Raw genomic sequence first — 57,671 nt, forward strand, 5'->3', positions numbered from 1 at the left:
CCTCATAATCTGTAAGCTGGTAGCGCTTGAAAAAAGCAATGTATTTGCTAATGGTGTTGCGTGATAGGCCTAACCTTGAACTTATCTGCCGCTTGCTTACGCCCTCGCTGTAGAGCTTGAATATCTGTTTTACTTTTCGCATATCTATTTGTTTATTGGCCATCGTCTTTTTAGCAAAAAAAGACATTTGACTTTTTACAAATAGAATCGACTTTCTAGTGGTTCACTTTGGCCCGGCGAAGACGGCTCACATTGACCCGATTTAGGTGGTTCACTTTAGCCCGGCGAAGGTGGTATACTATGCCCGATTTTTGCAACATAGAAGATAACATCTACAATAAGTTTTGCCTGGACGAGCTTTCAAAAATGGCAAATATCAACAAATATGGATTCGTCAAAAAATTCAAGACTTCAACGGGAATGACACCGATGAACTATATTTTGATGAAGAAAATTTTTTCCTGTAAAACGTTTATCGAGCCCAATTCAGAACTCACCGAATTAGCTTATCTATATAATTTTTCAGATTTAGCCCATTTCTCCAAAACCTTTAAACGCTATATCGGTATTTCACCAAAAAAATTTCAAGCTAATCTTATCGAAATTTTGTAATTGCCAATATTATACAAGTGCCTCTTTTCGTATAAACCTACATTTGGAAAAATTTTAAATCCGAATGAAAAAAACAGCTTATTTCTCGCTTCTTTTTGTTGCGATATCCAATATTATATTTGCCCAATCTATAGACGATACTTTTTCACAAAAGAAAATGCGGAAAGATTTGGAAGTATTCAAAAACATACGCCTTAAAGCCAATTCCGGGCTTTATAAATACCGAAGTGAAGCGCAAATAGACAGTATTTATCTTTGGGCTGAAAAAGAAATCGACAAATCGTCAACTTATCTTGATTTTTACAACATCATTTGTCAATTAACCGATTTTGAGGGGAGTTTGCACAATGATACGGGCTTGCCCGAGAGGTATGTGAAAAACCTAAAAAGAGAGAGCTATGGCTATTTTCCATATCCCATCAAGTGGATTGACGGCAAATGGATTATCAATTATGAAAACAATGAAATTCCGCTTGGTTCTGAAATTATCGAAATAAATGGAGTTCCTATTTCAGAAGTTGTTTTAAACCTTTACAAATACTACACCACTGACGGACAAAATATAACGGGGAAAAGAATAGGTATTAGAACCCATTTTTCAAGATATTATAGATTCAATTATGGGCAAGAGGAGAAATTTCAGGTAAGTTTCAAAAAGCATACTTCTAATCTAGAAGAAAAAAAGACCATCAAAAGTGTTGGTTATTCGGAATATTACAAACGTTTTAACAACAGGTACTCTAAAGCCTTTGACCAAATATACTATGTCGACTTAAAGGCTGACGAAAAATACAAATACGAAAAAATAGATTCATTAACAGGTGTTTTAACGGTTTATACTTTTAGTATGGGAAATGAAACTACCGAAGAACACCAAACCTATCTTGCTTTTCTCGATAGTATTTTTTCTAAAATTAAAACTGAAAATATTAAACACTTGATTGTGGATATCCGTCAAAATGGTGGCGGAACAGATCCAAATGATTTGGTTACTTATTCGTACTTGACGCAAAGAAATTTCCAAGAAAACAAACAGGCTTGGATTAGTTTTAAAAAAGTCCCTTACCTTAAATACACCTATACGAAAATCCCAAGATTTTTAAGACCGTTGGGTGTCGGAAAATACAATAAAATGTTTCAGGAAGACTTTTATTTAGCAAAAGGTAATCGTTTTTACCAAGGACCGTTGAGCGATGACCATAAAATAAGAGAACCCAACAAAAATGCTTTTACGGGAAACAGCTATCTTTTGATAAGTCCGGCAGTTGCCTCGGCAGGAAGTTTGTTTGCTGCAATGGTATCAGGAAATGAAAACACAAGAGTGATCGGAGAAGAGACAATGGGCGGCTACTACGGACATAACGGACATACGCCATTGGGCTATATCTTACCTAAATCTAAAATCGAGACATTCTTTTCAGTAGTCAATCTGGAGCAAGATGTTCCTAAAAAAGGGAATCAAATTTATAATAGGGGAATTATTCCAGATTATGAAGTTTCACAGAATTATGAAGATTATATAAACCAAAAAGACACTCAAATGGACTTTGTACTTGACTTGATAAAAAGCAAGGCTACGGAATAAAAAACGTTGCTTAAATAATTAAGCGTCTTTCTGTACGCGGCTTTTTACTCATCGGTTGTTCTCGAAGTTTTTTTTCTATATTCAGGTATGGATTACTTTAAATCAAACAATGCGTAATTATGATCAAACATTCAATCCTGTTTTTATTATTATTCGCGTGGATGACACCAGCCACATACGCTCAAGAAACAGTCCTCTTGAAAGGAAAGGTTGTACGTAGTGAAACCTTGAAACCCTTGGGTTTAGCAACACTTGTATATCCCAATAAATCTCTTGGTTTTGAGGCGGATGATACGGGTGAATTTAGTTTTTATCTAACCGCTTCCCCAAGTGATAGTTTGGAAATAAGACATTTGGGCTATGAAGTATTAAAAATCTCAATAGCAGATTTTTTGACAGGTGACAGGGTTATTAAACTGAAAGATGATGAAGTTGCCCTCGCTGAAGTCGTTATTGTTAGTCGTAAAGATCAAATAGATGCAACTAAGCTTATGAAAAGGGTATACAAGCTGTATGCGCAAAATAAACCAAAAGAGCCACATATCGCAAAGTCTTATTTTAGAGAAACTGGAATTCTTGAAGGGGAATATGTTTTTTTTAATGAAAGCAGAGGCTATTCTATTTTTATGGGTCAACGTAAAGACGCAGCTCTATTTTCAAATTATAAGTTTTTTCCTGAACAATCACGTATTTCTAATGTTGCTTCAGGGTTTAAGGTACTGCTTGAAAATGCTATTCAGGAAAGGAATGGCTTAGATTTGAGTTATGTTGGGTTTTCAAATAATGAAAACAATTATCGAAGATTTCAGGAATATGGGCCATTATCTAAGAGGTATCATTCCAGATTTGATTATCAGTTAGATTCCACATATATTAATAATGGCGTTAAATATTACAAAGTAGGTTTTAATGATAATCAACTAAAAGGCGCTGTGGTGGTTAATGGTGTTAGCTTGCAGCTCTTAGAAGCAACCTATGAAACCGATGAACTCATATCAAACCCCTTTACGAAAAGTACGCCTGGTCAAATCAGTCTGGCATTTAGATATATTAATGAGGTACCCTATCTTTCTGAAATGACATCTAAAAGCACGCATAACGGACTTGAAATTACCAATTACCTTAAAACAGTAGCTCAAAAGTTTAGGGGTTTTGATTTATCTGAAAATCAATACTGGGGCTTTAATATGATCTCAGAACATTTCTATATCTCTTATTCACCTGAAGAATGGTTGAGCATCCCTTATTATAGCAATCCTGAATTCAAAGCTGTAGAATCTGATCTGAAAATAGGAGGTAAGGATTTAGAAGAACAATTTACAGACCATTCAGGAGCTTGGATGAATACCCCAACTTTTGAGATCGGTGCTGCCAAGAATAAAATAAAAGAACTTGAAGTATATTTTAATTGATTTTAAACGCCCCCTATCTAATTCTGAAGTTGGACGTTCATTAACGTCCCGTAAACTATTTCTACCTATTTCTATTCTCAGCATATAATATATTGACAGCTCAGGTTACTATAGATTCGATAAAGGATGTCATTGATGATTCTTTTGGATCCTTATTTATGGTATAGCAGCAGAAGCTTTGAAGAATAAAAAAGATTTAAAATTCTATCTGGCCCATCAAGATGGAGTTGATATTAACAATTTAAAAGTTTCAGTTCTTGAGCACATTTTTAGGCAGCATAGCATAGACTGTAAAAGCTTCGTTTAAACAAAAGAAAATTATGGTACTGTAATCTTGTCGGTATTGGTTGATATTCTTAGAGAGCAAGAGCAAAATATTCAATTAAGAATCAGACATAAACCCAAAAAATAATTACATTTGCTTCACTATTTATAATTAATCTAAAAAAGAATAAGTAATGAAATTAGTGCGATATTTTTTTGGAACTCTTGCAGTGTTTTTTAGTTTGACACTAAATGCTCAAGATTCTAACAAATTACTTTCTGGAGATTTCTGGAGTAATAAGCCTTCTTTAGAAGATGTTAAGGGAGCAGTTTCAGAAGGCAATGATCCTTCAGAACTTAATAATAACAATTTTGATCCTGTTGTACTTGCCATACTCAATGATGCTCCGGTTGAAGTTGTAGGGTATTTATTTGACCAGAAAGGCAATTCAGTAAACAAATTAACACACGATGGTCGTACTTATATTTTTTGGGCTGCGTATCGTGGTAATTATGCTCTGGTTAAAAAGTTTGCCGATGCAGGTGCGAAAATGGACTTGATAGATAATCATGGGTATTCTGTATTTAATTTTGCAGCAAACGCAGGCGTTGCTGATACTAAAATTTATGATTATTTAATCACTAAAGGCTCTAATCCTAAGATCGAAAAAAATCATAGTGGGGCAAACGCACTTTTGCTAAACCTTCCTAGTCAAAAAGACTTTAAAATGGTTGATTATTTTGAGTCTAAAGGTTTGTCACTTAATGATACTGATGCTGAAGGAAATAATGCTTTTATCTATACAGCACGCTCAGGTAACATAGAGATGATGAATACGCTTATCGAAAAGGGTATTGATCATAAGGTGAAGAACGATGAGGGAGGAAATGCTATTCTTTTCGCTGCTCAAGGAACACGTCGTGGTTCTAGTTCTTTATCCGTATTTAAGTATTTAGAAGATCTTGGTGTTGAGGTAAACGTTACTACAAAAAGCGGGACTAATCCGCTTCACATTCTTGCCGGTAGAAATAAGGATATGGACATCTTTAATTATTTCTTAGAAAAAGGAGTACAACCTTTAGCTGTAGATGGTGACGGGAATACCCCATTAATCTATGCAGCATCAAGAAATGATCTTGAGGTAGTAAAATTATTTGAAGAAAAATCAAAAGATATCAATCATACTAATAAAGAGGGTGTTTCTGCTTTAACTATGGCTGTTGCCGGGAATTCTCCAGAAGTTGTGAGCTATCTAATTGCTCAAGGCGCAGATGCAGGTATTGTTGATGAAAATGGAAACACTTTAATGTATTATTTAGTTAATGCGTATAATCCTCGCAGCGCAGCAGATTTTGATGTGAAAATGGAACTTCTTAAAAATGAAGGTGTAGATTTTGCAGCAACTCAGGAGAATCAGGAAAACATGCTTTTACTTGCTGTTAAAAAGAACAGCTTAGCATTGACTAAAAAGGCATTAGATCTGGATATCAATGTAAATCAAGCTGATTCAGATGGTAATACTCCATTGCAATTAGCAGCCTTAAGAGCAGACGATACTAAGATTTTGGAACTCCTTGTGTCTAAAGGTGCAAATACTAATGTTACGACAGATTTTGGTGAGAGTATTTATGATCTTGCCAGTGAAAATGAAATTTTAACGAGGAGTAAAGCGAGTTTAGAGTTTTTAAAATAATAGTATACAATTCATTTAAAATTATGAGATTAAAAACCATTTTATTAGGATTATTCTGCTTTACTCTTTTTTCTTTCGTAGAAAAAGATGTAACAGAGACCACTTTTAAGTGTTTGATTCAACTTACAAACTACAGTGGAGAAGGAGCATACGTTGTTGTATCACTAATTAATCCGGAAGGTAAATATGAAAAGACGCTTTTAGTTCAAGGTGATGATGAAGAGTGGTATCCTGATCTTACTGGGTGGTGGGATCAGCAAAAAGTGAAAAACGAAAATATTGACGGTATTGCGGGAGCAACAGTAGGTGCTGGTGGTCGTGGTGTAGGGATATTTAAAATCGCTCAGGATAAAGTGGGCAAGGGTTATAAGTTGAGATTTGAGACAGCCGTTGAAGATCAAAAGTATCATCAAGATGATCTTTTGATTTCATTAGACCAAGCGAACCTAAATGGTAAGTTTCCGGGTAACGGGTATATAAGATATGTGCGATTAATGGCTAGCAACTAGTTTTTATGATATTATCATTGTGGAGATACAGTCATCTGGTGTTGGCTGTATCTTCTTTTTTATTCATACTTGTTGCATCGTTGACTGGTATTATACTTGCTTTTGAACCTATAAATCACGCAGTATTAGATTATAGTGAGGGTCAAAAGAATATTCCGGTAACTCAATTAATAGAGGTACTTAAGTCAAATTATGACGAAGTTTTAAGTGTAGCAATTGATGAGTCTGGCTTTGTTAAAGCTTCTGTGTTGAGTATGGAAGGCGATAGTGGTGATTTCTATATCAACCCACTTACCGGAAAAAAGGTAGCGGAAATAGAAAAACAAGCTGCTATTTTTCAGTTTGCAACCAGTTTACACCGAAGTCTATTTCTTAAAAGTACGGGGCGATTTTTTGTAGGGCTAGCTTCTTTCCTGCTATTTCTTATAAGTATAACCGGGCTCGTATTGATTATCAAACGTCAACAGGGTATTCGAGCCTTATTTAATCGTGTTATAAAGGACAACTTCTATTCGTACTACCATATTTATTTAGGCAGATTACTTCTTGTACCTATCCTTATAATAACCGTTACAGGTGTTTACCTTTCTTTGCAGCGTTTTGAAATCCTACCTAAGGTAATCCTAAGTCATGATGTAGATTATACTTCAATAAAAGATAGTCCGCAACGATCATTAGTTGAATTTCCGGCGTTGAGAAATGTAAAACTAGCCGACCTTAGGTATATAGAATTTCCGTTTAGTCCAGATGCAGAAGACCCTTATAAAATCAGTTTAAAAAATAAAGAGATACTTGTTAATCAAGTTACGGGTGAAGTCATTAGTGAGTTATCGTATCCGTTTGTAAATATGATGTCTCATTACAGTACGGTTTTACATACCGGAAGAGGTAGTGTTATCTGGTCATTAGTACTTGCAGCGGCTTGTGTGAGTATAGTATTCTTCATTTACTCAGGCTTTAAGATGACCTTTATGCGTCGTCAGGGTAAGATCAAAAACAAATATAAAGCATCAGAATGCGAAATTGTCGTTCTGGTAGGTTCTGAGACGGGAAGTACTTTGTCTTTTGGAAGTCTTTTTTACAAAGAGCTTCTCAAAAAAGATAAAAAAGTATTCTTAACTCAGATGGATAAATATCAGAAGTTCTCCAAAATGGAGCAATTGGTTATTTTCACATCTACTTATGGAGCTGGAGAGCCCCCAGCTAATGCTTCAAAATTTATTAGTCAGCTTCAAAAAACGAGTTTAGATCAAAACTTTAAATATAGTGTTGTAGGCTTTGGGTCTTTGGCATACCCCAGTTATTGCAAATTTGCTTTTGATGTAGATGAAGCCTTAAGCTCATGTACTTCTGCACAAGAGCTTTTAAAGCTTTATACCATAAACAATAAATCTTGGGAAGCATTTGATCAATGGGTTGATCAATGGGGAGAACGACTTGGTTTGGCACTTGATGTTCCTCGAGACAATTTAGTAACTAAGCCGCGTAAGAAGCCTAAGAAGTTTAAGGTAATGACTAATACTAAAGCAGAGGATAGTCCTGATGGTACTTTTTTAGTAGCATTAGAGCCGGAGAAGGCTGTGCAATTTAAGCCTGGTGATTTGTTGGCTATTTATCCAGAGAAAGATTCGCATGAGCGTTTGTACTCTATCGGAAAGAATTTAGAAGGCCAATTACTTTTAAGTATCAAGAAACATGAATTTGGACTTTGTTCTAATTATTTAAATAATTTAAATGTTGGGGAGTCTTTAAGTGCTGTTCGCGTTAGAAATCCTGAATTTCATTTAAAGAAATCTCAAAAGGCAATAATGATTGCAACAGGTACAGGTATTGCTCCGTTTTTAGGAATGATGGCAGATAATCATTCTAAAAAAGATCTTGTTCTGTATTGGGGAGGAAAAAATGAAAGAAGTTATAGTCTTTATAAATCACAAATTGAAACGGCATTAGATAGTGGTTATTTAAGTACATTTATTCCTGCTTACTCTAGAATATCTGATGATAAAATTTATGTACAAGATTTAATAGCAAAAGATCATTATATCTTTTCAAATGCTTTAAAGCAGGGAACTGTTCTAATGATTTGTGGCTCTATCATAATGCAGAAAGAAGTTGTAGCGGCCCTTCAGGTAATTTGCGAAAACTATAACCTTAACAGCTTAAGTTTTTATCAAAAACGGGGTCAGGTTAAGATGGACTGCTATTAGAGATGAGCAGTTTATGATTATAAGTTATGCTTAAAAGTTTCTAATTTAATAGTATATTCTGTAGATTTTTAATAGACCTCATTTTGAGGTTTTTAGTTAAATTTAGTCTTTATGAAAAGATAGATTGCAGAATCTTTTGAGGAAAAAACTACATAAATATTTACGTTTAGAATGGGTTGCTGCATTGCTTTTAGTGGTCAATTTTTTTGTGACGTACAATTTTGATTTAGAATTTTTTAGATTAGTGCGGTTAATCTCACTTTGTACTTTAGTGATTTATTATCTGTATAAAAAACACGTAAAGAGTATTTTTCTCCTACTCGCCTTTTTGTTTTTTATAAGTAGAGATGTAGGATATCAATTTTTTGAAGAAATTTGGGGCGCAGAATTGTATATGGCTTCGGCTACGATAGGTTATTTGTTACTCTTTTTTGACAGAATTCCTTATCTCAAAAATGGCATCAAATGGTCCACAGTGTTATTGACCTTTGTTTTAGTTGTAGCTACGGGGAGCATCTTACTTTTACTAGGGGATTTAGCAGAAGCTAATTTAGAAACTCAATTTGAACTTATACTATTTTACAGTTATGGTGTTTCTTTAATATTGTTAGTTTTAGCAGCCTGCTATTATAATCATAGATTGAATAGTATGCGTTCGCTGCTTTTTATCTTTACGGTTTTTGGTTTTGTAGTTTCAGATATTGCAGCTTGTCTTGCTTATTTTAATGAAATGAATAATTTCTATTATCTTGATAGAAGTTTGTTTATTGTGAGTATGGCACTGCTTGCCAATTTTGGTATGAATGTGGAAGGAGCTGAATTAGAGCAAGCAGATTTTTTAGTCTTGAAAGAATAAGAATTTACCTCAGTGTGTATAAGAATATTTTACTTGTTTTAAAGTAAAATTCAGGGTTTTAAATTATATGTATGGGGATGACTAGAGCAGAGCGTTTAAAATTGAGCAGCGCTAAAGGATCGTTTTTAAATAACCTTACGGTTGTAGGGGGACTTCTTTTTGTTTGTAATGCATGTGCTTTATTCTATTTATCAGATTTTGAGTCCAGAGGGGTTCGATTAGCATCTTCGCTTGTTTTGGTTTTGTATTATATTTTTTTATTACCTAAATACAGCCGACTTCTAATCCTTATTCTGGTTTCTTTTATAATAAGGGATTGTGCTGTTCTGGTGTATGAGACTCCGCTAGGTGTTTATAGTTATTTCAGCTTTGGGTTAATAGCTTATTTGATCTTAACTTTTAAGCAATTTAGAAATCTAAAACAGTATCGTTTTGAATATCCTTCAGTATTATCAATTGTGTTATTTGCTATAGCCAGTTTTTTTATTCTGTACAATTTAGAAACTGCTGTAGAGCCTTATTTTGAAAATACTTCAACACCATTCTTTTTTATGTCCTGGGTACTAGTGTTATAATCGTTTTGTTTATGGCTGTTTACTATTATTACAGGCTAGGTAGTTTGAGAGCTCTGATATTTTGCTTTAGTGTTTTTGCTTTTATGCTTTCTGATGTGTTGAGTAATTTTGCATATTATGCAGATCTTTTCTACCTATTCCTTTTTGTTAGATTCTTTTATTTGGCAGGGTTAATCTTATTGATAAACTATGGGGTGAGTCATGAGTTACGCGAGAAAGAGGATGAATACAATAAGGAGGCTTAATTCTAATACTTTTATGCATTTCGAGTTCAGCTGAATTCAATTTACAATTCTTAATAGTTGTATTATTCCTATATTAAAATATCCAACATAACCCTTATTTTTTGCGTAAATTCGCAAGCAATTAAAAATTCACATGCTAGAACGATTAAACTTTATAAAACAACGCTTTGACGAAGTAAGCGATCTTATTATTCAACCTGATATAATCACAGATCAGAAGCGTTATGTAGAGCTCAATAAAGAATACAAAGACTTACGCGCTCTTATGGATGAGCGTGAGAAATACATTCAATATACACAGCAAGTAGAAGAAGCAGAAGAGCTCATAGCAGATGGTGGCGACCCTGAAATGACGGAAATGGCTAAACTTCAGCTTGAAGAATCTAAAGGAGCTTTACCGGCACTTGAGGAGAAAATCAGATTTATGCTGGTACCTAAAGATCCTGAGGACGCTAAAAATGCCGTGATGGAAATTCGGGCGGGAACCGGTGGCGATGAAGCAAGTATTTTTGCAGGAGATTTGTATAGGATGTACATGAAATACTGCGAGAGCAAAGGCTGGAAAACCAGTACTATAGATTATAGTGAAGGTACCAGTGGCGGTTATAAGGAAATCCAAGTTGAGGTTACCGGTGATGATGTATACGGAACCTTACGTTTTGAGGCCGGAGTTCACCGTGTTCAGCGTGTTCCACAAACCGAAACTCAAGGTCGTGTGCATACCAGTGCGGCAACAGTGATGGTCTTTCCGGAAGCTGAAGAGTTTGATGTAGAAATCGATCCTAAAGATGTACGTATAGATTATTTCTGTTCTTCTGGCCCAGGTGGTCAGTCGGTAAACACGACTTATTCGGCGGTGCGTTTAACGCATGAGCCAACCGGACTTGTAGCGCAATGTCAGGATCAGAAATCTCAGCATAAGAATAAGGAAAAGGCTTTTAAAGTATTACGCTCGCGTCTTTATGATATGGAGCTTGCTAAGAAACAAGAAGAAGATGCTTTGAAGCGTGGGTCTATGGTTACTAGTGGTGACCGTAGTGCAAAAATACGTACGTATAACTACCCGCAAGGGCGTGTTACAGATCACCGTATCAACCTTACCTTATACGATTTGTCAAATATCATCGACGGAGATATTCAGCGTATTATTGATGAATTACAATTGGTAAGCAATACCGAAAAATTAGCCGAAGGAGGAGATACTATCTAAACTTTAAAAAAATAAATTTTTACGTGGACGCCAATACCCTCTTTGAACAAATTAAAAAAAAGCAATCTGTACTTTGTGTAGGCCTAGATACTGATCTAGAAAAAGTGCCTCAGCATTTACTACAGGAGGAAGATCCCATTTTTGCTTTCAATAAGGCTATTATAAACGCAACACATCACGTTGCTGTTGCCTATAAACCCAATACAGCTTTTTATGAAGCTTACGGTATTAAAGGCTGGCAATCTCTAGAAAAGACAATCAACTATTTGAATGAAAATTATCCTGATGTTTTTACGATTGCAGATGCAAAACGTGGAGATATCGGGAATACCTCTGGCAGGTATGCCAAAGCTTTTTTTGAAGATCTAGGCTTTGATTCTGTGACTACAGCTCCTTATATGGGTAAAGATTCTATAGAACCTTTTCTAGCTTTTGAAGGAAAATTTACAATAATGTTGGCGCTGACTTCAAATCCGGGAGCTTTTGATTTTCAAACTTTGAAAGTGGGAGATACCGAATTGTATAAAAAAGTTTTAAAGACTTCTAAGTCTTGGAAAAACAGCGACCGACTGATGTATGTTGTAGGCGCTACAAAGGCTGAGTTTTTAGCTGAAATTCGTCAGATAATTCCTGAAGCATTTTTACTCGTGCCTGGAGTAGGTGCACAGGGAGGAAGTATGGATGCTGTTTTTAAATATGGAGCTACTGAAACTGCCGGGTTATTGATAAACTCTTCAAGAGGAATTATATATGCTTCTGCAGGTGAAAATTTTGCTGAAGCCGCAGCTACCGAAGCTCAAAAATTACAGCAACAAATGGCTGTACATCTTCAGAAATTGATTTAAACCTTTAGCTTTGGTCTATGAAAGATCAACTGGGTCATGTTATTTCACTTCAAAAGCCGCCTACGCGTATAGTTTGTTTAGTGCCAAGTCTTACAGAACTTTTGGTAGATTTAGATCTGAGTGAGCATATTGTGGGGGTTACTAAGTTTTGCGTGCATCCTGAGAACCTTCGTGAAGAAAAACAGGTTGTGGGTGGCACAAAATCTATTCATTTAGATAAAATCAAACAATTAAAGCCGGACTTTATTCTTTGTAATAAAGAAGAGAATACGCTTGAAATCGTAGAAACTTGCCGGAAAATAGCTCCGGTTTATGTTTCAGATATCAATACTTTTGAAGAGTTTTATGCATTTCTTAAAGACTTAGGGAAGGTTTTTCAGATTGAAAATTCAACACAAAATCTAATTGAAGAAGTATCTGGAAAACGACATGCTTTTCAGAAAAGAGTACTTTTAAGACCTGCTCAAAAGGTTGCCTACTTGATTTGGAATAACCCGGTGATGGTTGCGGGAGGAGCAAATTTTATCAATGTACTTTTAAAAGAATTACAGTTTAAGAACATCTTTGAGCGTGAAAAGAGTAGATACCCGGAAATCAAAATAACTGATTTAAAAGAGGCGGAATTAGTCTTGTTGTCATCAGAGCCTTTTCCTTTTAAAAAAAAGCATATAGCACAATTCCAACAATATACAGATGCAAAAATCCTTTGCGTGGACGGTGAGTATTTTAGTTGGTATGGGAGTAGACTTCTTAAAGCATTTGATTACTTTGAGGAGCTGCTTGAATGTATGGAATAAAAAAAGCCATCCTTTTGGGATGACTTTTTTATTAGGTATTTTAATACCATTTAAGAACCATAGCCTGGATTGTTATCTCCAATTAAATCATTGGTGTCCATTTCATTTTGAGGAATAGGTAATACTAAAGTCGGATCATTATATGGTAAACCATCTATATCATTTTTGGTTCGTTTAAGATCGTGAAGTAAAAAACCTTCAAAAGCGAGTTCAAGTTGACGTTCCAGTAGAATGTCATCCTGAGTTAATGGTGCTGTAACTGTTATTGCACCTGATCTCAGGCGTAACATATTAATATCTTCTTCAGGAGTTTGGCCTATTGAGGTGGTTTCAATAATATTTCCTTCAGCACGTATAAGGTACATCTCAGCAAGTCTAATTAATGGAATGTTGGCAAACTGGTTAGTGTATTTTCCGGTTAGGTCATCACCATAATCACCAATATATGAGTAGTTCGCACGTTCATCATCAGCATCTGGAAATAGTGCAAAGTAGTCAGGGTTTAAAACAATATCACCGCCACGACCTCCATTGTCTTGAGATGCATAAAACGTAATAAAGTCACTTTCTCCAGTCTGATTCGTAACTTGAAAAGCAAATATATCTTCAGGTGAATTTGCATCATTATTAAATGCGCCTGCAAAACTTTCAGTTAGTGAGGCTCCGCTATTTTCGATAACATCATCTGCTGCATCTCTCGCTGAGGCATAATTTTGCATTTGTAAATAAACTCGAGCTCTTATAGCTTGAGCAGCATATTTTGTAGCGAAAACTCCATTTGATGTAGGTAGTTTTGTATAGGCATCACCTAAATCATTTAAAATTTGAGCATAAATTTCTTCAACAGAGGCTCTTTCAGCAGGAAGTGGTTGTGAATAATCTTCATATCCAGTAAGCCTAAGGGGAACACCTGCTTGATTATTAGTAGCTCCTGCTTCATATGGTAAAGCCCAAAGACGAATTAATTCAAAGTAATTGATCGCTCTAAGAAATTTAGCTTCTCCCTCAACCTGAGCTTTTTTATCATCACTACTAGTTATAATATCTAAGTTGTCTATAATTAAATTTGTTTGATTAATGCTCTCATAATTATTAAACCAAGTATCTCTGACAAAAGTATTATCTACTAGAAGACTCTTTTGTATAAGCTGTCTTGGAGCCACGAAAGTACCAAACCAACTAATTTGATCCGATGCTCCTAAAAGGTCTGCCATAATTTGAATATCTCCTCCAAAACTTACACCTTGACCGGATTCTTGATAAATTCCTAATAATAAAGCATCCAGGTTTTGTTCTGAACTTAATGCTTGTGAGCCATCAATACTTTGCTCTGGATCAATTTCTAAATTATCTTCACAGCTAAATATTATTAGCGTTAGGAGAAGTAAAATTGAAAATCTATATATGTTATTCATAGTGTTTTTTTTAAAATTTTACATTAAGTCCTACAGAGAATGTTCTTGCCGGAGGAACCGAATAAAAAGCTTGTCCGACACCGCCAGCATCACTTCGAGCTTCTGGATCGTAACCTTCATAATCAGTAAATGTTAATAGGTTAACACCTGTTGCATAGATACGTACTTTAGAAAGACCGTAACGTTCTATAACTCCTTCAGGTAGACTATATCCTAACGTAGCGTTACGTAACCTGATGAAATCACTTTCGTCTAAATAACGTGTTGATTGCGCAGTACCATTACCTCCAAAAAGGCGTGCCTGTGGTACATCTGTGATGTCGCCAGGTTGTTGCCATCTATCTGTAAATTGATCAAGTGTTTGGTTGTCAAAATAGTCTGCGCTAGCAGATTGAAAGCGACCACCTCCATTATAGATGGATGCACCAAATTCTCCTTGAAAAGTGAATGAGAAATCAATATCCATAAAGTTTATGGTGTTGGTAATACCTCCATACCACTCTGGGAAAGGATTGCCCACAACGATTCTATTAGCACTATTTGCATTGGTTGTTGTTTCTTTACTAAGAGAACCGTCTGGATTTTCAGAATTTATAAAATATAAAGCATCACCATTTGCAGGATCAACACCTGCATACTCTATCATATACAATGCATTTACAGGCTCACCAACACGTTGAATGTTTTGACCATTCACAATATCATTATTGCTGTTAGGAAGTGATAAAATTTCATTTTTGTTATAAGCCAAGTTTAAGCTTGTTGACCATTGGAAATTTTCAGTTTGAATGTTATCTGTGTTTAATACAAATTCAAAACCTTTGTTTTCCAACTCACCAATGTTACTGCTAATACTTGAAGCTCCTGAACTTGGAATAAGTGGAACGTCAAATAGAAGACCATCTGTGTTTTTATGGTAATAGTCAATTTCTCCAGAGATTCTACCATTAAAGAAGCCATATTCTATACCAAAATCTGTTTGAGTTGTAGTTTCCCAAGTTAGATCTGGGTTTCCAGGTTGACTTAGAGATATGCCTGGGCGTTGATTGTAGGAAATAGCAGCAAATAAATATCGAGACGAGAAATCACCTATCTCAGCATTACCTGTCTTACCCCAACTCCCACGAAGTTTTAAGTACGATAATAAATCAGAATCCTGTAAAAAGTTTTCCTCAGAAACAACCCATCCTGCAGAAAATGCAGGGAATACACCATAGCGCTCATTGCCTCCAAACCTAGAAGAACCATCTCTTCTTATGCTTGCTTTTAATAAATATTTATTTGCATAATCATAAGTAGCTCTTGCAAATAAGGAAAAAAAGGAGTTAGCAGAACGATTACCACGACCGGCAACTATATCAGCTCCTCCATCTACAGTTTGAAAATCATCTGACGGAAACTGGTTTGCTGTTACACTCTCATATCGTCTAGTGGTTTCGTTTAATTCTGTACCTGCCACAATACTTAAAGTGTTTAAATCTCCTAATTGTTTATCATAACTTAAGAAACCTGAAACAATATAGTTTTCAGCATTTACGCTACTGGCAAATACTTCGCCATTTGTTGATTGAAAAGGTGCGTTTCTACCAGTAAAATTATCTTCAGTTTGGTAGTATAAATCATATGCAAAGTTACCATTGATTTTTAAGCCATCTAAAATTTCATAATCTCCAAAGGTTCTTCCGTTAACTCGTTTTATAATGGTTTTATAAAACGCATTTTCTTCTTGTAATAAGAAGTTAGGGTAAATAGTATTTGCGTTAGGTGATCCATCTTCATTATAAGCTGGTGAGATATGAGGCTGTGCAATCCCTTGAAGTGGGTTTACAAAAGCATTATCATTAGCGATACGGTCGATATCTGTACGAGAATAGCTTAGGTTCATCCCAATATTAAAACGCTCGCTGAATTTATGATTTATGTTTGTTCTACCGTTAAATCGTCTTAATTCATTACCACGAATGATGCCTCTAGTTTCATTTAAAGATCCTGCAAAGAAAATGGAAGTCTTTGCATTTCCTCCACTCATAGAGAAGTCTGCATCAGAAACGTGTCCGTTCTGAAAAGCAAGGTCTTGCCAGTCTGTGTTTACTGCGTTATTTCGCCAGTCTGTACCAGCTGCAAGAAAGTCAAATTGATCTTCTATATATGCTATAGCTTCTGCTTCATCATTAAATGAAGATCCAACAGCATTAACAGCCGCTTCGCGAAATAGCTCAATATATTGAGAAGAGTTTAACCAATCTCTTTTGTTAGTTGGTTCACTTGAACCGTGACTTATATTTACCGAGAATTCAGATTTACCTTCTTTGCCTGTTTTAGTAGTTATAATAACAACTCCATTAGCACCTCGTGCACCATATATTGCGGCTGATGAGGCATCTTTAAGAATCTCAATAGATTCAATTTCATTAGGACTAATAGAAAGAAGTGGATTAGTTGGAGCTCCGTTATTTGATTCATCGCCATTGTAAAGAGGAATGCCGTCTAATACATACAGAGGTTGCGTGCCAGCTGATATACTTGTTGCTCCACGTACACGGATATTTAAGCCACCTTCTACTTTTCCATTAGTCTGGGTTATTTGTACCCCAGCAGCTTTACCTACAAGTGCACTTTGAAAGTTAGAAACAGGTACTTCATCAATATCTTCAGCACTAAGCTTTACAATATTGTCGGTAAGCGTTCGCTTACTTTGAGTTCCATAGCCAACAACTAAAATTTCATCAAGTTCATCTGCGCTTGCTTGTAAAGTAATATTGTAAGTTGTTGTTGATGTTACTGAAACTTCTTGATTTTTAAATCCGAGATAAGAAAAAACCAACCTAGAGCCTTCATTGGCACTAATTGAATAATTTCCATCAAAATCAGTTTGAGTTCCTGTTGAAGTGCCTTTTACCGAGATGTTTACGCCCGGTAATGGGAGGCCTTGATCATCTGTTACTGTTCCTGTCACCGTTTTTGTTTGTGCAAACGAAATGTAACAGAAAAGCATCGCGATGATGCTTAGAGAAAATTGTAATTTTCTATTCATATATAAGGTTTAAAGGTTAATATTTCTCTAATACCCTAAAGAAAAAATGAGTTTGAAAATTTTAATAATCTTCATCTAATTAGGGTTGAGAGATGTTGAATATATACGAAAATAGGTTATTCGTGGTAATAAATGCTTAAATTAAGTTAATTTAGTATTGTTTAATTATATCTGTTAAAATTGTTAATCAACAATTTTAACAGATATATAATAATAACACTATCAAATTCAGAATTTGAAATTTTTTAGCTTCAATATTTTTATTATGATGAATTTCGGAATGGTGTAGGTAATTGTGTTAAAGTTTAATTCTTTTGAGTTAAAAGGAAGATTTGCTCTAGAATTAAGCGCAGTGATATGCTTTAGGTGAGATAATTCAACTTTCTAATCGCTTCGGTCTCCTCGGCGTTTCTAAATACGTCCCAGGTTTTTCCTTGTGTGCGTCTTGCTCCTAGAATATTAGCAAATTGTCCGGCCTTTATAGGATCTTGATATTTAGCAAAACCGTACGCCAAACCTCCGGCAAAACTATCTCCGCAGCCGGTAGTATCAACGACTTTGTCAACTTTTACAGAACTGATCCAATCTTTTTTAATGGCATTTTTTTCTAAATGATATAAGATGCACCCGCGGGAATCCATGGTGACATAGAAATAAGACACGCCTTTTTTAAGGATGTGAGCAGCTAGTTCGTCGAGATGTTCTGTAGCATTTTCATCATAAATAGAAGGAATCTCGTGGTCGTATTCGTTAGCAAAAGCCATACACTGAGACTCTTCTAAATTCATTTTAAGCACATCAATATAGGGAAGCCATTCATCACGATCAACCCAAAATTTACGGTGTCTGTGACCCTTAACATCCATAGCTGTAGTAGCACCATGTGCATCAAAAATAATAAGTCCTTTACTGTGTTTTTTAATATGTTTTAAAGTGCTCAGGCTGATTTCAAAATCGGTTATGGGAACAAATACAAAAGCATCGGCATCCAGATGTTTCTTAATGTGTTTAGGACGTATGGGATTCATACATGCCAGTTGCTTTTCCTCGCGATTGTTTTGGTCTTTAAAATCTAAGAGTATTACCGTACCGCTATCTTCTTTGGTGTTTATTCCGCTTAAGTCTACGTTCTTAAAATCTTCAAATTCTTGAGTAATTCCCGCTGTATCTTTTTTATGCATATTAGTAACCGGCACAACAATTCCTTCAGTATCCAGAAGTTTAGATAAAGCAATTACAGGATGCGTAACACAGCCGTAACGCATGATGATGTCGTTTTCGTACGTGGAGATAGTATCTCTGGGAATAGGTCCTGCGACAACTATTTTAAGCGGTTTTGGCATAATGTAGTTTTAATCTTGAAGCGCAAAAACCTTTTTAAGAAGTGTTGTTGTGCGTGAAGCAATATTTGTTCTGATATCTTTTTCTTCTACGGCAATCATCGTGTAAACTCCTTTTAAAGCTTCATTCGTGACATAATCGGTAAGGTCAGGGTTTACATCATTTGTAAGAGGCAAAGAGTTGTATTTTGTAATCAAATTACTCCAGATTTTATCAGCTCCTACTTTGCTGAAAGATTGCTTAATAACCGGATTGAACTTAGCGTATAAAGCGGTATTGGTTTTATTTTCTAAATAAGAAGTGGCTGCTGAATCGTCACCTAATAAAATATTCTTGGCGTCGGTAAAAGTTATCCCTTTTACAGCTTCTACAAATATAGGTGTCGCTTCACCTACCGCATCTTCAGCGGCACGATTTAAAACCTTTAGTCCTTCATCAGCCAGACTGCTTAGACCTACGCTGCGTAACGTTTGATCAACTTTTTGCAATTCTTCAGGAAGTAAGATTTTTACTAATGAGTTTCCATAAAAGCCATTTTCCTGAGTAAGTTTTGTTACTTGTTTGTCAATACCAAAATCCAGAGCCTGACGCAATCCGCTTGCAATAGTTGTATTATCAACGCCTGCCTGGTTCGGTAAACTGTCAACTACAGATTGTAACTCGGTGCAACTGGTTAGAATTATAAGAGATACGAAAGCAACTATTTTTTTCATGAGTTTGTTTTGTAAGAGTGTGCCTTTAAGCATTATCGAGTTAAGTTAAGCTATTCTCTAGTATTTAGGAAATCAGACTTAAGAGAAAATTACTGTTTTGTTGCCAAAAACAAGTACTTTATGTGCTATATGCGCTTTTATAGCTCTCGCAAGGACAACTTTCTCCAGATCACGGCCTTTTAAAATAAAGTCTTGTACCGAATGTACATGGGAAACACGTACGATTTCTTGCTCTATAATTGGACCTTCGTCAAGATCTGCCGTAACATAATGGCTGGTTGCACCTATAATTTTTACACCACGTTCAAAAGCTGCGTGATACGGTTTTGCGCCAATAAATGCCGGAAGAAAAGAGTGGTGAATATTTATAATCTGATACTTAAATTTGGATACGAAATCATCTGAAATGATTTGCATGTAGCGGGCCAACACGATCAAATCAATATTGTGTTCTTTAATTGTTTTTATCTGTTCTGCTTCAGCTTCAGCTTTTGTGGCTTTAGTTACCGGAATGTACTTAAATGGAATATCAAATCGTTTTGCCACGATTTCTAAGTCAGGGTGATTGCTGATGATTAGCGGAATTTCAACCTGTAATTCTCCTGAAGCATTTCTACCTAATAAATCATATAAGCAGTGGTCGTATTTAGAAACAAATAAAGCCAATCTGGGTTTGTGTAACGCATCAAATAATTGATACGTGAGCTGATAATCTGTTTCAAAACGCGCTGCAAATATTTTTTCAAAACTTGAAATGCTAAATTCCGGCTGGTCAAATTCAGTCTCAATACGCATAAAAAAAGTACTTTCCTGTCTATCTACGTGCTGATCCAGATAGACGATATTACCTTGTTTTTCTAAGATAAACTGAGTGATTGTCGTGACGATTCCCTTGCGATCCGGGCAATTAATTAAAAGCGTAATTTTCTGCATAATTTAAAAGGCTGATTTGAAAATGCATATTCGATAGAACAGTACTGTTTCCTCAAGCTAATCTAGAAAATTATGCTTCAAATTATAATATTAATAACACAAAATAATCAAGTGTTTGTTGATTATTATTTAATTTAGAGCTCTTTAAAAAGCAAAAATTTACGAATGAATCAAATTGAACCGTATATTCCTAATCATAAAGTGCGTATTGTAACCGCAGCTTCACTCTTTGATGGCCATGATGCGGCTATAAATATTATGCGACGCATCATACAATCTACCGGTGTTGAGGTCATACACCTGGGGCATGACCGCAGTGTTGAGGAGGTTGTGAATACCGCAATTCAAGAGGATGTGCAGGCAATTGCGATGACTTCGTATCAAGGTGGTCATACCGAATATTTTAAATATATGTATGATTTGCTGCAAGAAAAGGGAGCGGGACATATCAAGATCTTTGGTGGTGGAGGTGGAGTGATCCTGCCGGAAGAGATCGAAGAATTGATGAATTACGGGATTACCCGAATTTATGCTCCAGATGATGGACGGGAAATGGGATTGCAAGGGATGATAAATGACTTGGTGAAGCAAGCTGATTATAAAACGCCTGCTCCTGAAGTAAAAGCTACTCTCACCGAGCAGTTGAAATCCAAAGAAGTGAACACGATCGCGCGCCTGATTTCTTCTGCTGAGAATGATCACGATACTTTTTTAAAGCTTTTTAATGTTGAAAACGAATCTAAGCAGACACCTGTTCTCGGAATTACCGGAACCGGAGGTGCCGGTAAATCTTCTTTGGTAGACGAACTTGTACGTCGTTTTTTAAGTGATTTTCCTGAGAAAACCTTAGGAATTGTTTCTGTAGATCCATCTAAGCGAAAGACCGGTGGAGCGCTTTTAGGAGACCGTATTCGTATGAATGCAATCAATTCGCCACGGGTTTACATGCGCTCATTAGCTACACGTCAGAGTAATTTGGCACTTTCAAAACACGTGCAGGAAGCCGTAGAGGTGCTTAAAGCAGCGGAATATGATTTGATTATTTTAGAAACGAGTGGGATAGGTCAAAGTGATACGGAGATTTTAGATCATAGTGATGTTTCTCTTTATGTGATGACTCCGGAGTTTGGTGCGGCTACCCAACTTGAGAAAATAGATATGCTCGATTTTGCTGATCTGGTTTCTATCAACAAATTTGATAAGCGTGGGGCTCAGGATGCTTTGCGCGATGTTAAAAAGCAATATATGCGCAATCATCAGTTGTGGGATATACCGCAGGATGAGTTGCCTGTTTTTGGAACAATTGCTTCTCAGTTTAACGATCCCGGGATGAACAAACTGTATAAAGCAATAATGGATGAGTTGGTTAAAAAAACAGAAACCGATTTAAAGAGTTCGTTTGAGATTAGTGATGAAATGTCTGAAAAGATCTTTGTGATTCCACCGGCACGTACCAGATACCTTTCTGAAATAGCCGAAACGAATCGGGGATATGATCAGACCGCTATGCAACAAGCTGAAGTAGCGCAAAAGCTTTACGGGATTTTTAAAACTATTGATACGGTAACTGGAGAAACGCCACAACTCGATAAAACCGGACTGGTCCTTAATCGGGATTTACAAGATGGAGATTTAGCGAAATTACTTTTGGCTGAATTTGATAAGCTTAAGATGGATCTTGATCCTTACAATTGGGAAGTGATTACTGGCTGGTCTGAACAAGTAAACAAGTACACGCAACCGGTTTATACTTTTAAGGTGCGTGATAAAGAAATTAAGATTGATACTCATTCAGAATCGCTTTCGCATTCGCAAATACCTAAAGTTGCTTTGCCAAAATATCAGGCTTGGGGCGATATTTTAAAGTGGATTTTACAAGAAAATGTTCCAGGGGAATTTCCGTATGCTGCGGGCTTGTACCCCTTTAAGCGTACCGGTGAAGATCCTACGCGAATGTTTGCGGGAGAAGGTGGGCCAGAGCGTACTAACAGACGTTTTCACTATGTGAGTATGGGCTTACCGGCAAAACGCCTTTCTACCGCTTTTGATAGCGTAACACTTTACGGAAATGACCCAGATCACCGCCCGGATATCTATGGGAAAATTGGTAATGCGGGGGTTTCTATTTGCTGTTTAGACGACGCGAAGAAGTTGTATTCAGGTTTTGATCTGGCAAACCCGATGACTTCGGTGAGTATGACTATAAATGGGCCTGCCCCGATGCTGCTTGGCTTTTTTATGAATGCAGCGATCGATCAGGCTTGTGAGAAATATATCAATGAGCATAAGTTAGAGGATGATGTTGAGAAAACCATTCAGGCTCTTTACAAGAAAAACGGTTTGGATCGGCCTGTGTATCACGGGGAATTACCGGAAGGTAATAATGGTCTTGGTTTAATGTTGCTGGGGGTTACGGGTGATCAGGTTTTGCCTCAGGATGTTTACGAGAAAATTAAAACCGAAACCATTCAGCAGGTACGCGGTACGGTGCAAGCTGATATTTTAAAGGAAGATCAGGCGCAAAATACGTGTATTTTTTCTACGGAATTTGCCCTTCGTCTGATGGGTGATGTGCAGGAATATTTTATTGAAAAACAGATCCGAAATTTCTATTCAGTTTCTATTTCCGGATATCATATTGCTGAAGCAGGTGCCAATCCTATAACGCAATTGGCATTTACGCTGTCTAATGGCTTTACCTATGTAGAGTATTATCTAAGCCGCGGGATGGATATCAACAAGTTTGGTCCAAACCTCTCGTTTTTCTTCAGTAATGGGGTAGATCCCGAGTATGCCGTTATTGGTCGTGTGGCGCGTAAAATCTGGGCAAAAGCGTTGAAGCATAAATACGGTGCCAATCCACGAGCGCAAATGTTGAAGTACCATATACAGACATCCGGGCGATCGTTACACGCGCAGGAAATAGATTTTAATGATATACGTACCACGCTACAAGCCTTGTATGCGATTTATGATAATTGCAATTCACTGCATACCAATGCGTATGATGAAGCAATTACCACACCTACCGAAGAAAGCGTTAGGCGTGCAATGGCGATTCAGTTGATTATCAATAAAGAATTAGGACTGACTAAAAATGAAAACCCCATACAGGGTGCTTTTATTATTGAAGAACTAACCGATTTGGTAGAGGAGGCTGTCTTGCAGGAATTTGATCGTATCACAGAACGCGGTGGCGTTTTAGGTGCGATGGAAACCATGTATCAGCGCAGTAAAATTCAAGAGGAGAGTTTGTATTATGAGACGTTGAAGCATAACGGTGATTTCCCAATCATTGGTGTAAATACCTTTTTAAGTAGTAAAGGTTCTCCTACGGTTAAGCCTATGGAAGTAATCCGTGCTACAGAAGAGGAAAAACAAGCTCAGATTCAAACCCTTCAAAATCTGCATAAAGCCTATGAAGATACAGCAGAAGCTGCTCTTGATGCCGTTCAGCAAGCAGCAATAAGCAACGAGAATATGTTTGAAAAACTGATGGAAGCAACTAAAGTGTGTTCGTTGGGGCAAATCACAAACGCCCTCTTTGAAGTTGGTGGTCAGTATAGACGAAATATGTAAGTAAAGAGCCGCAATTCTCAAGGCGAAGCCTTAGGGAATTACGAGCGAATCGCTTACCCTGAGTGGATCCGAAGAATCATTTTCGGAAAGGATACCTCTATGTGACTGTGAGCGAATTCCTTGATTTGAGGATTTTATTGAATTTTTAAAAGTATAAAAGAAACTGCGTGAGGGATAGTCGCGTAAAGCCCACAGCCAAGCGATGGTGCAGGCGAGGACTTGCAGCGCATAGTCCACCTCTAAGGACACGTCCAAAAATCTAGTCTTCAAAATTCAAATCATCTGGGTCAAAAGGGAGGTCATCATCAGGATCGGGATCATTATAGCTGATTCCCGGAGGATTAAAAAGACCCCAACGGTCTATAATGTAATTCCACGGGTCAAAAGTTTCAACCCATTCGGCAAATAATATTCTAAAGTGTTCGATTTCATCGCGCAGCAGGTCAAGATATTCGGTTTCTTTAAAACCGTACATTTCTAAACCGGTCATATGAGTTGCCAGATCGCGAGCACACTTGCGGATAATGGTGGCTTTTTCCATCTTGATGTCATAGAGGTCGCAGTTCCACGCACCGGCAATTTTTGCAGGAATTATTGAGGCATCTTCTCGAATAAAAAGAGCCTGACTTCTTAAAATTTCTTGTTCATTTTCTTTTGAACTTTCAATCTCGTAAGAAGAGGCAATCTCAGCAATGCGGTTTGCTAATTTTAAAATTTCGGAAGCTTTTTTGAAAAGGGGACTGTTTTGGTAATCGTTTTGAGCATTCAAGTCGTCGTCAGATGTCATGGATAATCAGCTTTAAATCACGAACCTTTTTATAAGGGTGAAAGGTATAAATTTAAAATACTATTAATTTCTTTAAATACAATAACAGATTTAAAGCGTCATCATCCATTTATGCTGTAGGCGTCTGAATTTGCGGACTTCACGTCTCAAAATGCGTACAAAATCTTTTCCGTTGCTTTCTGCACGTTCTAAGCGTTCGCATGTGCGGTATAAACTTGAAGTTAGTCGGTCTAAAGACTCTGCGTGCTTTAAGCGATCGTCTTGAAAAATTTGACTTTCTGCTTTTAGAATTTCGGGAGCTAATGAGTCTGATTGGCGTACAATGTCGCCGCTAAAATACACAAACGGATTCTCACTACCATTGTTTTGTAAATGGGCGAGATCGTAAACCAAATAGTTTGAAACTGAGCGTGAAAGCTTCAGAATCTCAATTGCTTGGTTATAAAGTCGTGTATTTCTGGGTGTATAACTCATCTATTTTCTAGTGACTCAAAATTAGCAGGAATCAGTCACATTTATATTTATCTTTTAAAGTAAATGAATATATTTACTTTAAATATTAAAGAAATAAAGCTATTTTATTTAAAAATGCATATAGATTCTGCAAACTGGAAAATTCTTCAATTATTACAGCGTAATGCACGTATGAGTGTTAGTGCAATAGGGCGCGAAGTAGGTATAACTTCACCGGCGGTTGCAGAGCGAATTAGAAAGATGGAAGATGCCGGTGTTCTTATGGGTTATAAGGCCGAAATCTCACATATTGAATCTGGTCATCAACTGAAAGCAATCATAACGCTACGCGCATTTATGGGAAGGTTGAAACCTTTTTTAGAAAAAGTACACGACTTTAGCGAGGTGCTCAATTGCTACCGCATTACGGGCAACGAAAATATCTTTATGGAAGTTGTTCTTTTTGATCAATTTCATCTTGAAGAGTTTATTGATAAGCTCATTACTTACGGAGAAACTAAAACACATATTGTACTTTCTACAGTAATTGAAAATGCTCCTATACGCACGCGCAGCGTAGACCGAAAGAGATAATTTAAAACAACGTGCTTAAATACCAAATGCTAAATGCGATGAGCAATACAATGCCCAACCAACTGAAAATTTTTAAGCCTTTACTAGGTTTGTCGGCTTCAGGCACTTCTTTTGAATTAATCGCATAATAGTTTGCAATTGCAAAGAAGGGTGCTGTTAAGAAAGAAAGAACGGTGGCAACTTGTACGAGGGTTCCCATTTCGTTAGTGAGAAATAGTAAGATGCATCCAGTGCCCAATATTAAAATGACCATCCATACCGAATAGCCGTGTTTTATGGGTTTATCAATAATTAAATCTATTGTTTTTGCCATAGCTCTAGGTGAAGCATCAAGTGTTGTAAGCGTTGTGCTAAACATCGTTGTTAGCGCAGCAATACCAATAAGGTAAAACGCCCAATCGCCAAGACTTATAGTATACATGTCTATGAGATCTTTTGCAAAAGTTACTCCGTTAGTATTGAAAGATTGTCCGGTATTGTGCATCACAAGAGCTCCCAGAGCGACAAAACAGATTCCGACAGAAATAGTGCCGATATAGCCAATATTGAAATCAAAAATCGCTGATTTACGCGTGAGTTTACCCGATTTAGCTTTTTCGAGCGACCACAATGAGTGCCAAATGGATATGTCTAATGGGGCCGGCATCCATCCCATAAATGCGATTAAAAAAGCAACGCCCAGCGCATCAGATGGTAGTATTTGAGAAAAATCAGCTTCCTGATGAGGTTCAAGCCCGGCAATGCTTACTGCTATAATAGTACTGATGGTTAAGGTGATGACGATAAACTTCATCAGGTTGTCAAGTAGCTTGTATCTTCCTAAAAGAAGGATTATCGTGCAAATTCCGGTAATGAGTAAGCTCCATGTTGTAATGCTCCAATCTATCCCAAAGATATAGGTTGCAATACCTGCTGTTACAATAGTTACTGCAGTTTGAATGGTAAATATTGTTAGTAGATTTATTACAAAATAAATCACCAAAACTATTTTTCCCAACTTCTTATAGCCGTCTAATAAACTTTTACCCGTTGAAGCTGCATAGCGAGGTCCAAACTGAAAAAAAGGATATTTAATTATATGAATAAGCACCAATGCCCAGATGAGTCCAAAACCATAATCTGCACCTGCTCGGGTAGACTGTACTAAATGTGACACACCAATTGCTGCACCGGCAAATAACAATCCCGGGCCAAGTTGTCTTAAAAAATGCTTCATAGGATGCTAAGAATAGAAGACGTTATTATTGATCTTTTTCGATGAGATCAGAAAGTAAGCGGCGTGCGCGTAACAATTTAACCTTCACATTACTCATAGGTTCGTCAAGAGTTTGCGCCATTTCTTTGTAACTCATTTCCTGAAAGTAGCGCAAATTTATCATTTCTTGATAACGTGGCTTTAGCTTTTTGATGTGGGCAAGTAATTCAGAAAGGTTTTGTTCGGTGATTAAAGCATCTTCTGGCGTGGGATTCTCATCAATAACCTTATTAAGCTTATCCTCTTTGCTCAAAAGGCGTTGCTGGCTGTTTTCTTTCCGTATGAGATCTATGTGCAGATTTTTTGAGATGGTCAATAACCAGGTGCTGAAACGGTATTTATTGTCATAGATATGCAGTTGATTAAAAGCTTTAGAAAAAGTCTGAATGGTAATTTCTTCGGCCTTAAAATCATCTTTAGTGCGTTCCATCTGAAAGCGGTAAACCATATTCCAGTGTGCATTTAATAAATAATTATAGGCACTCTGACTACCGGTTTTAGCTTCAGTTATTTTACGATCTATGATTTCTTGATTCAGTTCCAACGGCGTGGTTTTACCAAAATATTAGCTATAAAGATAAGCATTTGTGTGCTCACTAAAAATGGTTCTAGTACGAGTAGATAAGGGATTAGCTCTTTTTCCTGAAGTTTTAGTGCGGCTTTTGAAGTGATTAAGCATACTGCCAGTTCCCGAAAAAGAAACAGAGAAAGAGCCAAAACATATTGCTGATTGAAAAGAACTAAAATTAGAAATAAGAAAAAGAATAAAAATTGACTGACATAGAAAGCACCCAGCTGCAGTTGGTGTTTCAGCTTATAATGATGCGAGACACCGGTATGCCTTCTTTTTTGATAAAACCATTCTTTCCAGGATTTTTTAGGATTTGAGATAGTGAAAGAACTTGGATCTGAACAAAGTGCGACATTGGTTTTAGTTGCGTTTTGATTTACAAAAAGATCGTCATCGCCGGGTTTGAGATGTGCGTGATTTGTAAATCCATTATTTTTTAAGAAAAGTGCTTTAGTATAGGCTAAATTTCTACCAACACCCATATAGGTATTTTTGTTTTTGGCATACGCGAAATATTGCATTGCGGTCAAAAGGGTCTCAAACCGAATAACCTTATTTAACCAAGAATTTGCAATTTTAGAATAACCGCTATAGCCTAAAATGATTTGTTTTTCATTAGAAAATTGAGCTGCCATTTCTGAAATCCAATGCTTTGATTGAGGAAGACAATCGGCATCTGTAAAAAGTAAATGTTCGTATTGTGCTTGCTGAATGCCTTTGGTAATTCCGGCTTTTTTTCCGGTTTCCGGTTTGAGGTCAACTATTTTAATTGAAGAATTCTGAGCAGTAAAACCTTGCATAATTTGCAATGTCTGATCTTCAGAATGATCATTGATCAGAATAATTTGGAATTGTGGATAGTCTTGCGTTAGAAGTTTCGGTATTAATACGAGAAGGTTTTTTTCCTCATTTTTAGCGCAAACTAAAACAGAAACCCCTTTATTATTCGTTCTTCCGCTTTGCGAAATAGTAGAAAAACTAAATCTGGAAATATACGTGTAAAACCCGCAGTTTATAAGTGTTATAATTATAAAACAGTAAAGCAGAAACGGGAAGAACGCGATCAATTTATAGGGATTAAGAAGCTTTTTCTGTGGAGCAATCACCTATTTCGTCAGGCATTTTACCACACATACCACAAGCTTCTCCAGACTTATTCAGGTAAGGGTTTTGACTTGCGCAAGTACCGGCAAATTTGCCGTCTTTTTTAGCCCATATTTTTATAGCAATTCCTGCAAATGCAAGGCCTAAAAGTACAAGGGTGATAAGAAGTAGTTTCATAAGGTTTAATTCTAATGCAAAGATACAAAATGAGCGGGTTAAGCCCAAGGTTTACCAATAGTCGTAATACGTTAATTTTTATAACACTGTTTAACTAAAAATTATTAAACGATAAGTTAGACCAGTTGCTAATCTTCATACATTAGCTCTTCAATAACCATTAAAACAATCAGTTATGAATACGTATAAATTAAGTTTTGCAGTTGTTATGGGAGCTTTGATGTTAGTCTCTTGTAATGATGATAAAAAGAAAGAAGACCAGATAAAATTAGAAGCTCAGGAGACTGAAATGGCCGAAGCTAATAAAGCGGAGCAGGAGCTGAAAGATGCTCAAATGAAAGAAGAGCAAATGAAAGAGGAAGCGAGATCTAACAGTATTGCTTCTAAAGCAATGGCAGCTGATGAGTTGGATACGCTGGTAATAGCATTAAATGCTGCTGGTTTATCTGAGATGCTAATGGCAGAAGGGGAATACACAGTTTTTGCCCCTACTGATCACGCGTTTTCTGAATTAAAAAAAGGAATGCTTGAAGATTTAACCAAACCTGAAAATAAAGAGATGTTAGTAGGTGTGCTTCAATACCACGTTGTTCCAGGAATTATGCGTTCTGAAGATTTAGGAAAGGCGATTGATGAAGGTAAAGGCAAAGCTACTTTGACTACTGTTAAAGGTGATGAGTTAACCATTATGCGTGATGGAGATCAGATCGTTATTAAAGATGGAAAAGGAAGAAAAACTCAAATTGTTTTGGGTAATATAGATGCTTCAAACGGAATTATTCACGAAGTTGATCGTGTTTTGTTAGCTAAATAATCCAAATTCTTATAGATATAGAAAATCCGCTTAACCTTGAATTAAGCGGATTTTTTTATGTCCATTTATAACCAGCTTTTAGTGTTCTATAATATTCACTTCAGGCTGAATGGTTATATTAAAAAGTAGTTTTACTTCTTGCTGTATGTGCATCGCTAAGTCCCAGATTTCTGCTCCCGTAGCGTTATCATAATTTACGAGAACAAGCGCTTGCTTGCTGTGCACACCGGCATCGCCAAAACGTTTTCCTTTAAAACCGGCTTGCTCGATGAGCCATCCCGCAGGAACTTTGATAAATTCATCACTTATCATATAAAATGGAATTTCAGGATGTAATTGCTGAAGCTTTAAAAATTCAGTTTTTAGAATAACCGGATTCTTGAAAAAACTTCCGCTATTACCTAATACAGCAGGGTCTGGTAATTTTGAAGAACGGATTGCGATTACAGCTTCGGCAATATCTTTGATGCCAGGATTTGCAATTGCTTTTTCCTTCAAAATTTCTTGAATAGCACCGTATTCCGTATGCAGTTTATGATTTGTTTTACTCAGTTTAAACGTAACTGAGGTAATCACATAAGCATCTTTAGCTTCATTTTTAAAAATGGAATCCCGATAACCAAATTTGCACGCACTTAGCGAAAAGGTTTCTTTAGTTAAGGTTTGACGGTGAATCGCACTACAACCGAAAAAAGTATCTTTAAGTTCTACACCATAAGCACCAATATTTTGTACCGGAGAAGTGCCAACATTTCCTGGAATTAAAGCTAAATTTTCTACTCCGCCATATCCCAGATTTACACAATGCATTACAAAGTCATGCCAGTTTTCGCCGGCAGCAACTTTCAGCCAGATATGGTCTGTGTTTTCTTCAACAACCTCAATTCCCTTTGAAGCAATATGAATAACGAGACCGGATAGATCTGTTTTTAGCAGCATATTGCTTCCGCCACCTAAAATAAATGGAGTCGCGTCAATACTGCTGCTTAAAGCTTCTTTCAGTTCTTCTTCCGTAGTTACCGAAACAAAAGATTCGGCCTTTGCCGAAATGCCAAAAGTATTGTAATCCTTAAGAGAAACATTGTGTTGTAAATTCATTAATCTTTGTAAAGACTAAGTGCTTCTTTTAATAAGGCTACAGCCTCAATAAGATCTTCTTTCTTCAAAACATAGGCGATACGTACTTGGTTAAGACCTTCTCCCGGAGTAGAATAAAAACCGGCAGCAGGAGCAACCATTATCGTTTTTTTATTATGCTCAAAAGACTCTAAAAGCCATTGTGCAAAATCATCAGAATTTTTTACTGGTAATTCTGCGATACAATAAAAAGCACCTTTTGGTTTTGCAACGCGTACGCCTGGTATAACCTCAAGACCGGCAACAAGCGTATCTCTACGATCTACATATTCAGAAATAACTTCGTCAAAATAAGATTGCGGAGTATCTAATGCAGCTTCACTCGCAATCTGAGCCAAAGTAGGAGGGCTTAAACGTGCCTGAGCAAACTTCATAGCCGTAGCCATTAGTTCTTTGTTGCGGCTCACGATACAACCTATGCGAGCGCCACACATTGAAAAGCGTTTAGAAACCGAATCGATCATTATTGTATGCTCATCAATCTCTCGCTGATTCAATACTGAATTGTGTTGCAACCCATCATAAGCAAACTCTCTGTAAACTTCATCTGCAATCAAAAACAAGTCGTGTTTTTTAACCAATTCAGAAAGTTGATCGAGCTCTTCTTTACTGTATAGGTAACCTGTAGGATTCCCCGGATTACAAATGATTATCGCTTTGGTTTTTGACGTGATTTGTTTTTCAAATTCAGAAATAGGAGGCAGCGCAAAACCACTTTCAAAAGAAGAAATTACCGGCTTAACAACCACTCCCGAAGCGGTAGCAAAACCGTTATAATTCGCATAAAAAGGTTCCGGTATAATAATCTCATCACCCGGGTCTGTAACGCTACCCATAGCAAACATCAATGCCTCAGAACCACCTGTAGAAATGATAATGTCTGAAGGTTCAATAGCGATTCCCTGTTTTCCGTAATAGGCAGCTAACTTTTCGCGATAGCTTAAAAAACCAGCGGAATGACTGTATGAAAGCACTTCTATATCAGCTTCTTTAACAGCATTTAGTGCGGCTTGAGGTGTTTTTATATCTGGCTGACCAATGTTTAATTGATGTATGGCAACGCCTCTTGCTTCTGCAGCTTCTGCATAGGGTACTAGCTTGCGAATAGGAGACTGGGGCATCATAAGCCCTTTTTGTGATAATTGCGGCATGAGTCGATTTATTTAGGCTGCAAAGTTGCGAATTATTAGTGAGAAAATAATTTTAAGATTGAATTAGTATTATTGATTTTAAAATGCTAAATTCATAACGGATGAGGTTTAATTATGCGTATTTTTTATTTTATAGTGGTTTTATTTGGTTTCTTGTCAACTTTTTCGGTTTCAGGTCAAGGTGCTTTTCTTTTGCCTGAAGGTGAAAAAAGCATAAAAATAAAAGCAAAAATCGTTAATAACCTTATGATTATTCCTGTTTTGGTCAATGGACTCGAGCTTTCATTTTTGTTAGACACTGGTGTGCGATCTACTATTCTATTTGGGATAGACTCAGATTATGAATTAGAATTGAATAATAAATCTACAGTCTGGCTTCGTGGTGCCGGGGATGGCAAACCTTCAAAAGCTATTAAATCTACCCACAATATTATCACTATAGGAAGTGCAGCAGCAATCAATCAAACCGTTTATTATATACCAGATAGTAGTCAAAATTTTTCTCCACGATTGGGCTTTCCGGTTCACGGAATTATTGGGTATAGTCTATTAAAAGATCTTGGGGTTGAAATGCGATATGATAAAGGATTTGTCAAACTTTATCCTCCGGAAGTTCTTAAAGAAAAAAAGTGTCGTTCTTGTGTGTCTATTCCTTTTGAGTTGAAAGAAGGAAAGCCTTACGTTAACTTAAATTTAGTAGATAATAAGGAGGAGTTGAAAGCAAAATTATTATTGGATTCTGGTAGTGGTGATGCATTGTGGCTTTTTGAAGAAACCCACGAAGGAATACAGGTTTCTGAAAATTCATTTAAAGATCATTTGGGATTGGGACTTAACGGAGAAGTTTTAGGCAGTAGATCTCGTATAGAGGAATTGCAGTTAGGTGATTTTGTTTTAAACCAAGTAAATGTGGCTTATCCTGACTCAACTTCGTTGGAATATTTAAACGGGGTATCCTACAGAAACGGAAGCTTAGGGTCTGAAGTTTTACGCAGATTTACGGTCTATTTAGATTATGACTCTAAAATGCTTAAACTTAAAAAGAACAAATATTTTGACGACCCGTTTCGGTATAATCGTAGCGGACTCGTTGTAGAACATACAGGCTTTGAATTAGTAGCGGGCTTAGATTACCGCATTCAAAAAACAACATCTACTAACGATTACTCCAATAACTCTGGGGAAACTATTTTTCTGGCTACTAATACTGTAGAATTTCCACAATTACAATTAAAATCCAATTATGAGATAGCCGCTATAAGAGAGAATTCTCCTGGAACCGAAGCAGGCTTAAGTGTTGGTGATCGCATTGTAAAAGTAAACGGGAGAGATGTGACTAAACTTGACTTGAAAGATATTACTAAATACTTTTATAGGGATGAGGGAGAAATTTTACGTCTCCAAGTAGATCGAAAGGGATATGTTTTCAATTGCAAATTGAAACTCAGAAAACTACTAAAGAGTCCTGATTAGAATGTTCTTAGTTTTAACTTACTGTGAAACAAAAAAAGCGACCAATTTGGTCGCTTTTAAATTTTAAGTCTAATAGGTTTCCTTAATTAGATGCGGGTAGTAAAGTACCTTTAATCTTTAGCGTGTAAGGTTCAGCAGAGGCGTTAGTATAAACCGTTATGGTTTTACGAATTGGACCCGGTGAACGATTGGTATCATATTTTACTTTAATCACATCGCTTTCTCCCGGAGCGATAGGATCTTTAGGTGGGCTAGGTACTGTGCAACCACAAGTTGAGTATGCTTTAGAAATTACTAAAGGAGCGTCACCTGTGTTTGTGAATTTAAATTCGCGGGTACCGTCGCCTCCATGAGCAACATCACCATAATCAATAACGTCTGTCTCGAAAGTAATCGCGGCTTTCTTTTCTTGAGCTTGTAAGCCTAAAGTCATCAGACCTACAGCAAGTATTAAAACGATTTTTTTCATAATTCTAAGTGTTAATGAAGCATAAAAGTAAGCCTATTCTGATGTTTGTGCAAAAATGTGGCTCATTTTTATGGTTGAGCCTTATTTTTTAATCTTAATAGCTTCCTTAAAAGTTGTTTTTTTAATGCTTCGGTTCTTTTTAAAATCCTTTGTATATAAGTACTTTTGCACTCTTATAGACAAAAATTAGACCAAGAATGGCATTAGCTTCAAAATACAGCTCAAAAGATGTTGAGCAAAAGTGGTACGACTACTGGATGGAACATAATTATTTTCATTCAGAACCTAATGATAAAGAGCCATATACCATTGTAATACCACCGCCTAATGTGACGGGTATTTTACATATGGGGCATATGCTTAACAATACCATTCAAGATGTTTTGATACGTCGTGCACGTTTAAAAGGTCTTAATGCCTGTTGGGTGCCTGGTACAGATCACGCGTCTATCGCTACCGAAGCTAAAGTTGTTGCAAAACTAAAAGCTGAGGGAATTAATAAGAGTGACCTTACCCGCGAAGAATTCTTAAAGCATGCCTGGGAATGGACTGATAAATACGGCGGGACGATCCTTGACCAACTTAAGAAGCTAGGAGCTTCTTGTGACTGGGAGCGTTTGCGCTTTACAATGGATGACACCATGTCAGCTAGTGTGATTCAAAGCTTTATCGATCTGTATAATAAAGGCCTTATTTATCGTGGTCATCGTATGGTAAATTGGGATCCAGAAGCTCAGACAACACTTTCTGACGAAGAGGTGATTCACGAGGAGCGTCAGGGACACCTGTATTATTTAAATTATAAATTAGAAAGCAGTGATGAGGTCTTGACTATTGCAACCACAAGACCCGAAACAATATTTGGAGATACTGCTATTTGCATCAATCCCAATGATGAGCGCTTTGCTCATTTGCGAGGTAAAAAAGCAATTGTACCTATAGTTAACCGTGTTGTTCCTATTATTGAGGATGAGTATGTAGACTTAGAGTTTGGTACGGGTTGTCTTAAAGTAACACCGGCTCACGATGAGAATGATAAAATGTTGGGAGACAAGCACGGTCTTGATGTGATTGACATCTTCAACGATGATGCTTCTCTAAATGAATACGGGTTGCATTATGCGGGTAAAGACCGTTTTGTGGTTCGTGATGAGATCGTAAAAGAACTTAAAGATTCTGGTGCTTTAGTGAAAACCGAAACACACACCAATAAAGTAGGGACTTCAGAACGAACAAAAGCTGTGATTGAGCCTAAGCTTTCTGATCAGTGGTTTTTAAAGATGAAAGATCTTGCAGAACCGGCTATTAAAGCGGTTTTGGAGACTGAAGAAGTAAACCTGTTTCCGAAAAAATTTGACAATACGTACCGTCACTGGATGGAAAACATCAGAGACTGGAATATTTCGCGTCAACTATGGTGGGGGCAGCAAATACCGGCTTACTATTATGGTAACGGTAAAGAAGATTTTGTTGTTGCTAAAAATAGGGAAGAGGCTTTAGCTTCCGCGAAAGCGAAAACAGGAAATGATAGCTTAACTGATGCTGATTTGCGTCAGGATGAAGATGCATTGGATACGTGGTTTTCTTCTTGGTTGTGGCCTATGAGTGTTTTTGATGGAGTCGTGAATCCCGATAATGAAGATTTTAACTATTACTATCCTACCAATGATTTGGTTACAGGTCCAGATATTCTGTTTTTCTGGGTTGCGCGTATGATTATGGCTGGATATGAGTATACGGGTGAAAAACCATTTACAAACGTATACCTAACCGGTTTGGTACGTGATGCAGACCGCCGTAAAATGTCTAAGTCTTTAGGGAATTCGCCAGATGCGATGAAACTTATTGATGATTACGGTGCAGACGGTGTGCGCGTTGGTTTATTATTGAGTGCAGCTGCCGGAAATGACTTGTTATTTGATGAAGATCTATGTCAGCAGGGTAAAGGTTTTATAAACAAAATCTGGAATGCCTTTAGATTAATCAAAGGTTGGGAGGTTGATGCTTCCATAGAGCAGCCTGAAGCTAGTATTAAAGGTATAGAGTGGTATACAGAGCGTTTCAAGGAAGCTGGAGTAGAGATTGAAGATCATTTCAGTAAGTATCGTATAAGCGATGCTTTAATGACCACATATAAGTTAGTTTGGGATGATTTCTGTAGTTGGTTGCTTGAGGTGGTAAAACCAGAATATGCTAAGCCTATTGACAAGAAAACCTATGATGCTGTCATTGAAGCCTTAGAAAATAACCTGCGCATTTTACATCCATTTATTCCTTTTGCTTCGGAAGAGATTTGGCAGAATATCACCGAGCGTACTCCAGAAGAGGCTTTGATCATTAATGAATGGCCAAAAGTTGAAAAAGGCGATGCCGAAATTTTAGCAGATTTTGAATTGGCAACTCAGGTGATTACTGGTGTTAGAGCGATTAGAAAAGAAAAGAATATTTCTTTTAAAGATGAGCTGGAGTTATTTGTGATGAATACGGAAGGTTTTTCTGAACGTTATGATGACATCATTAAAAAGTTGTGTAACCTATCTAAGATTGAAGCAACAGAAACTAGTAAAGATGGAGCACTTTCTTTTAGAGTAAAGGCTAACGAATATTTTATTCCGTTAACCGGCGCGATAGATATAGATGCTGAAATCGCAAAAATCAGCGAAGAATTAGAATATACAAAAGGCTTTATGAATTCGGTTTCTAAAAAGCTCTCTAATGAGCGTTTTGTGAATAATGCTCCGGAGCAGGTTGTTGCTGTAGAAAAACAAAAACAAGCTGATGCTCAGGCAAAAATTGATGCGCTTGAGAAGCGACTTGCGGCGTTGAAGTAATAGTATAATATGAATGCAAAATAAAAAACCCTGAGTCTTGAATCATCAGGGTTTTTTATTTTTTGCTTAACTAAGAAATTTAATCAGGAATATATTGAGCAACGAGTTTGATGTATTCCTTTTTTGCTTCAGTAGCGGAAAGCCCTTTTATCTGAATGAGTGCATTGTATTTAAAAGCGCTGCGCAGATCATTTTCTTTAATATTCTCAACCGGCATCAGCTTACTCTTGTGGTTGCCCTGCTTATAATGTGCATAAAGCAATAACTGAATATCTGGAGGTAAAACCGTTTTGGTTTCACTCGCTCTTCTAGCAGCATCTTGAAACGCTTTTTCTAATTCTTCTTTGTCCAAAACGCGCGATTACTTTAGGGTAGCTATAATGCTTTCTGCACCTTTAACTTTCTGATTGAGTTTAACTGCAAGCGGGGTGCCTACAGGAAGAAATAAGTCAACACGAGAACCAAATTTTATAAATCCGCTATCTTCACCCGGGACTGCAGTATCACCTTTTTTAGCATAATTTACGATGCGTTTAGCCAGAGCGCCAGCGATTTGGCGATACAATACGTCTCCAAAGCTTGCAGTTCTAATAACGACGGTTGTACGCTCATTTTCTTCAGAGGCTTTGGGATGCCAGGCAACAAGATATTTGCCCGGATGGTATTTGCTGTAAACCACTTCACCTGCAGCCGGATATCTCGTTACATGAACATTGATAGGAGACATAAATATCGAAACCTGCAGTCGGTTTTCTTTAAAATATTCACGTTCGTAAACTTCTTCAATAACGACTACTTTTCCATCAACAGGGGCGATAATCTCATCACTAGTGCCATTTGCAGTTCGGGTAGGGTTTCTGAAAAATTGAAGGATAAGTATGAGTAAAACAGTTAACGTACCATAACATACATATTGCAGCCAGACTGGTGATACCCAAGTTTGTGTTGATATAAATCCTACAGCTACAAGGAGTAGTGTTATAATAATTATGGTATAACCTTCTTTATGAAACATATTCAAATACTATTAAAACCAAATAAATAAACGGACTGGCAAAGAGAATACTGTCTAAACGATCGTAAAGACCACCGTGTCCCGGCATCAGGGTTCCACTGTCTTTAACGCCAGCTTCACGCTTGAGTTTAGATTCTATTAAATCACCAAAAGTCCCTAGTGTACTCATTACTACCGCAAGCGATAGCCAAATATTGAAGTTAAGGCTGTTTGTAAATTTATGAATAAAATAACTGGCAATACAAGCAAAAACGAGTCCACCAAAAAAGCCTTCAATTGTTTTTTTTGGAGAAATGCTCGGAAACAATTTATGGCGTCCTAAACTCTTACCTACGATAAAGGCAAAGGTGTCATTCGTCCATATTAAAATAAATAAACCGGCTACCGTATAAGGAGAAAAGCCATCTCCGTGTGAAGGTAATAAGGTTAAAAACACAAAGCTGGCAATGATGTAAAATATGGTAATGTGTAATTTTTGAAGCTTCCTGTATTTTCTAATCTTTTCGCTGAAAAGATTTTTCATCAAATAAATTCCGGTAGCTACAGTTAGACCTAGAAGAACTAGTGTTGCAGCTTTTGAAACCTTATAATAACTGAAAAACAAAATGAAAGAAATAAGTATCAAGTAGGTGTACCAAAACTGAAAACCAATGAGTCTTAAGAATTCCCGTAAAGTTATAATACCAAAAAGCAAGAACAACAGAATGTACCATTTCTCAGAATAGAAAATGGAAAATAATAATATGACAACATATAAAAAGCCGGAAAGTGCTCTTACGGTAATTTCGCGCATACTACAAATCTTCTAGTAGTAATAAATAAAGATTTTTTGCACTACTGCCATAGCTCATAAAATCTTTGACCCCTTCTTTAGGTTCAAAATTTTTAATCGTGGTAATATTTGTAGGTATTTGTCCCGTATTCTTCTTTTTAATGCCTCTTAAACCTTCGCCAATACTGTTTACAATTTGACTTGTAGTTGCAAAAATAACAAGGTTTTGAGGAAGCTCTTTTAGTTTTTTTTCTTTGATTTGATTTGAAGAAATCAAAAGACTGCCATCATCAGCAATCAAGTTTTCACACGTTGATAAAAAGAACTTAGATTCTTTTTCTCTTCCAAAATTTAAATTATATCCTTTGAAGAGATTTTCTAACTTACTGTCAAGACAATACACATCTTGCTCGTACCAATCGTTTTCGAGAAGGATGTTGTCAAAACTTTCGTGAACTTCACCCATGTCGATACAATACAGAAATTTACCACCATTTAGGATAAAATGTTTCGTAAAACGTTCATCTGCGGGAGCGGTAACATCAGGCATGTATTTACCCCGTTCTTTAATAGAACTCTTGGGTTTATCTGCGCTTGGCGAAATTTTTTGCTTAAAAAGCTTCTTTAAGATACTCATAAATGAGTGGTATTCGTCTAAATTTAGGATTCTATCAAATATAAAAAATCTTAACTCAACAACGTGTCAAGTTAAGATTTTATATTGGTTGTAGCCGTTGGGATTCTAACTTTCGCTTAAAGGAAGGCCCTTAGTTTCGGCTTCTATACTTTTTTCAAAAGGACGTTTCCCGAAGATTTTTTCTAGATTATCTTTGAAAATCACCTCTTTATCAAGAAGGACTTCTGCAAGTTCATTCAATTTATCTTTGTTGTCTTCTAATATTTTAATAGCACGTTGATATTGCTCTTCAATAATTTTAGAAATTTCTTTATCAATAAGTTCAGCGGTTTTTTCACTGTATGGTTTGCTGAAGTTATACTCATTCTGACCTGAAGAATCATAATACGTCAGGTTTCCAATCTCATCATTTAAACCATAAATAGTAACCATCATACGAGCTTGCTTAGTAACTTTTTCTAAGTCACTTAAAGCACCTGTAGAAATTTTATCAAACGTTACTTTCTCAGCAGCACGACCACCCATAGCAGCACACATTTCGTCTAGCATTTGCTCAGGGCGTACGATAAGGCGCTCTTCTGGTAAATACCATGCGGCTCCTAGTGATCGACCACGAGGGACAATAGTTACTTTTACTAAAGGAGCAGCATGCTCAAGCATCCAACTAACGGTAGCGTGACCGGCTTCGTGAAATGCAATTGCTTTTTTCTCATCTGGAGTGATGATTTTATTTTTCTTTTCAAGACCTCCTACAATACGATCAACTGCATCTAAGAAATCCTGACGACCTACAGCTGTTTTGCCTTGTCTTGCAGCGATAAGGGCTGCCTCATTACACACGTTGGCAATATCAGCACCAGAGAATCCCGGTGTTTGCTTAGCCATAAATTCTGTGTCTAACTCGTCAGCTACTTTTTTAAGCGGGCGTAAGTGAACTTCAAATATCTCTTTACGTTCTCTAACATCTGGAAGATCTACATAGATTTGACGGTCAAAACGACCTGCACGCATTAAAGCTGTATCTAAAACATCGGCGCGGTTGGTTGCAGCTAATACAATTACATTTGTATTTGTGCCAAAACCATCCATTTCTGTAAGAAGTTGGTTCAATGTGTTTTCGCGCTCATCATTAGATCCGCTAAAATTGGATTTTCCACGAGCTCTACCAATTGCATCAATTTCGTCAATAAAGATTATAGCAGGAGATTTTTCTTTTGCTTGTTTAAAGAGGTCACGAACCCGAGAAGCACCTACACCTACAAACATCTCTACAAAGTCAGAGCCAGAAAGTGAGAAGAATGGTACTTTAGCTTCGCCGGCTACCGCTTTAGCAAGTAATGTTTTACCTGTTCCCGGAGGTCCTACAAGTAAAGCGCCTTTAGGGATCTTACCACCTAGGTTTGTGTATTTTTCAGGATTTTTTAAGAAATCTACAATTTCTTGCACTTCTTCTTTTGCTCCCTCGAGACCGGCAACATCTTTAAAAGAAGTTTTTACATCAGTCTTTTCGTCAAAAAGTTTTGCTTTAGATTTTCCGATATTAAAAATCTGACCGCCTGCACCGCCTGCACCACCAGATGACATTCTGCGCATTATAAAAATCCAAATACCAATGATTATTACAATAGGAAGCAATGTGATTAATATGTCTCCAAACATATTGTTTTCCGGCTTCAGGTATTTGACATTGAAATCCTGACCTGCTTTAATTTCAGCTAAAGACTTCTCAAAATTTTCAAGTGTACCATAACGATATTCATAGTCAGCACCACCGGTACTATTAAAGAAGTTCATCCCATTATCTACTGGTTTAGTATGCTTTTCCTTGTCTTTTGCATTATCTGTAAGATAGATATAAGCAACCTGATTACTGGCTGATTTGTTAATGTCAATTCTCTTGACATCACCGTCTTCAATAAAGGTTGTTAACTGATCCTGTAAAATCTCTTTGGGGTTCCCATGATCAGAGCCACTGCTGAAAAGATTGAGAGCTAAGAATACAAGTATTATTGCGGTGTAAATCCACCAAGCACTAAATTTAGGCTTTTTAGGAGCGGGCTTTTTTGATTTTTCTGCCATTGATTTTTTTTAATAATTTGATTCAATTGAAGTTACTTTGGCATCTCCCCAAAGACTTTCAATATCATAATATTCCCTGATGTGTTTTTGGAAAACATGTACAACAACGTGTACATAGTCCATCAACACCCATTCAGCATTTTGTGTGCCTTCTACGTGCCAGGGCTTATCTTTAAGTTTTTTGCTAACTGTTTTTTGAATTGAATTTACAATGGCGGTTACCTGCGTGTTAGAAGTACCATTGCATACGATAAAATAGTCACAAACCATGTTTTCTATCTCCCTAAGGTCTAATAAATCAATATTTTGACCCTTCACTTCTTCAATCCCTTCTAGAATAGTTGTAATTAATTGATCTGTACTTACTTCTTTTTTTGCCATTAAATCTTTTTTAGTTTGGCAAAGTTATTACAATTTTGTTTCATAGTGTTTCTTGTTATAACATTTAAGCCATTCCTTATACCGCATGAAAGTAGTCAAACTTAATGCCACAACTTCTACAAATTCCTACTTAAGAGCGTACACAAAAGAGTTTGACTCAGAAAGTGATGTTCTGGTCTGGACATTAGATCAACAAGCCGGTAGAGGGCAACGTGGTGCTTCGTGGGAATCAGAACCGGGTAAGAACCTTACGTTTAGTGTGTTTAAGCGGGTAGAAGGATTGCCGGTGAGAAAATCTTTTTACATAACGATGGCAACTTCATTAGCTGTTTATGAGGTTTTAGAGGAGTTTGGAGTAAAGAATATATCGGTAAAATGGCCAAACGACATATTGGCAGGTAAATCTAAAATTTGTGGAATACTCATAGAAAGTGTGATACGCAATGGTCTTTATGCTGTCATAATTGGTGTTGGGCTTAACATTAATCAAAAATTATTTAACCACGCACCGCGAGCAACTTCACTAGCTCTAGAGACCGGGAAGATTTTTGAATTGGAAGAAATTTTAAACTTACTCGTATCTAAGTTCTATAAATATGTAGCGCTTATTACAGAAGGTGCTTTTGAAACACTAAAGAAAGAATACGAAGAAAAACTATTTAGAAAAGGGAAAGCCTCAACTTTTCAATCAAATTCAGGAGAACTCTTCACAGGTATCATTACCGAAGTATCAAAAACAGGAAAGCTCATCTTGCAATTAGAAGATGAGCTTTATAAAGAATTTGATCTCAAAGAGCTAAAACTGCTCTATTAGATAGTTTGTAAATTTTCGGTTAGCGTCTGAATGAATTTTGTAATAGGGCCTTTAATCATCATAGCCATCATCGCGTTGAATTCTCCTTCAAACTCAAAATATGCCTCGCTACTATCTTCAGTAAGTTCTTTAATGTTTGCAGTTAAGGTGAAAGGAAGCTTATCGCTTGCAGCACCTAAAACTACTTTGTTATAAGGCACACTGTTCTTTAATTCTAAAACAATATCTGGCATTCCTTTTAAGGCAAAAAGAAAACGTTTGTCACTTAAAATTTCAAATTTACTAATGCTGTCTGGCATCAATTGTTTGTAATTATTTACATCAACAAGAAAGTTGAAAATTGTTTCAGGGCTTTTATTGATGGTCTTCTTAGGGCTTTCTATATACATAGGTTTATTAGTCTGTGAAAATTGAAATTAAGCGTTATGTGTTTTATTTTAAAGGGAAGCTTCCCAGGTATCTGGAGAAAGACGCCAAGTCTGCAAGGTTAATCGTTCTTTTTCTGAGATATAGCGTGTATCTGAAGCTTGTTCTAAAAGGTGATCGTAATCACTTAGCGTATGTAAGTCTATGCCATATTCTTCAAAATTGGTTTTAGAAACATCAAATCCATAGGTGAAAATGGCAAGCATCCCTTTTACATTAGCTTTAGCAGCTTTTAAAGCTTCCACAGCCATAAGGCTACTTTTACCGGTGCTAATTAAATCCTCTACAACAACAACAGACTGGCCGGGCTCTAATTTTCCTTCGATTTGATTTTGTCTTCCGTGCTTTTTCGCCTCCGGTCTGATATAGATAAAAGGGAGGTTTAAAAAGTCTGCAACCAGCATGCCTATTCCTATTGCACCAGTGGCTACACCAGCGATTACATCTGGCTTGCCATAAATTTGTTCTATTTGATTAGCGATATTTTCCCGCAAGTAGTTGCGTATCTGCGGATACGACAAAGTAATGCGGTTATCGCAATAAATGGGTGATTTCCACCCGCTGGCCCACGTGAAGGGGTTTTGTGGTTGTAATTTAATTGCATTAATTTGCAATAACAACTCAGCTGTTTTTTTAGCTGTTTCCTTTTTTAAGATCATGGTACAAATGTATAAAGTTTTTGTAAATGATGTGCCCATAATACTTTCAACTGAAAAGTATATTGGAGAAAATTACACATCCATTCCCATAAAACGTGCAAAAATAAAAAGCATTATTAAACAGGTGAATCGTGGTCAGCTCACGCACATCAATCTCTATCACCCTAAAGGCAATAAATTACTCAAGTTTTTGAAGAAAAAACTACCTGTGGTTATTGCCGGTGGCGGAATGGTTTTTAATGAGCATTCTGAAATTCTTTTTATCAAACGAAACGGAAAGTGGGATTTGCCAAAAGGAAAACTTGAGAAAAATGAAACCATAGAAGAATGTGCCGTACGTGAGGTGAGCGAAGAAACCGGTTGTCAGAATCTGATGCTGGGCGATCTCATTACGATTACATATCACGTTTTTAAGCGAGGCGGAAAGTTCAAACTCAAAGAAACCTATTGGTATAGGATGACTTCAGATTATGAGGGGTTGTTAGAACCGCAACCTTCTGAGGGTATCAAAAAAGTTCGTTGGAAGAATTTTGAAAAATCTCAAAAGGCGCTGACTAAATCTTATGAGAACATCAAGTTGTTGTTTCCTAAAGAATATTTAATTAGTAATCCTAAAGATCGGGTAGCGTAGATAAGCTTCTTCATAATTAGAAGAATGCGCATAAATCCACTCTAGTTGTGCATACCAGTTTTTTGCAAATGCTGCATCATCTTGTTTTTTAGCATCAAATGCTGCTTTTAACTCTTGATCTGCATCCAATAACTCCTGAGCACGGTCTTCCCATACATAAGGTGAGAAGTGTTCTTTTTGCTGTAAAACCGTATCAAAGTAGTTCCAGTTAAAAAAGGAATCTACTCCAGAAGGTTCAAACATTTCAATAATATAGCGCAAGCCAGACTGATTGGTTTCTATAAGGTAATCTCCTGCACGTACAGCAACTTCTTTTTTGGTACTTATTACTTTTGTATTATAATGCAGATAGTGACCTTCATAAGCTTGAGATCGTGTTTTGTAGTCGGCAATGTGATATACTTCTGCAGTTAAAAGGGTATCTTTCTGAAAACGTTCAACATCAATTTCATTTTCTTTCAATCGCTCAATAACGTGATACCAACCTTGAGGAATGATATAAGCTCTGGGAATGCTTACTTCTTTAACCGGCTTCATATAATTATAATACGTAACTTCTTTTTCAAAAGGTTTCTCTCTATTGTATTTTAAGCGCGGCATTTCGGTAACCGAGCTTGTTTGCTGCTCGCCTTCATAACCTAAGAAATTGAGCGTTGTCGTCTTGCTGCTGTCTATATCAAAATGCAACGCGTAGCTTTTTCCGGTTAGCGAGCCGCTTTTGTAAATAGAATCTTGTTCTTTTCTAAGGCGCTGCATTTTTGCACCATCTTTCTCAACAATGCTCAACATAGATTTCATCAATTCGTAAGTACCTTCTACACGTTGCTTATAGGGTTTAAGCATATGTGTTTCTACCATCATCCCAAAAGTGTTCCATAGCGTGCTGTAGCCCGTTGAATACCGCGGGTAGTCCATAAATTGTGAAAAGCCAATTTCCGGGACCTGATTAAACACATTGACATATGGTGTGATAGGCCAGTCTTTTGCAGCTAAATCTTGTTCCAATTGAGGTTGTAGTTCTTCATGTAAATACGCACCGGGTTTGCCTCCTAATTTAGTGTGCTGTGTAAATAAATGCGTGAGCACATATTGATAATCTGCACCATTACTCACGTGATTATCTATCAAAACATCAGGGTTTATCATATGATAGATATTAGCAAAAGTTCGGGCATTTCGGGTATCTGCTTTTACGAAATCACGATTGAGATCATAATTCTGAGCATTCCCTCTAAAACCATATTCTTCAGGGCCGTTTTGGTTGGCTCGCGTGCCGGTATTTCTGTTTAGGGAGCCACCTGTATTGTAAATTGCGATTGCTCCAATCCAGGTTTTTTCTGGTGCTTGAATTGTTCCATTTGCCAAATCTCGCATCAACAGCATTGTCGCGTCAATTCCATCAGATTCACCCGGATGGATGCCGTTATTGATGAGGATTCGTGTCACATCTTTAGCGTCTGCAAATTCAGAATCAAAAGTTCTATCGGTATTAAAAGTCACCAGAGTAAGCGGTTTGCCGCTATCTGTAGCGCCTATTTCGTAGGTTTTGATAGAAACATAGGCTTCGTCAAGATCAGCATAATAATCCATCACTTCCTGATAGGTTGGTGTTTGATTTCCATTACCTTTTTCAAAAGGAGTTATGAGATCAAAATCTTCCGGTTTGGGTTTCTCGGCGCAAGCCAAAATTAAAAATGCAAGTAAGCTGAATAGGGATAACTTCATTAGAATAGAATATTGAGAAAGCTAAAATTAAGAATTAATGCAAGTTTGGAGCTGTTGATTCTTCAGGACTTTTAAAAGAATTCGCGGTATTGCTGAATTCTGAAATCAAATGTATTAAACTGCGGATTTTTTAATTTTTGATCTTTGTATTTCTTCATGCTGCCAATGGCTCGGTTAGCCGCCCCTGAGGGTGCCGTGAGCGAGACCGTTTTTACTGTTCTACCATCTAGCTCAAACTGATGGATGCGCGGCACTGTTGCAGAAACTACATCCAATTTAAGCTGGTGTTCTTTAGCCTGACGACGAAAAAAATACTCGGGACCATTTTTACTATTACCACCGGTGAATATTAAAGTTTCTATCTGTTTGTGAGCTTCTAAATACGTGACCAGATCGCGCAAAACCACATCTTGCATTCCCAGATCTGAAGCATCTATTTTATCTCGCTTTGCCGAAGCTACAATATCACAAACGCCAATTTTATTTCTTTTTAAAAAGTGGAGTCGCTGGTTAATGGCTTGAGTAGTATTCTCATAAACGAGGTCAAGTTGAAAGATTTTGTCTAGAATGGGCCAGAGCATCCCGTTTTTACTGCCGTAGCAAAAGTCTACATCTTCAGGGAGTAATTCACCGGTTGTAAAACGGGGAGGAGGTAAGGTTCCCACGATAAGTTTTGTCGCTTCTTCAAGATTGAATGGCGCGTACGGATGAATGTGGTCAAACATAAACCTGTTAGTTTTCAGGTTTCCACTTGATTCCACAGCCCAAACTGGGTTTTTGAAGTTCGTTTTGTTTTCTGTTGTTAAACACATTATCAAGCGCTTCGCGCAAATCTCTTCCGTTTACGGGAATGCCATTACCCGGTCTGGAGTCATCTAACTGACCGCGATAAATGAGTTTTAATTCAGTATCAAATAAATAGAAATCAGGTGTACATGCCGCATCATAATCTTTAGCAACCTGCTGGCTTTCGTCATATAAATACGGGAAAGAATAATTGTATTTACGAGCAGTTTTACGCATTAACCACGGGCTGTCTTCCGGATAGTTTTCTACATCATTACTGCTTATTGCGATAAAACCAAACCCCAAAACACGATAATCATTTGCAATGCGTACGATCTCGTCATTCACGTGTTTTACGAAGGGGCAATGATTGCATAGAAACATTATGACTGTTCCGCGTTCTCCGGCAGCATCAGTCAAAGTAACGTGATCATTAGTTAGCGGGTTGAGCAATGAAAAGTACGGAGCAGTAGTGCCCAGTTCTAACATATTTGAAGGAGTTCTTGCCATAGTTTCAAGTATTCTGTGTAATCTACAAGATAGGTCGGTAAAAGCTGTTAAGTGTTACAAATACTAAAGTTGTTTTAAATCTTTGGGCTCGTTTTAAAGCCTTTGTAACTTTAGTGAAAATCCAAGATATCATGAAAAATACCTATAGTTCGCTTTCAAAAGCGATTGAAGATTTACAGAGTAAAGGATACGATACAGATTTTAATTTAGTAGATGAAGGTATCGAATCTAAAGCACATAAAAAGACTTGGACTGCCGGCCAAATAGAAGTTGAGGATGCATTTCGTTTTGAAGGAATGACAAACCCTGGAGATAACAGTGTTTTGTATGTGGTTAATACGCATAGCGGAGAAAAAGGACTACTAGTGGATGCTTACGGAGCTTACAGTGGTCAGATTTCACAAGAAATGATTCAAAAGTTAAAGATTGAGCATTGATGGCAGATGATTTAAGTTGGTCTGAATTTGAACGCGTAGAAATGCGTGTTGGTACCATAATAACTGTTAGTGATTTTCCTGAAGCCAGGAAACCTGCTTTTCAGCTGCAAATAGATTTTGGTGACGAAATAGGAATCAGAAAGACTTCAGCTCAAATAACAAAACGATACGAGCGTACAGACCTTGTGGGAAAGCAGGTGATTGCGGTTGTGAATTTCCCGAAGAAACAAATTGCCAATTTTATGAGCGAATGTTTGTTGCTGGGTACTGTAGATGGAAGTGAAGTAACCCTTTTAAATCCAGATATGCCTGTTAAAAACGGTTTACGAGTAGGTTAATATAGTGTAGATTTTTATACTATAAAGCGGCTCCAAAGAGGAGGTTTTTCTATACAACTCGATTAAAAATAGTTGTGTGCTGCGTTAATTCCTTTATAAATCATTCAAGTAAACAACTAGTTTTTAAATTTTCAAAAAGATGATACTCAGAGTGAAGTTTCTTCCTGAAAGGATTTCATTTTACGTAAATAACTAGAAAGCGCTTTGCTGGTTTGTTGTTGAATTTTCAATTTCATAAACTTCGTCCAGCCTAGAAGCAATCCTTTAAAACCCAAGGCTTGTCTGCTCCATTTATAGAGGTCAAAGTGATCTGTATGTTGCACAATCTTTCCATTTTGAAAACTGAATGTTCCCACTACGTGATTAACTACTTTCCGTTTTTGGGGGCCATACAGATAGGTAGCCGTCCACTTTGCACTTCCATTATAATCGTTTGCTTGTATCTCGCTGTATTCAATTTTAAGGTCATTACCGCCCCGCTCGTTGAGCATAAACCACATTGCAATGGCACGATCACCGCGAATGCTGCCAAAAACAGGATCTTCAAAAATGATGTTTTTTGCATAGCAGGCAGTCATTGCTTGCGGATTGTGATTTTTAAAAGAACTGTAAAAAATCTCTAGAATTTCCTCATTAGGATGCATAGCCAAAGCGGTTGAATAAGCAGCAAGTTAGCACATCATAAAAAACTATTTATTGAATAAAGGTTTTAGTTTATTTCGACTTTCAAAAAGGAACCATATGTCTAAAGCGAAAAAGATCAGAGCGACTACTAATCCACTAGGTTCATTTAAAATATGAATCAATAATATACCTATTAAAATGGGGAAAAGCATGACCGCTCCTAAAGCACGTGTTTGCTTAAACATAACGAGTACTCCGCCTAGAATTTCTACAACAGCGATTAGTGGCATGAGCCAGTTAATGGTTATAAATGCGTTGAATATTTCTAACATTTCCGGACTCATGTTTTCAGGGATGGGCATGTAATTGAAAAATTTATTCAATCCGCTATTGATAAACATTAGCCCGAAGAGGATACTTGCGATAAGAAGAATTTTGTTTTTCATGATAAAAAAGGTTTTAGGAGTATAAAAAATACTGAAATTTTAAACTAAATCATAACAATAAATTCAATTTAAGACTTCACAGATTTTACTTGAAATTGAGTAAATTGAAGAAAATTAGGGAATTCAATCTTTTTTAATAAGTAACGTCTATTGATTTATAAGAACTATAAATGAATACTATGCATTCTTGTTTTTAATATTGTATTTCTTTACTTCAGAATTTTACACCTATAAATACTTACTTATGGAAAATAAAAATAGCAAAGATCACGGAACAGACGGCAAAGTCTGGGATGTAAATGAATCAGCAAAATGTCCTTTTCTTAGTGGAGAAATGAACCACATCACAGGTCAGGGAACTACAAACAAAGATTGGTGGCCTAACCAGTTAAACCTGAATATTCTTAAACAAAATTCTTCTTTAGTGGATCCTATGGATGAAGATTTTGATTATGCTGAAGCGTTTAAATCATTAGATCTTGCTGCTGTAAAACAAGATTTGTATGATGTGATGACTAACAGTCAGGATTGGTGGCCTGCAGATTATGGGCACTATGGGCCTTTCTTTATTCGTATGGCTTGGCACGCAGCCGGTACTTACCGTATACACGACGGTAGAGGTGGTGCTTGTAGTGGTCAACAACGTTTCGCTCCGCTTAACAGCTGGCCAGATAATGCTAACCTAGATAAAGCAAGACTTTTATTATGGCCTATTAAAAAGAAATACGGTAACAAACTTTCTTGGGCAGATTTACTGGTTTTAGCCGGTAACTGTGCACATGAATCTATGGGACTTAAAATGTATGGTTTTGCAGGAGGTCGTAAAGATGTTTGGGAACCGGAAGAAGTTTATTGGGGAGCAGAAACCGAATGGTTAGGTAACAAAGAGCGCTACGAAGGTGGTGAGTTAGAAAAAGCATTAGGAGCTGCACATATGGGATTAATTTATGTAAATCCTGAAGGACATAATGCGAATCCTGATCCTGTTGAATCAGCGCATTTTATTCGTGAGACTTTTGGTCGTATGGCGATGAACGATTATGAGACTGTAGCTTTAATAGCAGGTGGTCATACGTTTGGAAAAACACACGGTGCTGCAGATCCTGAAGAGTATGTAGAGGTAGAACCCGCAGCGGCAGGTATTGAGGCTATGGGAATGGGATGGAAAAATAACTTTGGCTCTGGTAAAGGAGCAGATACCATCACCAGTGGATTAGAAGGAGCGTGGACAGATACCCCAACGCAATGGAGTAATAAATACTTCGAAAATCTATTTGGTTACGAGTGGGAATTAACTAAAAGTCCGGCGGGTGCTCATCAATGGAAACCTAAAGGTGATGCAGGTGCTGGTACTGTACCGGATGCCCACAGACCTGAAGTGAAGCACGCACCTTTTATGTTGACCACAGATTTGTCTTTACGTTTTGATCCTGCTTACGAGAAGATATCAAGACATTTTATGGAAAACCCGGAAGAGTTTGCAGATGCTTATTCTCGTGCTTGGTTTAAATTGACGCATCGTGATATGGGACCTAAAGATTGTTATTTAGGACCCGAAGTTCCTCAGGAAGATTTAATCTGGCAAGATCCTATTCCAGCAGTAGATTATGAATTGATTTCAGAAGAAGATATAGCACAATTAAAAAATACAATTCTCAACGCAGGTCATTCAATATCAGAATTGGTTTCTGTGGCTTGGGCTTCGGCTTCTACCTTTAGAGGTTCTGATAAACGAGGAGGAGCAAACGGAGCGCGTATTCGTTTTGCACCACAAAGAACTTGGGATGTAAACAACCCGGAGCAATTAGAGGCAGTATTGAAAACCTTAGAAGGTATTCAGAAATCTTTCAATGATTCGCAAAGCGGAAATAAGAAAGTTTCTGTTGCAGATCTTATTGTACTTGCAGGTAGCGCAGCTGTAGAGAAAGCAGCTCAAAATGCAGGCCATGATATTCACGTGCCGTTCACCCCTGGTCGTGCAGATGCCCTTGAAGAGCAAACAGATGCTTCGGCATTTGATGCTTTAGAGCCGGTAGCTGATGGTTTTAGAAATTATCTAAAAGATGTTTTCAGTATCAAAGCTGAAGAATTCTTAATAGATCGTGCGCAGCTGTTAACCCTTACTCCACCAGAAATGACTGTACTAGTAGGTGGCCTGCGTGTATTGAACGCTAATTTTGATAAATCTCATAACGGTGTATTCACCGATAAGCCAGAAACATTGACTAATGATTTCTTCGTGAATCTTTTAGATATGAATACAACCTGGAAATCAATTTCTGAAGATGACAATCTGTTTGAAGGTAGTGACCGCAATACCGGTGATAAGAAATGGACTGGTACCCGTGTTGATCTAATCTTCGGTTCTAACTCAGAGTTGAGAGCTTTAGCAGAATCGTATGCATTAGAAGATTCTGGTGAGCGTTTTGTAAAGCACTTTGTGAAGAGCTGGACTAAAGTGATGAACTTAGACCGTTTTGACCTTAAAGCTTAAATCAAATTATTTATAGTAGAAAAGGCAACCCGATCCGATCAGGTCGCCTTTTTTTATTGGCACCGCCAAAGGGTTTAATGCCCCGAGGTAGTGTACTCAACAGTTAAATTTAATGCGTGACTAAACGTTCTTTTTCCGAAGCTACACGCAGCTTTTTCGCAGCTTCTACCAGTGCTTCTAAAGCTTTATGCGTTTCCTCCCAATGGCGGGTTTTTAAACCACAATCAGGGTTTACCCACAGCTGTTTTTCCGGGATTACCAGTTTTGCTTTTTCCATCAAAGCAACCATCTCTGTTACGGAAGGAACTCGAGGTGCGTGAATGTCATACACTCCGGGTCCTATCTCATTAGGATAGTTGAATTTGGCAAAAGCATCTAACAATTCCATCTGAGAACGAGAACATTCAATCGTGATCACATCAGCATCCATGGCTGCGATATGCTCAATAATGTCGTTAAACTCAGAATAGCACATGTGCGTATGTATCTGTGTCTGGTCGCTTACTCCAGCAGCGGAAATACAAAATGCATTTACAGCCCATTTTAGATATGCTTCCCATTCTGTTTTTCTAAGTGGTAGTCCTTCGCGTATTGCCGGTTCATCAATTTGTATGATTCTGATTCCGGCTTTTTCAAGGTCAAGCACTTCATCTCTAATCGCTAATGCAATCTGATTACAGGTTTCAGAACGAGATTGATCGTTGCGAACAAAACTCCATTGTAGAATAGTAACCGGCCCGGTAAGCATTCCTTTTACAATTTTTGAAGTTAAGCTTTGTGCGTAGGAACTCCATTTTACGGTCATGGCTTCAGGACGATCTACATCTCCATAAATGATAGGAGGTTTTACACAGCGGCTTCCATAACTCTGTACCCAACCCATTTTTGTGAATACAAATCCATTTAATTGTTCGCCAAAATATTCTACCATATCATTGCGTTCAAATTCACCGTGAACCAGAACATCTAAATCAATTTCTTCTTGCCAGCGAATGCACTGCTCGGTTTCTTTTAGAAGTAGGTTTTCATACGCTAAAGCATCTATACTTCCTTTTTTAAATTGAGCACGCCAGCTTCTAACTTCTTTAGTCTGCGGAAAAGAACCTATTGTTGTAGTAGGAAATAAAGGCAGTTTAAGCGCTTTATGTTGAATTGTCTTTCGCTCTGAAAAATCCTGATTCCGCTTAGCATCTTTTGCAGTTATGTTTGCAGTGCGTTGCTTTACTTCAGTTTTGTGGATAAGCTGTGATTCTTGCTTACTTTTTACAGCATCAAGGTTAGCTTGTAGCTTTTCCATCGTAGCAACCGCGTGTGTGTCGTCAGCCTCTATAATCGCTTTTAATGTAGCGAGCTCTTCTAATTTCTGTTTTGCAAAGGCTAACCAATTTTTAATTTCTGGAGTTAAAACAGTTTCATTGGTTTCTAAATCCAGATCACAAGGAACGTGTAATAACGAACAGCTTGGAGCAATCATGATTCGTTTAGGAGATTTGCTTTTAAGCGCTTTCCGTATAAAATCTAACGAAGTCTGATAGTCGTTTTTCCAGATGTTCCTTCCATCAACAATCCCTAAAGAGAGCGTTAGTTCCTTAGGCGTTTTATCTAATACTTCTTGTAATTGTTGAGGTGCTCTAACCAGGTCAATATGCAAGGCACAAACCGGAAGGGAAACAGCTAGATTAAGATTTTCTTTCAATCCTTCAAAATACGTGGCCAGAAGAATTTTCAATTCCGGCAGTTGCTTTTTGAGTTCGTTATATACCTTATTGTAAACTTCCTGTTCTTTCGGAGTTAAATCAAGAGCGAGAAAGGGTTCATCTAATTGTACCCAAATCGCACCGGCTTCTTGAAGCTTTTTAAGAACGTCAATATATACGGGCAATAGCTTATCTATAAGATCTAAACGGTTGAAGCCAGCTTCTTTTTCTTTACCCAACAACAAATAGGTGATAGGCCCCAAAAGAACTGGTTTTGTGAGAATGCCTATTTCTTTAGCTTCTAAAAATTCGTCTAAAGCTTTGTTAGAAAACAGTTCGAACTCCTGATCTTTTTTAAATTCAGGAACGATATAATGGTAATTGGTGTCAAACCATTTGGTCATTTCCATCGCGGTTATGTCCAGACCGTCTTGCTGATAACCGCGGGCCATCGCAAAGTACAGGTCTTGTTTTGTAGTTTCTTTTTTAGAGATCAGCTCCTGATACCGGACAGGAATCGCGTTGACGGTAAGCGACATATCCAATACCTGATCGTAAAACGAAAAATCGTTAGACGGGATCAAATCGATACCGGCTTCTTGCTGAAGCTTCCAGTTGTTTTGTCTGATGTTTGCACCGGCTTGATGTAAATCATCCAGACTGATGTTGCCTGACCAATACTGCTCACAGGCTTTTTTGAGCTCACGTTGACTACCAATGCGCGGGTAGCCCAGAATGTGCGTTTGCATTTTAATAACTTTTAAATTAAAAAATTTGATTTAAAAGTTCGTTGCCGTATTTCGGCTTTGCTAAAAGATGAGAAGATTAAAGAGTGTTTTGGTGCCGTAATTTCAAGACAGGATATAGGTATCCTATTGAAAAATGAGCATCAAACCAGACTCAAGCTTCAGATCGCGAAAGCAAAGTCCTAGCGGAACAGGCAGGTCTCCTGACTTATAACAGCTTTTACCATCCTTCCCATCTTGATTGTGAAGACAGTGGATTACTACGGTTAAAGCTTTGTTTTGTGTTACTTACAGTTGCGCGACAGCTCTGGATTTGCACCAGATTCCCTATTAATGCACGTTATGTGTAACCTATTCCGTTAGATGAAAAAATAAAGTAAAGAACTTTTGAGAAGGTGAAATTACGGTTTACATTTTTAAAAACAGTTGAAGTATGGTATTTCATACAGATCTAATGAATTTGTTATAAAAAGAACCGATTTTGAAGGAGTACTAGTTGCTCTGAAACGACCAAGCCACGATGCGGCTTACTTTGTTACCGGTTCCCATAGGTATTGTTTTTACGTGTTTTGCTGAAGCTCTTTTGAGATGTTTATAAATATCTTTTAGATTTTCTTGCTTAGAAACGAGCGTGGTAAACCAAAGGCAGTTATTTGCAAATGCTGTACTCTCCCTGATCATGGTTTTGATGAATTTAGGTTCTCCGCCGGGAGTGACGAGTTCGTTACCGATTCCTGCAAAATTTAAGTCGGGTTTAGAGGCATTCTTCCCTGAAAGGTTTTTTACTTTTCTGCGTGTACCTTTTATTGCAGCGTCACGAGAAGCGTGAAAAGGTGGATTACACATAGTGAAGTCCAGTTTGTCTTCCGGGTTGATTATGCCCTTAAAAATAAAACCAGATTCTTTTTGTAGCCGTAACTCAATTTTATCCTGAAGAGATTCATTTGTTTCAATAATTCTTTCCGCAGAAGCTAAAGATGCCGGGTCTATATCGGTCGCTATAAAATTCCAGTCATAAGCTACAACGCCCAGAATGGGATAAATTAAGCTGGCGCCGGTTCCTATATCAAGCCCTTTAATTTGCTTTCCTTTAGGGATACTTCCTTTAAATTTTTCAGCTAATAAATCAGCGAGGTAGTGCAAGTAGTCTGCACGTCCCGGAATAGGCGGGCATAAATTAGCATCCGGAAATTGCCAGTTCGAGATTCCGTAGTAAGAATCAAGTAAAGCCTGATTGAGCAATTTTACAGCTTCAGGATTCGCAAAATCTACCGAAGTTGTGCCGTATTTGTTTTTTTTGATATGAGCTTGCAACTGCGGTTTTACCTTCAATAAAGCTTCCAGATCATAGGGTTCTCGGTTGCGATTACGGGAGTGTAATTTTGATTTTATCTGATAATCGGGATTAGAAGATGTTGAGGTTTGCCCAGATGATAGAACTTGTTTTGAATTCTGGCCTTTTGGGTGTGATTCCAGATTGTTTGTGTGCTTTTTTTTTGAGTAAGGCATCGTGGATCGCTGAATACTTATGATTGGGTACGCAAGATAACAAACCTAAGCTTTAACCTCATTTTCTAATTCGTTTCCGCTTTCAAATTCGGTAAGGTTTTTTAGCGTTACTTGTGCAATTTGGTCTAAAGCTTCTTTGGTGAAAAATCCTTGATGACCGGTGATCAGCACATTTGGGAAAGACATCAGTCTTAAAAAATCATCATCCTTATTAACTGTTTCAGACAGGTCATTGAAAAACAAGCCTGATTCTTGCTCGTACACATCAATACCCAAATAACCTAGTTTTTCTTGCTTAAGTGCTTCAACAACTGAAGCCGTGTCTATCAAGGCACCTCGACCTGTATTGATGAGCATTGCGCCTTTTTTCATTTTATTAAAGGCATCAGTATTCATGAGATGATGTGTTTGTTCATTAAGCGGACAATGCAAGGAGATGATATCGGATTCCTGCAAGAGTTCATCAATAGCTACATAATTTACGCTTAAATCTTTCAGTTCGTCAGCGGGTTTAATATCGTAAGCAAGAACCTTGCAGCCAAAACCCAACATGATTTTAGCAAAGCAAATGCCGATAATGCCAGTGCCTATAACGCCTACTGTTTTTCCGTAGATATTAAAACCTGTAAGCTTTTCTAATGAAAAATTATTCTCACGAACGCGGTTGTAGGCTTTATGTGTTTTTCGGTTTAAAGTGAGCATTAAAGCGACCGCATGTTCTGCTACGGCCTGCGGTGAATAGGCAGGGACGCGAACAATTGTTATATTGTTTTCTGCTGCTGCTGCCAGATCTACATTGTTAAAACCGGCACAGCGTAAAGCGATGAGTTTAATGCCACAATCAGCGAGTTTCTCAAGGTTTTTTTTGTTGAGGTCATCATTAACAAAAACACATACCGCTTCAAAATCTTGTGCCAATGATGCGGTATGGACATTAAGTGCCGTTTCAAAAAAGGTAAGTTGGTGCTTGTTATCAGAATTTATTTTTTCAAAAAAATCCTGATCGTATTTTTTAGTACTGAAGAAGGCAACTTTCATAAGTGGAGAATTTAGTAGTTCTAAGTTATTTCATTTTTAAGCACTAGTAGTTTTTAGAGATAACCCATTTAGGGATTGCTTAAGTTTTAAAACGTATTCAGATTTACCCAAACACCAGATCAATGCGTTTTCTTTAGTCGCTCTAAAAATGGTGTTGTGGTGCTCATTAGGCTCTGGGCTGTATTTCCATAATAAATTAGCAGGTTCAATAGTCTCCAGTTTTAGCTTAAGTTCTTCTGTGTATCGGTAAATATCTACCGCATCAGAGGCAGTAAACCAAAGCTTGGTCTCTCGTTTAGGAAGTGTTTCAAAATAGGTTTCAGCCTCATCAACCAGCGCATTGTTATTCCACCAGAGTGACGGGTCTATCGCAATGTAAAAGTCAAAGGTTTCTGGTTTGAGAAAAAAAGTTTCCATCACAAAAAGTCCGGCGAGTGATTCTCCAATGATACCTTTCTTTGAAGAAGTTCTATAAGTCGCATTAATTTTAGGAATCAATTCTTCGGTAATAAAAGCTCTAAAGCTTTTAGCGCCATCATCCATTGGGATTTCATATTTCTCGTGCTCTTTTACAGTAGAAGCACCGGTTAGATCCCTTCCGCGCAGCGTATTTTTAATTCCTACGAGTATGATGGGCTCAATCTTATTTTCTTCTATAAGCTTTGCTAGTGTATTTGCGATATGCGGAAAATCTTCGTTAATACCCCCGTCTGGCATATACAATACAGGAAATTCAGAAGCAGTATCAGAATATTGAGGAGGCGTCCAGATATTGATTACTCGAGTTTCATTTACGAATTTAGAATCTAGCGTAATGCTTTTGTGAGCGGGAATGGGATCGTTGAATACATTTTTGTTACCGCAAGCGGTAAAGATAAAAAACGAAATCATGAGGAGACGTAGGTACGGCATAATAATCCTTTGTTTTAAAGAGATACACTAGATTTTTTAGGCGGAATCGTATTGTTTTAATGTGATTTTTAAAAGCTTTTGATTTTTCTTTTAGCAAATACAAAGCACTATTTATAGTTGTCGGTTGCCTCTTCTTTTCCGCTCCAGATAAATATAGTGGGTTAGGATAAATTGGTTGAGATGATTTTCCTGAATGCGCTTAAAAAGCAGTTTAAGGTATGCTTTTTAAGCATCAAACACCCAATATCAGTAATGCTATTTGGTTTAAGAGTCAGAAATTTTATCCTTTCTAAGGTTAATATCCTTCTAAACTTCGCTTCAAATACGGAGCTGTTCTACTTTGCTTGTTTGCC

Annotated in this window: 55 protein-coding genes and 1 riboswitch (1 of these 56 running past the window's edge); of the genes, 22 read left to right on the plus strand and 33 right to left on the minus strand. The window is 37.2% G+C overall.

Annotation, left to right across the window (positions count from 1 at the left end; genetic code table 11):
• Window positions 1-187, minus strand: a 187-nt coding sequence (locus tag BUB91_RS17595) for a helix-turn-helix domain-containing protein (protein ID WP_317041360.1), incomplete at its 3' end; no start/stop codon positions are given.
• Window positions 188-366: 179 nt separating this feature from the next.
• On the opposite strand from BUB91_RS17595, the gene BUB91_RS21660 reads away from it, so the two are divergent.
• The 12 genes from BUB91_RS21660 to BUB91_RS17650 all read left to right on the plus strand — a co-directional run bounded on the left by BUB91_RS21660 (window position 367) and on the right by BUB91_RS17650 (window position 12,811).
• Window positions 367-612, plus strand: coding sequence for a helix-turn-helix domain-containing protein (locus BUB91_RS21660; RefSeq protein WP_164917880.1), 246 nt, complete (start codon window positions 367-369; stop codon window positions 610-612).
• Window positions 613-676: 64 nt separating this feature from the next.
• On the plus strand, window positions 677-2,197 hold the full coding sequence (locus BUB91_RS17605; protein WP_073100516.1) for a S41 family peptidase: 1,521 nt from the start codon (window positions 677-679) through the stop codon (window positions 2,195-2,197).
• A 119-nt stretch (window positions 2,198-2,316) separates the two neighbouring features.
• Window positions 2,317-3,609: a carboxypeptidase-like regulatory domain-containing protein gene (locus BUB91_RS17610; protein ID WP_083558014.1), complete on the plus strand. Its 1,293-nt coding sequence runs from the start codon at window positions 2,317-2,319 to the stop codon at window positions 3,607-3,609.
• A 458-nt stretch (window positions 3,610-4,067) separates the two neighbouring features.
• Entirely contained in the window at window positions 4,068-5,567 is a 1,500-nt protein-coding gene (locus BUB91_RS17615) for an ankyrin repeat domain-containing protein (protein ID WP_073100518.1), read from the plus strand.
• Window positions 5,568-5,590: 23 nt separating this feature from the next.
• Window positions 5,591-6,076, plus strand: a complete 486-nt coding sequence (locus BUB91_RS17620; protein WP_073100519.1) for a DUF2271 domain-containing protein — start codon at window positions 5,591-5,593, stop codon at window positions 6,074-6,076.
• Between the two features lie 5 nt (window positions 6,077-6,081).
• Complete coding sequence (locus BUB91_RS17625; RefSeq protein WP_073100520.1) at window positions 6,082-8,283, plus strand: PepSY domain-containing protein; 2,202 nt, start codon at window positions 6,082-6,084, stop codon at window positions 8,281-8,283.
• A 136-nt stretch (window positions 8,284-8,419) separates the two neighbouring features.
• Window positions 8,420-9,139 (plus strand): hypothetical protein, encoded by a 720-nt coding sequence (locus BUB91_RS17630; RefSeq protein WP_128759395.1) that lies wholly within the window; start codon window positions 8,420-8,422, stop codon window positions 9,137-9,139.
• Between the two features lie 71 nt (window positions 9,140-9,210).
• A complete protein-coding gene (locus BUB91_RS17635) occupies window positions 9,211-9,714 on the plus strand; it encodes a hypothetical protein (protein ID WP_073100522.1) in 504 nt (167 codons plus the stop codon).
• Between the two features lie 11 nt (window positions 9,715-9,725).
• A complete protein-coding gene (locus BUB91_RS20830) occupies window positions 9,726-9,959 on the plus strand; it encodes a hypothetical protein (protein ID WP_128759394.1) in 234 nt (77 codons plus the stop codon).
• 133 nt (window positions 9,960-10,092) lie between these two features.
• On the plus strand, window positions 10,093-11,169 hold the full coding sequence (prfA, locus tag BUB91_RS17640) for a peptide chain release factor 1 (protein WP_073100523.1): 1,077 nt from the start codon (window positions 10,093-10,095) through the stop codon (window positions 11,167-11,169).
• Between the two features lie 23 nt (window positions 11,170-11,192).
• On the plus strand, window positions 11,193-12,014 hold the full coding sequence (gene pyrF / locus BUB91_RS17645; protein ID WP_073100524.1) for an orotidine-5'-phosphate decarboxylase: 822 nt from the start codon (window positions 11,193-11,195) through the stop codon (window positions 12,012-12,014).
• Between the two features lie 17 nt (window positions 12,015-12,031).
• Window positions 12,032-12,811, plus strand: a complete 780-nt coding sequence (locus BUB91_RS17650) for an ABC transporter substrate-binding protein (protein ID WP_073100525.1) — start codon at window positions 12,032-12,034, stop codon at window positions 12,809-12,811.
• A 50-nt stretch (window positions 12,812-12,861) separates the two neighbouring features.
• On the opposite strand, the gene BUB91_RS17655 is transcribed toward BUB91_RS17650, so the two are convergent.
• The 5 genes from BUB91_RS17655 to purU form a co-directional block, all read right to left on the minus strand.
• On the minus strand, window positions 12,862-14,226 hold the full coding sequence (locus tag BUB91_RS17655; RefSeq protein ID WP_073100526.1) for a RagB/SusD family nutrient uptake outer membrane protein: 1,365 nt from the start codon (window positions 14,224-14,226) through the stop codon (window positions 12,862-12,864).
• A 10-nt stretch (window positions 14,227-14,236) separates the two neighbouring features.
• A complete protein-coding gene (locus tag BUB91_RS17660) occupies window positions 14,237-17,260 on the minus strand; it encodes a SusC/RagA family TonB-linked outer membrane protein (protein WP_073100527.1) in 3,024 nt (1,007 codons plus the stop codon).
• A gap of 362 nt (window positions 17,261-17,622) precedes the next feature.
• Window positions 17,623-18,603 (minus strand): carbohydrate kinase family protein, encoded by a 981-nt coding sequence (locus tag BUB91_RS17665; protein WP_073100528.1) that lies wholly within the window; start codon window positions 18,601-18,603, stop codon window positions 17,623-17,625.
• Window positions 18,604-18,612: 9 nt separating this feature from the next.
• Window positions 18,613-19,314: a DUF4197 domain-containing protein gene (locus tag BUB91_RS17670; protein ID WP_073100583.1), complete on the minus strand. Its 702-nt coding sequence runs from the start codon at window positions 19,312-19,314 to the stop codon at window positions 18,613-18,615.
• A 78-nt stretch (window positions 19,315-19,392) separates the two neighbouring features.
• Window positions 19,393-20,247, minus strand: a complete 855-nt coding sequence (gene purU, locus BUB91_RS17675) for a formyltetrahydrofolate deformylase (protein WP_073100529.1) — start codon at window positions 20,245-20,247, stop codon at window positions 19,393-19,395.
• 165 nt (window positions 20,248-20,412) lie between these two features.
• Between purU and BUB91_RS17680 the strand changes: the two genes are divergently transcribed.
• Window positions 20,413-23,826, plus strand: coding sequence for a methylmalonyl-CoA mutase family protein (locus BUB91_RS17680; protein WP_073100530.1), 3,414 nt, complete (start codon window positions 20,413-20,415; stop codon window positions 23,824-23,826).
• A 259-nt stretch (window positions 23,827-24,085) separates the two neighbouring features.
• Here the strand turns inward: BUB91_RS17680 and BUB91_RS17685 are convergent, their stop codons facing one another.
• Together BUB91_RS17685 and BUB91_RS17690 are read right to left on the minus strand one after the other, a co-directional pair.
• On the minus strand, window positions 24,086-24,613 hold the full coding sequence (locus BUB91_RS17685) for a hypothetical protein (RefSeq protein WP_073100531.1): 528 nt from the start codon (window positions 24,611-24,613) through the stop codon (window positions 24,086-24,088).
• 90 nt (window positions 24,614-24,703) lie between these two features.
• Entirely contained in the window at window positions 24,704-25,087 is a 384-nt protein-coding gene (locus BUB91_RS17690; RefSeq protein ID WP_073100532.1) for a hypothetical protein, read from the minus strand.
• Between the two features lie 114 nt (window positions 25,088-25,201).
• Between BUB91_RS17690 and BUB91_RS17695 the strand changes: the two genes are divergently transcribed.
• On the plus strand, window positions 25,202-25,660 hold the full coding sequence (locus BUB91_RS17695; protein ID WP_073100584.1) for an Lrp/AsnC family transcriptional regulator: 459 nt from the start codon (window positions 25,202-25,204) through the stop codon (window positions 25,658-25,660).
• A 1-nt stretch (window position 25,661) separates the two neighbouring features.
• On the opposite strand, the gene BUB91_RS17700 is transcribed toward BUB91_RS17695, so the two are convergent.
• From BUB91_RS17700 to BUB91_RS17715, 4 genes are read right to left on the minus strand one after another with little or no spacing between them, the layout of a single operon-like run.
• Window positions 25,662-26,876 carry an Nramp family divalent metal transporter gene (locus tag BUB91_RS17700; protein WP_073100533.1) on the minus strand — a complete coding sequence of 405 codons (1,215 nt, stop codon included), beginning with the start codon at window positions 26,874-26,876 and terminating at the stop codon, window positions 25,662-25,664.
• A 25-nt stretch (window positions 26,877-26,901) separates the two neighbouring features.
• On the minus strand, window positions 26,902-27,459 hold the full coding sequence (locus BUB91_RS17705; RefSeq protein WP_073100534.1) for an RNA polymerase sigma factor: 558 nt from the start codon (window positions 27,457-27,459) through the stop codon (window positions 26,902-26,904).
• Window positions 27,450-28,592 (minus strand): glycosyltransferase, encoded by a 1,143-nt coding sequence (locus BUB91_RS17710; protein ID WP_083558016.1) that lies wholly within the window; start codon window positions 28,590-28,592, stop codon window positions 27,450-27,452. Before BUB91_RS17710 ends, BUB91_RS17705 begins: the two co-directional genes overlap by 10 nt.
• Window positions 28,564-28,767: a membrane or secreted protein gene (locus BUB91_RS17715; RefSeq protein WP_073100535.1), complete on the minus strand. Its 204-nt coding sequence runs from the start codon at window positions 28,765-28,767 to the stop codon at window positions 28,564-28,566. Before BUB91_RS17715 ends, BUB91_RS17710 begins: the two co-directional genes overlap by 29 nt.
• A gap of 175 nt (window positions 28,768-28,942) precedes the next feature.
• On the opposite strand from BUB91_RS17715, the gene BUB91_RS17720 reads away from it, so the two are divergent.
• Complete coding sequence (locus BUB91_RS17720) at window positions 28,943-29,581, plus strand: fasciclin domain-containing protein (RefSeq protein WP_073100536.1); 639 nt, start codon at window positions 28,943-28,945, stop codon at window positions 29,579-29,581.
• Window positions 29,582-29,659: 78 nt separating this feature from the next.
• Here the strand turns inward: BUB91_RS17720 and murB are convergent, their stop codons facing one another.
• Together murB and BUB91_RS17730 are read right to left on the minus strand one after the other, a co-directional pair.
• Window positions 29,660-30,679: a UDP-N-acetylmuramate dehydrogenase gene (murB, locus tag BUB91_RS17725; protein WP_073100537.1), complete on the minus strand. Its 1,020-nt coding sequence runs from the start codon at window positions 30,677-30,679 to the stop codon at window positions 29,660-29,662.
• Window positions 30,679-31,869, minus strand: a complete 1,191-nt coding sequence (locus BUB91_RS17730) for a pyridoxal phosphate-dependent aminotransferase (RefSeq protein ID WP_073100538.1) — start codon at window positions 31,867-31,869, stop codon at window positions 30,679-30,681. Before BUB91_RS17730 ends, murB begins: the two co-directional genes overlap by 1 nt.
• Window positions 31,870-31,983: 114 nt before the next feature.
• Between BUB91_RS17730 and BUB91_RS17735 the strand changes: the two genes are divergently transcribed.
• Entirely contained in the window at window positions 31,984-33,342 is a 1,359-nt protein-coding gene (locus BUB91_RS17735) for an aspartyl protease family protein (RefSeq protein WP_073100539.1), read from the plus strand.
• An 82-nt stretch (window positions 33,343-33,424) separates the two neighbouring features.
• Here BUB91_RS17735 and BUB91_RS17740 read toward each other — a convergent pair whose 3' ends face one another.
• Window positions 33,425-33,811: a DUF1573 domain-containing protein gene (locus BUB91_RS17740; RefSeq protein ID WP_073100540.1), complete on the minus strand. Its 387-nt coding sequence runs from the start codon at window positions 33,809-33,811 to the stop codon at window positions 33,425-33,427.
• A 197-nt stretch (window positions 33,812-34,008) separates the two neighbouring features.
• Between BUB91_RS17740 and BUB91_RS17745 the strand changes: the two genes are divergently transcribed.
• Window positions 34,009-36,642, plus strand: coding sequence for a valine--tRNA ligase (locus BUB91_RS17745; RefSeq protein ID WP_073100541.1), 2,634 nt, complete (start codon window positions 34,009-34,011; stop codon window positions 36,640-36,642).
• A gap of 79 nt (window positions 36,643-36,721) precedes the next feature.
• Here the strand turns inward: BUB91_RS17745 and BUB91_RS17750 are convergent, their stop codons facing one another.
• The 6 genes from BUB91_RS17750 to rsfS form a co-directional block, all read right to left on the minus strand.
• Window positions 36,722-36,994, minus strand: coding sequence for an acyl-CoA-binding protein (locus BUB91_RS17750; RefSeq protein ID WP_073100542.1), 273 nt, complete (start codon window positions 36,992-36,994; stop codon window positions 36,722-36,724).
• 9 nt (window positions 36,995-37,003) lie between these two features.
• Window positions 37,004-37,657: a phosphatidylserine decarboxylase family protein gene (locus BUB91_RS17755; protein WP_073100543.1), complete on the minus strand. Its 654-nt coding sequence runs from the start codon at window positions 37,655-37,657 to the stop codon at window positions 37,004-37,006.
• Window positions 37,647-38,450 carry a phosphatidate cytidylyltransferase gene (locus tag BUB91_RS17760; RefSeq protein WP_073100544.1) on the minus strand — a complete coding sequence of 268 codons (804 nt, stop codon included), beginning with the start codon at window positions 38,448-38,450 and terminating at the stop codon, window positions 37,647-37,649. The genes BUB91_RS17755 and BUB91_RS17760 overlap by 11 nt, the downstream gene beginning before the upstream one ends.
• A 1-nt stretch (window position 38,451) precedes the next feature.
• Entirely contained in the window at window positions 38,452-39,066 is a 615-nt protein-coding gene (locus BUB91_RS17765) for an LUD domain-containing protein (protein WP_073100545.1), read from the minus strand.
• A 105-nt stretch (window positions 39,067-39,171) separates the two neighbouring features.
• Window positions 39,172-41,145, minus strand: coding sequence for an ATP-dependent zinc metalloprotease FtsH (ftsH, locus tag BUB91_RS17770; RefSeq protein WP_073100546.1), 1,974 nt, complete (start codon window positions 41,143-41,145; stop codon window positions 39,172-39,174).
• Window positions 41,146-41,154: 9 nt separating this feature from the next.
• Entirely contained in the window at window positions 41,155-41,526 is a 372-nt protein-coding gene (gene rsfS / locus BUB91_RS17775; RefSeq protein ID WP_073100547.1) for a ribosome silencing factor, read from the minus strand.
• An 85-nt stretch (window positions 41,527-41,611) separates the two neighbouring features.
• Between rsfS and BUB91_RS17780 the strand changes: the two genes are divergently transcribed.
• Entirely contained in the window at window positions 41,612-42,340 is a 729-nt protein-coding gene (locus BUB91_RS17780; protein ID WP_073100548.1) for a biotin--[acetyl-CoA-carboxylase] ligase, read from the plus strand.
• On the opposite strand, the gene BUB91_RS17785 is transcribed toward BUB91_RS17780, so the two are convergent.
• Together BUB91_RS17785 and pyrE are read right to left on the minus strand one after the other, a co-directional pair.
• Window positions 42,337-42,729: an orotate phosphoribosyltransferase gene (locus BUB91_RS17785; protein ID WP_073100549.1), complete on the minus strand. Its 393-nt coding sequence runs from the start codon at window positions 42,727-42,729 to the stop codon at window positions 42,337-42,339. The genes BUB91_RS17780 and BUB91_RS17785 overlap by 4 nt on opposite strands.
• 48 nt (window positions 42,730-42,777) lie before the next feature.
• Entirely contained in the window at window positions 42,778-43,425 is a 648-nt protein-coding gene (gene pyrE / locus BUB91_RS17790; protein ID WP_073100550.1) for an orotate phosphoribosyltransferase, read from the minus strand.
• A 7-nt stretch (window positions 43,426-43,432) separates the two neighbouring features.
• On the opposite strand from pyrE, the gene BUB91_RS17795 reads away from it, so the two are divergent.
• On the plus strand, window positions 43,433-44,056 hold the full coding sequence (locus BUB91_RS17795; RefSeq protein ID WP_073100586.1) for an NUDIX hydrolase: 624 nt from the start codon (window positions 43,433-43,435) through the stop codon (window positions 44,054-44,056).
• Here the strand turns inward: BUB91_RS17795 and BUB91_RS17800 are convergent.
• The 3 genes from BUB91_RS17800 to BUB91_RS17810 all read right to left on the minus strand — a co-directional run bounded on the left by BUB91_RS17800 (window position 44,024) and on the right by BUB91_RS17810 (window position 47,077).
• A complete protein-coding gene (locus BUB91_RS17800; protein ID WP_073100551.1) occupies window positions 44,024-45,781 on the minus strand; it encodes a M14 family metallopeptidase in 1,758 nt (585 codons plus the stop codon). The two genes, BUB91_RS17795 and BUB91_RS17800, sit on opposite strands and share 33 nt — an antisense overlap.
• Before the next feature lie 71 nt (window positions 45,782-45,852).
• On the minus strand, window positions 45,853-46,506 hold the full coding sequence (locus BUB91_RS17805) for a uracil-DNA glycosylase family protein (RefSeq protein WP_073100552.1): 654 nt from the start codon (window positions 46,504-46,506) through the stop codon (window positions 45,853-45,855).
• 7 nt (window positions 46,507-46,513) lie between these two features.
• Window positions 46,514-47,077, minus strand: coding sequence for a thioredoxin family protein (locus BUB91_RS17810; RefSeq protein ID WP_073100553.1), 564 nt, complete (start codon window positions 47,075-47,077; stop codon window positions 46,514-46,516).
• A gap of 131 nt (window positions 47,078-47,208) precedes the next feature.
• On the opposite strand from BUB91_RS17810, the gene BUB91_RS17815 reads away from it, so the two are divergent.
• Entirely contained in the window at window positions 47,209-47,514 is a 306-nt protein-coding gene (locus BUB91_RS17815) for a phosphoribosylpyrophosphate synthetase (protein WP_073100554.1), read from the plus strand.
• Window positions 47,514-47,852 carry a tRNA-binding protein gene (locus tag BUB91_RS17820; RefSeq protein ID WP_073100555.1) on the plus strand — a complete coding sequence of 113 codons (339 nt, stop codon included), beginning with the start codon at window positions 47,514-47,516 and terminating at the stop codon, window positions 47,850-47,852. Before BUB91_RS17815 ends, BUB91_RS17820 begins: the two co-directional genes overlap by 1 nt.
• A 146-nt stretch (window positions 47,853-47,998) precedes the next feature.
• On the opposite strand, the gene BUB91_RS17825 is transcribed toward BUB91_RS17820, so the two are convergent.
• Together BUB91_RS17825 and BUB91_RS17830 are read right to left on the minus strand one after the other, a co-directional pair.
• Complete coding sequence (locus BUB91_RS17825) at window positions 47,999-48,496, minus strand: nuclear transport factor 2 family protein (protein WP_073100556.1); 498 nt, start codon at window positions 48,494-48,496, stop codon at window positions 47,999-48,001.
• Window positions 48,497-48,541: 45 nt separating this feature from the next.
• Entirely contained in the window at window positions 48,542-48,922 is a 381-nt protein-coding gene (locus tag BUB91_RS17830) for a DoxX family membrane protein (RefSeq protein ID WP_073100557.1), read from the minus strand.
• A 244-nt stretch (window positions 48,923-49,166) separates the two neighbouring features.
• Between BUB91_RS17830 and katG the strand changes: the two genes are divergently transcribed.
• Window positions 49,167-51,416 carry a catalase/peroxidase HPI gene (gene katG / locus BUB91_RS17835; protein ID WP_073100558.1) on the plus strand — a complete coding sequence of 750 codons (2,250 nt, stop codon included), beginning with the start codon at window positions 49,167-49,169 and terminating at the stop codon, window positions 51,414-51,416.
• Between the two features lie 109 nt (window positions 51,417-51,525).
• Here the strand turns inward: katG and metE are convergent, their stop codons facing one another.
• The 5 genes from metE to uvrA form a co-directional block, all read right to left on the minus strand.
• Window positions 51,526-53,862 (minus strand): 5-methyltetrahydropteroyltriglutamate--homocysteine S-methyltransferase, encoded by a 2,337-nt coding sequence (metE, locus tag BUB91_RS17840; RefSeq protein ID WP_073100559.1) that lies wholly within the window; start codon window positions 53,860-53,862, stop codon window positions 51,526-51,528.
• Window positions 53,863-54,035: 173 nt separating this feature from the next.
• Window positions 54,036-54,229, minus strand: a riboswitch (cobalamin riboswitch).
• A 122-nt stretch (window positions 54,230-54,351) separates the two neighbouring features.
• Entirely contained in the window at window positions 54,352-55,368 is a 1,017-nt protein-coding gene (gene rlmF / locus BUB91_RS17845) for a 23S rRNA (adenine(1618)-N(6))-methyltransferase RlmF (RefSeq protein WP_083558020.1), read from the minus strand.
• 45 nt (window positions 55,369-55,413) lie between these two features.
• Window positions 55,414-56,406 carry a 2-hydroxyacid dehydrogenase gene (locus tag BUB91_RS17850; RefSeq protein ID WP_073100560.1) on the minus strand — a complete coding sequence of 331 codons (993 nt, stop codon included), beginning with the start codon at window positions 56,404-56,406 and terminating at the stop codon, window positions 55,414-55,416.
• Window positions 56,407-56,442: 36 nt separating this feature from the next.
• The gene (locus BUB91_RS17855) at window positions 56,443-57,318 is read right to left on the minus strand and encodes an alpha/beta hydrolase (RefSeq protein ID WP_073100561.1); all 876 of its coding nucleotides are present in this window, start codon (window positions 57,316-57,318) and stop codon (window positions 56,443-56,445) included.
• 295 nt (window positions 57,319-57,613) lie between these two features.
• A protein-coding gene (gene uvrA / locus BUB91_RS17860; RefSeq protein ID WP_073100562.1) for an excinuclease ABC subunit UvrA crosses the window boundary here: on the minus strand, window positions 57,614-57,671 show its end. 2,477 nt of this gene lie beyond the right edge of the window; 58 of the gene's 2,535 nt are visible here — the last part of the coding sequence; the start codon falls outside the window, past its right edge; its stop codon occupies window positions 57,614-57,616.

Source organism: Leeuwenhoekiella marinoflava DSM 3653, assembly GCF_900129005.1.
GTDB lineage: Bacteria > Bacteroidota > Bacteroidia > Flavobacteriales > Flavobacteriaceae > Leeuwenhoekiella > Leeuwenhoekiella marinoflava.

Excerpts from the sequence above, each read along its gene's own strand:
- BUB91_RS21660 (WP_164917880.1), top strand. The coding sequence starts at position 367 with ATGGCAAATATCAACAAATATGGATTCGTCAAAAAATTCAAGACTTCA.
- BUB91_RS17605 (WP_073100516.1), top strand. The coding sequence starts at position 677 with ATGAAAAAAACAGCTTATTTCTCGCTTCTTTTTGTTGCGATATCCAAT.
- BUB91_RS17610 (WP_083558014.1), top strand. The coding sequence starts at position 2,317 with ATGATCAAACATTCAATCCTGTTTTTATTATTATTCGCGTGGATGACA.
- BUB91_RS17615 (WP_073100518.1), top strand. The coding sequence starts at position 4,068 with ATGAAATTAGTGCGATATTTTTTTGGAACTCTTGCAGTGTTTTTTAGT.
- BUB91_RS17620 (WP_073100519.1), top strand. The coding sequence starts at position 5,591 with ATGAGATTAAAAACCATTTTATTAGGATTATTCTGCTTTACTCTTTTT.
- BUB91_RS17625 (WP_073100520.1), top strand. The coding sequence starts at position 6,082 with ATGATATTATCATTGTGGAGATACAGTCATCTGGTGTTGGCTGTATCT.
- BUB91_RS17635 (WP_073100522.1), top strand. The coding sequence starts at position 9,211 with ATGGGGATGACTAGAGCAGAGCGTTTAAAATTGAGCAGCGCTAAAGGA.
- BUB91_RS20830 (WP_128759394.1), top strand. The coding sequence starts at position 9,726 with ATGGCTGTTTACTATTATTACAGGCTAGGTAGTTTGAGAGCTCTGATA.
- prfA (WP_073100523.1), top strand. The coding sequence starts at position 10,093 with ATGCTAGAACGATTAAACTTTATAAAACAACGCTTTGACGAAGTAAGC.
- BUB91_RS17650 (WP_073100525.1), top strand. The coding sequence starts at position 12,032 with ATGAAAGATCAACTGGGTCATGTTATTTCACTTCAAAAGCCGCCTACG.
- BUB91_RS17655 (WP_073100526.1), bottom strand. The coding sequence starts at position 14,226 with ATGAATAACATATATAGATTTTCAATTTTACTTCTCCTAACGCTAATA.
- BUB91_RS17660 (WP_073100527.1), bottom strand. The coding sequence starts at position 17,260 with ATGAATAGAAAATTACAATTTTCTCTAAGCATCATCGCGATGCTTTTC.
- BUB91_RS17665 (WP_073100528.1), bottom strand. The coding sequence starts at position 18,603 with ATGCCAAAACCGCTTAAAATAGTTGTCGCAGGACCTATTCCCAGAGAT.
- BUB91_RS17670 (WP_073100583.1), bottom strand. The coding sequence starts at position 19,314 with ATGAAAAAAATAGTTGCTTTCGTATCTCTTATAATTCTAACCAGTTGC.
- purU (WP_073100529.1), bottom strand. The coding sequence starts at position 20,247 with ATGCAGAAAATTACGCTTTTAATTAATTGCCCGGATCGCAAGGGAATC.
- BUB91_RS17680 (WP_073100530.1), top strand. The coding sequence starts at position 20,413 with ATGAATCAAATTGAACCGTATATTCCTAATCATAAAGTGCGTATTGTA.
- BUB91_RS17685 (WP_073100531.1), bottom strand. The coding sequence starts at position 24,613 with ATGACATCTGACGACGACTTGAATGCTCAAAACGATTACCAAAACAGT.
- BUB91_RS17690 (WP_073100532.1), bottom strand. The coding sequence starts at position 25,087 with ATGAGTTATACACCCAGAAATACACGACTTTATAACCAAGCAATTGAG.
- BUB91_RS17695 (WP_073100584.1), top strand. The coding sequence starts at position 25,202 with ATGCATATAGATTCTGCAAACTGGAAAATTCTTCAATTATTACAGCGT.
- BUB91_RS17700 (WP_073100533.1), bottom strand. The coding sequence starts at position 26,876 with ATGAAGCATTTTTTAAGACAACTTGGCCCGGGATTGTTATTTGCCGGT.
- BUB91_RS17715 (WP_073100535.1), bottom strand. The coding sequence starts at position 28,767 with ATGAAACTACTTCTTATCACCCTTGTACTTTTAGGCCTTGCATTTGCA.
- BUB91_RS17720 (WP_073100536.1), top strand. The coding sequence starts at position 28,943 with ATGAATACGTATAAATTAAGTTTTGCAGTTGTTATGGGAGCTTTGATG.
- murB (WP_073100537.1), bottom strand. The coding sequence starts at position 30,679 with ATGAATTTACAACACAATGTTTCTCTTAAGGATTACAATACTTTTGGC.
- BUB91_RS17730 (WP_073100538.1), bottom strand. The coding sequence starts at position 31,869 with ATGCCGCAATTATCACAAAAAGGGCTTATGATGCCCCAGTCTCCTATT.
- BUB91_RS17735 (WP_073100539.1), top strand. The coding sequence starts at position 31,984 with ATGCGTATTTTTTATTTTATAGTGGTTTTATTTGGTTTCTTGTCAACT.
- BUB91_RS17740 (WP_073100540.1), bottom strand. The coding sequence starts at position 33,811 with ATGAAAAAAATCGTTTTAATACTTGCTGTAGGTCTGATGACTTTAGGC.
- BUB91_RS17745 (WP_073100541.1), top strand. The coding sequence starts at position 34,009 with ATGGCATTAGCTTCAAAATACAGCTCAAAAGATGTTGAGCAAAAGTGG.
- BUB91_RS17755 (WP_073100543.1), bottom strand. The coding sequence starts at position 37,657 with ATGTTTCATAAAGAAGGTTATACCATAATTATTATAACACTACTCCTT.
- BUB91_RS17760 (WP_073100544.1), bottom strand. The coding sequence starts at position 38,450 with ATGCGCGAAATTACCGTAAGAGCACTTTCCGGCTTTTTATATGTTGTC.
- BUB91_RS17765 (WP_073100545.1), bottom strand. The coding sequence starts at position 39,066 with ATGAGTATCTTAAAGAAGCTTTTTAAGCAAAAAATTTCGCCAAGCGCA.
- ftsH (WP_073100546.1), bottom strand. The coding sequence starts at position 41,145 with ATGGCAGAAAAATCAAAAAAGCCCGCTCCTAAAAAGCCTAAATTTAGT.
- rsfS (WP_073100547.1), bottom strand. The coding sequence starts at position 41,526 with ATGGCAAAAAAAGAAGTAAGTACAGATCAATTAATTACAACTATTCTA.
- BUB91_RS17780 (WP_073100548.1), top strand. The coding sequence starts at position 41,612 with ATGAAAGTAGTCAAACTTAATGCCACAACTTCTACAAATTCCTACTTA.
- BUB91_RS17785 (WP_073100549.1), bottom strand. The coding sequence starts at position 42,729 with ATGTATATAGAAAGCCCTAAGAAGACCATCAATAAAAGCCCTGAAACA.
- pyrE (WP_073100550.1), bottom strand. The coding sequence starts at position 43,425 with ATGATCTTAAAAAAGGAAACAGCTAAAAAAACAGCTGAGTTGTTATTG.
- BUB91_RS17795 (WP_073100586.1), top strand. The coding sequence starts at position 43,433 with ATGTATAAAGTTTTTGTAAATGATGTGCCCATAATACTTTCAACTGAA.
- BUB91_RS17800 (WP_073100551.1), bottom strand. The coding sequence starts at position 45,781 with ATGAAGTTATCCCTATTCAGCTTACTTGCATTTTTAATTTTGGCTTGC.
- BUB91_RS17805 (WP_073100552.1), bottom strand. The coding sequence starts at position 46,506 with ATGTTTGACCACATTCATCCGTACGCGCCATTCAATCTTGAAGAAGCG.
- BUB91_RS17810 (WP_073100553.1), bottom strand. The coding sequence starts at position 47,077 with ATGGCAAGAACTCCTTCAAATATGTTAGAACTGGGCACTACTGCTCCG.
- BUB91_RS17815 (WP_073100554.1), top strand. The coding sequence starts at position 47,209 with ATGAAAAATACCTATAGTTCGCTTTCAAAAGCGATTGAAGATTTACAG.
- BUB91_RS17820 (WP_073100555.1), top strand. The coding sequence starts at position 47,514 with ATGGCAGATGATTTAAGTTGGTCTGAATTTGAACGCGTAGAAATGCGT.
- BUB91_RS17825 (WP_073100556.1), bottom strand. The coding sequence starts at position 48,496 with ATGCATCCTAATGAGGAAATTCTAGAGATTTTTTACAGTTCTTTTAAA.
- BUB91_RS17830 (WP_073100557.1), bottom strand. The coding sequence starts at position 48,922 with ATGAAAAACAAAATTCTTCTTATCGCAAGTATCCTCTTCGGGCTAATG.
- katG (WP_073100558.1), top strand. The coding sequence starts at position 49,167 with ATGGAAAATAAAAATAGCAAAGATCACGGAACAGACGGCAAAGTCTGG.
- metE (WP_073100559.1), bottom strand. The coding sequence starts at position 53,862 with ATGCAAACGCACATTCTGGGCTACCCGCGCATTGGTAGTCAACGTGAG.
- rlmF (WP_083558020.1), bottom strand. The coding sequence starts at position 55,368 with ATGCCTTACTCAAAAAAAAAGCACACAAACAATCTGGAATCACACCCA.
- BUB91_RS17850 (WP_073100560.1), bottom strand. The coding sequence starts at position 56,406 with ATGAAAGTTGCCTTCTTCAGTACTAAAAAATACGATCAGGATTTTTTT.
- BUB91_RS17855 (WP_073100561.1), bottom strand. The coding sequence starts at position 57,318 with ATGCCGTACCTACGTCTCCTCATGATTTCGTTTTTTATCTTTACCGCT.